Source organism: Ruegeria sp. C8, from assembly GCF_056537565.1.
The window spans coordinates 172,322-229,992 of record NZ_JBQFRV010000007.1 but is presented as its reverse complement, the minus strand read 5'-3'; the positions used below and the strand labels follow the sequence as shown (position 1 = coordinate 229,992).

The following is a 57,671-nucleotide window of genomic DNA, read 5'->3' as shown; positions in this document are numbered from 1 at the left end:
CGTGCCCGAAACCGGCCCGCTACCATCCAGAACGACGCCAAGATTTGCCAAAGAAACGCTCAGCTGCGTCAGCCCGGGATCCTGCTGTGAGGTTGCAAGCACCTGAAGCTCATCACCGATATGGGCGAGGTTTAGAGTCTGAACGTTCCCCAATCCGCTATCCAACGTGTCCGCAAAGCTGTCCAGATAGACCAGCTTTCCATTCGGGGTCAGCGTGAAAAGGCTGACCCCATCGTCGGACCCACCCGCAACGACGAACGCACGACCATTCACCTCGATCACCGACAGGTCCTGCACGGATTCAAACCGGGTATTCAACGTATCGAGAACGTGATCCTTGGGGATCAACCGACCATCGCTGCGCAAACCCATCACGCTGAGGGAATTGCTGCCCGACCCCGCCACGATGACCCAGGATTGCCCATAGGCCTCGACCACCTCAATCGCCGTGGGCGTAGAGATTCCCATCGTTGAAACAGCGGCACTGTTGTCCAGAGCGCTGAGGCTGCCATCGCTCGCGGAAACATCAAACACGGCGATTTCACTATTTGCAGCGTTCGCGGTGATCACGAATTGCTCAGACCCGACCGTCGCAGCATGCATCGAATCGGCTTGGCCTGAGACCAGCGAAACGACCGAAAGCGTGCCGTCTGGATTGACCGCGTAGCTGCCGATCTGATCGGTATCTTCATGCGCAAGTGTCAGATAGCTCTGCCCTCCGACGTCCAGTTGCGCCATCGCCGAGATGTCTCCGCCACCGACGAGCGTCCCGGTTTCCTGCAGGTCGCCAAAGGTACCATCCGCGTTGAGCGTGTACCCCACCAAACCCGTTGCATTGTTGATATCAAGGGCCAATTGATCCCCTGCGCCCAGCGTGATGGGCACACCCGTCCGCCCCACTTGATACAGGATCGGACCACTGTGATAGACGGTATCCACCAGCTGCGGCCCGGCCCCTTCGGTGAGGCGCCAAGCGGCAACACCACCGAACGGACCGGTGACGGAATAGAGATACTTATCCCCGTTAAACGTTTTTAAAGCCGTATCGCCGATACCTGAATCGAGCGCCGGGCTTCCCGTTGCAACCACAGTTTCGAATTGAAGCATCACCTTGATCACCCCCAATGCCACCCCTGGCAATGACCTGAGGATGATCTGATGCCCAGACCGAAACAAAAGCGGGAATGTGGTGAAAACGAGGAGTTCGGCTTCAGTTTAACTCAATTTTTCCAGGTTCGCCCGCGGTGTTAACCGGAAGGCAAGACAGATGAACAAAGCGTCATGTCGGGGATGGCCTTCCACGGATCGCGGACACCAAATCTGAGGGGCAAGACGATGAAGACACCTGAGCGCCATACTGATACGCCAGCCGATCTTTCAGGGGCAGATCGCGATCGCCACAAGCGCTCGTGGATCGAACGCAACCTGCGCAAACTGTCCGGGCGCGGCATTGCGGGCGGATTGGTGTCGACCTTGCTGGCCCTTCCGGCTTTTGCGCAGGCGACGGTTGAGGAACTCTATGCGTTCCAATTCGCGGATACGATCCCGGGTGTGAAATCAGCCAAGCTGATGGACAACGGGAATGTCCTTCTGAAAATGCTCGATGGGCGCACGATGGTTGTTGCGGCTGAACATGTTCAGGTCCTTGAAAGCGGCTCGATCATGATCGCCGAGGCGATGGTTTCGCAGATCGTCGAATTCAGCGCCGTCGCCGAGGCCGGAGCTGCTTCAGCGGCAGGCGGTCTGGGCGGCATGGGTGCTGCGGCGGCGGGTCTTGGTCTCGCCGGTGCTGCGGCGGCAGGTGGCGGCGGCGGAGGCGGCGGGGACGATCCAGCCCCTACGCCAAACTTCCCGACGCTGAATTTGGCAGAGTTGCAGGCCACCTCCCTCAACAACACTCTGACCAACGCAACTGCGCCGGACGATGCGACCTCGGTCGAGGTTACGATCGGCTCCGTGACCAAGACCGTGACACCGGATTCCGAAGGGAACTGGACCGTCACCCTCACAGCGCCCGAGGCGAGCGCCCTGGCCCAAGGCCAGTCCACAGTGACCGTTCGTATGCTTGATACCTTGGGGGACGAGATCTCCGTATCGACGGCAACCGTGGTCGTAGACACCATCCCACCAACACTCAGCATTGACAGTTTCTCGGATGGCGCCGTCATGAACGCCGCCGAGCAGGGAACAGATCTTGTCGTAGGTGGTGCGACAGACGCAGAAAACGGGCAGTCGGTGAGCGTCACTCTGAATGGTCAGACTTACACCGGTACGGTGTCCAACGGCCAATGGTCGGCAACCGTTCCAGCCGCCGATCTGGCAGCCTTGTCGGATGGGGCAACCATCAGCGTGACAGCGGACGTTTCGGATCGCGCTGGCAACACGGCCGTTCAAGCCAGCAACAGCTTCGATACGGACTTCACGGCTCCAACCCTCACGCTCGATCCGGTCGGCGGAGGGTCCATTGACCTTATTGATGTAACCGGCGATCTGACCGTGACCGGGGCGACCTCGGCTGAGGACAACCAAACTGTAACGCTTGTATTGGATGGGCAGTCCTTTACCGGCACGACACTGGGCGGCAGTTGGTCTGTCACTATTCCCAACGCGGATCTTGCCGGGTTGACGACGGGCACTCCGGCAGAAATCAGTGTTACGCTCGCGGATGCGGCTGGCAACCCGGCGACCACCGTGACGGCCACGGTGCCCGTCGACCTCTCAGGCCCATCCATTGCCATTTCGCCCTTGTCCGTAGGTGATATCCTGAACGCTGCCGAGGCCGGTTCAGACCTTGCCATTTCAGGCACAACCGGAAATGTTGGCGACAACCAGCAGGTTTCCGTCACGCTGAACGGCCAGACCTATACGGACCTCGTCTCGGGTGGCTCTTGGAGCGTTACCGTACCGACCGCCGATCTAGCATCTCTGTCCGATGGCGGCGATTTTACGATAACAGCCAATGTGTCTGACGCGGACGGGCTGGCTGCGCCTCAAGCAACGGCGCAATTGACCAAGGATGTCAGCGCTCCTACGGTGACCATCGACAGCTTCTCGGACGGTGCTGTCATGAATGCGGCGGAGCGCGGAACCGACCTGACCATTTCGGGTTCCACCTCAGCTGAAGACGATCAAACCGTAACCGTTGGGATGAATGGGCTCACCTACACCGCCGAGGCTTCGGGCGGGTCGTGGACTGTTACCGTACCAGCCGCTGATTTGGCACTCTTTGCGGACGGAGCAACAATTGCGGTAACAGCAGATGTCTCAGACATCGCCGAAAACCCGGCTGTTCAAGCGACAAGCAGCTTCGATACAGATTTCACTGATCCAACCATCGCGATCACGAGCGTTTCGGACGGCTCGATCATGAACGCCGCAGAGCGGGCAACGGACCTGACCATTTCAGGCACAAGCGATGCAGGCGTAGGGGCGGTTGTATCTATCACGATCGCACGCGCCGACGGCACGGTTGACGTCACCGACGCAACAACCGTCACCGGTGGCAATTGGACGTTGGTGACAAACGCGTCTGAGCTTTTGGGGCTTCAGGATCAGGAAAGCTATACCATCACCGCGACTGTGGCTGATGCAGTTGGAAACACGTCCCAAACCACAATGGGCTTCACAACTGATTTTGCGGCACCCAGCATTACCCTCGATCCACTGTCCATCGGATCAGTTCTGGATGTAGTGGAGCGTGGGCAGGACCTGACGGTTTCAGGCACAACAACGGCCGATAACGGAGACACTGTAACCATCACCTTGGACGGCGAGACCTATACGGCCACCGCACTGAACGGAAACTGGAATGCGGATATTCCAACCAGCGATCTCGCGGCCTTGGCAGACAGCGCAAGCTTTCAGGTCTCGGCATCGGTTGAAGACGCTGCTGGAAATACCTCCAACGCGGCAACAGGTTCCTTCTCAACCGATTTCCGGCCCACTTTGAGCCTTGATACAATTGGAACAAATGGGGCGATCTCTCTTGCCGATGCGCAAAGTTCCGGGATTACAGTCAGCGGCTCTTCGGTCGGTCTGGTTGCCGGTCACACAGTGGATATCCTGCTGGGCAGTACATCCGTTGGCACCGCAACCGTCGCCGCAAATGGAACATGGTCTGCACCTATCGCAGCCTCCGCTTTTGGCGCCACGACAGCCGGGACGGATCTGAACTTCTCGGCCGAAGCAACAGTATCAGGAGGGCCTGATCCCGTTCCGGTGAGCGCTGAAGCCACGGCTCATACCCCCATAGCCTATGTCATCTCGGAAGTCGGCCGAAGTGGCTCAACCGTCCAGTTCGCGGTCTATTCGGAAGCCGATCGGGATCTGTCGAGCGGGTTATTTGTAGACATGCGATTGGAATTCGACTCCGCTCAGGTCACCTTTGACAGCGGCTCCATCATATTCAACGGGCAATTGCCTCTTGCCGTGAACGCAGCCAACCCCAGTTTCGTCAATTTTGCCGGAGCAACGCTGAGTTTCTCCGACATTTCGTCGCCTCTGGTGCAGTTTTCTGTCGACATTCAGGACATCAATCAACCCTTTGAGCTGAAGATCGTCACGCCAAACGGAGGGGACTCTGTCTACCAATCAGGGACGACCACTGACGATGTTATAGATGCAAGCAATGTGGACACGATCATCAGGGGGGGTGATGGCGACGATACGATTGACCTGACAGAGGCAGGCCGAGACATCGTTGTGTTCGAAGCAGACCCTGCAATCAATGGCACAGATATCATCACGGGGTTCAGCACCGGAACTGCAACGGAAGTCGCAGATGCCCTGATGTTCAGGGGCCTCGACGTCGCCACGTTGCGAGGCACGGGAACGGACGTGGAATTCCTGAGCCAAGGCGGCAATCTGGGAATAGATACAGGCTTCATCGGCTTTACGACCATCCTCAGCGACCTCACGGCCAGCACCATTGAATTGGCATTGGAGAGCCTGGTCGGAGCGCAGGCCGGAGACGAGATATATGCCCTGACAACCGATGGAACCGACGCCAAGCTCGTCAAAGCCAGGTTCTCTGCATCAGACGACGTCACTGTTGATACGCTCGCCGTGTTCGATGGTCTGAATGATCTGAACAGCCTGAGTGCAGACAATATCCTGCATACCGATCCCACAGGTGCCACCGCCTAGTCCTTTTCTAGGATTGGCCGAGAGCTTGGAAGGCAGCCATGTCAAAAACCCACCTCAAACCCCTCTCATTCCAGAGGTATGGTCACAAGTTCTGGAAACGCTTCACCTCATTCGACCATACAAGGCACGTGACCGAATGTTCAGTTGTTGCGGCAGAAGTTTTCCCCGTAGCGGCTGCTTTCCCGCTTGTGTTCCGCAAAACGGAGAGCGGGGTAGAGCCGGTCGCAGTGTTTTCCCTGACAGAAGAGGCTGAAAACCCATTTGTGTCCGAAACAGGCATATGGTTGGCGCCCTACTTGCCCTCTGCGATGAGGTGCCCGCCTTTCGATGCCGAACCAATGCCAAGAGGTGGGCAGGTCAAGGACGCTCAATTCCAATTGCTCATCGACGAATCCCTTGGCTTGATCAGTGATGACCCCAGAGATGAGGCGTTCTACCGTGAAACAGGAGCGCTTTCTTCCAATCTTGAAGCCGTAAAGAGGTTCTTCCAAGGTCGAATGTCGTCCGCACAAACCACAAAGGCCATTTGTGATGTGCTTGCGGAAATGAACTTGTTGGACCCACTCACCCAATACGAGAGCTGCATTTTGCCAAGGAGCTGTTGGGGTATCTCGACCGATCGGTTGAACAGTTTGACAAACAAGCAGCTGGCCACACTGACGGCTTGTGGCGCTCTGCGGCTAGTCCACGCGCATCAAATCTCGCTGTCTCACATACCTTGGTTGACCCAAGCACAATCACGAATGACACATAATCCGGGTTCAAAGGATGCTGAGCGGAAGGCCAATGCCGAAGGCTTCTTATCTGCATTGGCCGATGCGCAAACGAGCGAAACCTCTTGGGGCCAGATTTCGGAGAGACACGCTTGTGCTCGATAACCCCTGGTCGCCATACGACGCAACAAAACCGAAAACAGATCCGATCAGCGGACGCATTCCAATTCTTCGCTGCCCTAACTTGCCGGAGAGGAACTGATTCATGACGCCGCACGAAACCCAACCGGACACATCACGTTTGACAGAACTCGAAACATGTATTCTGCATGTGGGTGAGACACTTGAACGCCCAATAACAAAAGCGTCTCTCTTTGCCGCGCAGTCAGAATTGGAAAATGGTCTCTCGATAAGTGATGCACTGGCGCTTGCACGCCAAAGCGGTCTTCAGGCAGGGTATGGCGCACGCTTACTGAGCAAATTGGATGACGATTTGTCACCAGCCATACTGTTGCTGGAGGGTGGACGATCCGTTGTCTATCATGGGCGCAGCGACGACGGCATGCTGTTGGTGTACGACCCTTGCATCGGGCCCGGAACCGGGACAATTCCGGAAACGCAGTTGGACAAAGCCTATACCGGCTATGCAATCCTATTTCGCCGAGATCATCAAGATATCTTGAAGAATAGCGAGGCCCAAAGGTCTGGACATTGGTTCTGGTCTGCTTTGGCGTCCAGTCGATGGTCCTATTGCCAAGTCATTCTCGCAGCGGCGCTCGCCAATCTTCTAGGGCTTTCAACGTCTATCTTCATCATGGTCGTCTATGACCGCGTTCTTCCCAACGAAGCAACGGAGTCTCTGATTGCACTGACCATAGGCGTAGGCCTCGCCCTTGGATTCGATTTCCTACTCAAGATTCTAAGAGCTGGATTCATTGATCAGGCCGGCCAAAAGGCTGATAGGCTGATGGGACGGCGCATTTTTGACAAGTTACTCGATATTCAAATGAAATCTCGCACCGGATCGACCGGCGCGACGGCAAATACAGTTCGCGAGTTCGAAACCCTGCGCGAGTTTTTCACGTCCGCAACATTGGTTGTGATCGTCGACCTACCCTTCATCGCTCTGTTTGTCTTCGTGATCTTCCTGGTGGGCGGCCCGCTGGCCATCGTTCCTGCGATGGCGGTACCCATCGTGCTGATTTCCGGATTGCTCGCCCAACCTATCCTATCGCGGTTGGCCGAACGCCAATTCAAGGATGGTCAATCCAAACAATCGGTTCTTGTTGAGACCGTCTCTGGCCTCGAAACCATAAAAACCACCTCTGCTGATCGTCAGATGCGTACCCGTTGGGAAAGCGCGATAGAACGACAATCGAACCACGGAGTTCGCAGTCGCGCGATTGCACAATTCGCCCTGAACCTGACCGGCCTCACGCAACAGGCGGCGCAAGTTCTGATCGTTTTCTATGGTGTGTTCCTGGTCATGGAAGGAAAAGCCAGCATGGGTGCCTTGATCGCCGCTGTCATGTTGACCGGCCGTGCCTTGGCCCCTCTGGGGCAATTGGCGCAAACTTTGACGCGGTACAATCAGGCGCGCAGCGCTTTTCGAAACCTCAACCAGATTATGCGAGCAGATAGCGAGAGACCAGAAGGCAGAACCTGGATCAGTCGTTCAAGCTTCAAAGGTGCAATCTCGTTTAGCAACGTTCATTTCACATACCCGGATCAATCCGAAGATACGTTGAAAGGTGTTTCCTTCACCATCAACCCCGGTGAGAAAGTCGCAATTCTTGGCCAAATTGGCTCGGGCAAAAGCACAATTGCGCGACTGTTGCTGGGCCTCTATGCGCCTCGGGTCGGGTCGGTCATGCTGGATGGGTTGGATATTCGGCAAATTGACCCAGGCGACCTAAGGCGCGGTGTCGGCTCTGTTCTACAGGATGTTTGGCTGTTTTCCGGCTCTATCCGCGAAAACATCGCCAGTGGCGCTATCAGACCAAACGACGAAGAAGTAGTTGAAGCCGGGTATATTGCCGGAGTTGAAGACTTCGTAGCTAGCCATCCAGCAGGCTATGATCAACAGCTTGCGGAACGGGGTGAAGGGCTTTCTGGTGGGCAAAGACAAGCGATTGCCTTGGCGCGAGCCATGATTGGCAAGCCATCGGTTTTACTGCTGGATGAGCCAACGAGCGCCATGGATGTTCAAACCGAAGCGCGCGTTCTGACCCGCCTCAAGCAGGCGACCCCGGACACGACAATGGTGATCGTCACGCACCGTCCTAGCCTCTTGGAATTGGTGGACCGCGTTATTGTCATTGCCGACGGTCAAATTGCGAAAGACGGGCCCAAAAGCCTTCTTTCACAACATGCAAGTCAAAACAGGAGGCACCTGAATGTCGCAGCATCATGATCTTGCCTCATTGGCACGCGCGACGCGCGGAACTTCACCTTTGCGAAACTCTCTTCTGCTTGTGGCAATTCTCGCATGCCTCCTCACGACCGGGCTTTGGGCGCATCTGACCGAGTTGGACGACGTAACCCGCGTGGATGGCCGGATCGTGCCATCTGGAGACATCCAGATCATCGAAGCAACAGAGCCAGGTGTTTTGAAGGCACTGCACGTGCGAGAAGGTCAAGTGGTTCAAGCCGGCACCTTGTTGATGGAATTCGACACGACCCAAATCGACAGTCAGTTGAATCAGGAACAACAACGTGCTTTTGGCCTGATGGCTCGGATCCAGCGGCTACAGTCCGAGATCGAGGGGCGGGACCTTCAGTTTGACGCTGCGCTCGTCACAGGCGCCCCGGATGTCGTTCAATCTGAAAGGGCTTTGTATCAGGGTCGGCAAGCCGAACTGCAGGCTGAAGTTGATATTTTGCTGCGACAGCAACAACAACGCGATAAGGAATACGAAGAAGGATTGGTGGATCAGGTCACCGCCGAAGAGACATTGAATGTTCTGGCTGAGGAAAGGGCAATGATGGCGCCTCTGGTCGCCAGCAAAATGGAGCCCGCGACCACGCTTTTAGCGCTTAGGCGCAGTGAGGCAGAATGGAAAGGTCGCCGGGTCAGAGCCGCAGCTGCGACCAGCCGACTAAAAACTGGTCTGGAAGAGATTGATGACCGAATCCGAGCGGCGCGCAGTAGATTTCGGAGCAATGCTCTGACCGACCTCGCCCTCGCGACAGCTGAACTTTCCGCTCTAGAACCAATGCTACCAGCTTTGCAGGATCGGGCGTCCCGCGCAAAGGTTCAATCTCCGGCGCGCGGCATCGTAAACCGCATCCACCGTACCACGATTGGTGGTCTTGCGCGCACCGGGGAGGAGTTGGTCGAGATCGTTCCACTGGATGACAGTTTACTGGTCGAAGCCTATATTCGCCCGCAAGATATCGCGTTTCTTCACGCTGGACAGCCCGTCAAAGTCAAAATCACCGCCTATGATTTCGCCCGCTACGGCGGGCTGGACGGGGAAATTGTTCGTATTGGTGCAGACACTATCACCCGGTCTGAACGCAATGATGAAGAGGTCTTTGTCATTGAGATCCGGACGAATGGTACGATGCTCGACGCCTCGGGGCTTGCTGTTGAAATCATTCCCGGCATGGTTGCCGAGGTCGATATTCTGGCTGGGCGTAAAACCGTTCTGGACTACTTGATCCAACCGGTCGTGAAGATTAAAGATCAAGCGCTGCGGGAATAGTGCAGGCTTGATCATTTCATCACTTTCAATACATTGAAGTCGCGGGAAGACGCAGACCGATTAGGAAGTAGGCTTTTTAAATTGCTGGTCAAACAGCCGTCGGAACGCACCGTTTTCTTCCAGCAACACATTCAAGGTCCCTTGCTCAACAATTTGACCATCCTGAACGACCATGATGTTGTCCGCTTCCAGAACCGTCGATAGCCGGTGGGCAATTACGATTGTCGTGACCCCTTCCGTCAGCTTTTCCAATGCCTTTTTGACCAGAGTTTCGGATTCTGCATCCAGCGCACTTGTGGCCTCATCCAGCAGAAGGATTTCCGCTTTGCGCAAAATTGCCCGAGCAATTGCGATCCGCTGTTTCTGACCTCCGGAAAGAAAAGCTCCGTTTTCCCCAACCTGAGTGTCATAGCCCTCTGACAACTGAGAGATGAAGTCATGGGCATGCGCTGCTCGCGCAGCTGCGACAATTTCTTCATCCGTCGCGTCGGGCGCTACATAGCGCAAATTGTCCATGACGGTGGTTGAGAACAGGAACGTGTCCTGCCCAACATAGGATATTTTTCGGCGAAGCGATGCAAAGCTGACCTCGGTCAAATCCTGGCCGTCAATCTCAACATAGCCCTGATTAGGATCATAAAATCGCATGATCAGGCCGAAAATCGTGGACTTTCCTCCGCCGGATTGGCCTACAAGGGCCGTGGTTTTTCCTGCTTCGAAAGTGACATCCATATCCTTGATAACGGGTATTGCCCCCTGATACCCGAAGGTCACATCACGCAAGCGAATTTCGCCCGGACCTTTAACCATCTCTTTAGGTTCTGAATGCTCCTGCATAGAATCCTGTTCATCCAGAAGCTCGAACATCAGACCAATCGGTACCATGCAGGTCTCGATCGAAACCCTCATTTTCGACAAGCGTTTGGCGGGTTCATAGGCCATCAGCAGGGCCGTGATAAACGACATCAGCTGACCCGCCGTCGGAGGCTCAGACCCTCCGATCCCCAAAGTACTGACAACCAGAATGCCGGCAACAGCAAGACCGGCCAGAAATTCCATCAGCGGGCTGGCGATGGCCTGCAAAGAGGCGATGTCGTTCGAACGCTTCTCGACGCGTTTGATCGCAGTGTTCATCCGATCGGTCATGCGGTTTTCAAGGCTGAAGACCTTGATAACTTTGATCCCGTTCGACGTTTCCTGAAGGACCTGGATGATCTCGGAAAGGTATTTCAACTCGGCCTGCATAATTCGCCGTACGTTCTTCAAAAGGTAGCGCACGCTGATCAAAGCAACCGGACCAACGACGAAAAACAGCACGGAAAGCAGCGGTTGCTGATAAATCATGACAATAACCAGACCAACAAGCGTCAGCGCGTCGCGTACGAAGCTGGTCACGATGATGTTTACCAGGTTCCGGGCGGCACCCGCCCCTGCGGTGACCCTCATCAACAGGTTCGAGGATTCAATCTCGGCAAAATACCCAATGCCGCGCTGTAGAAGCCGATTGTATAACCGCTCCTGCTGGACTGCGATAATTCGGTTCCCCGCGCGCGCCAAAAAAATCGACTGAATATAGGAAGCGAACGCCTTAGCGCCGAACAACCCGACAACAAGAAGCGCGATCCAATGTGCCTGAGACCTCATTTCCGGGGTGGTCATGGCATCAACGATGTTCTCCATCATCCAAGCCGTACCAGCGGTCGTGGCAGCAACGATTACCATCGCACCCATCGCGATGCCGTACATCCATCCTTGCTTGCGCAGACTTTCCACGACAAGCCGGCCTATATAGCCCGATCGCCATTTTGCCCAGGCCTTGCCGATCATTTCACACTCCAGATCGTCGGTGTCGCCGCCCTTATCGGGCAACCGCACGGTTAAACAGAGGTGCCTTGTACCTCTGCCCCTCGGTCGTCGAGGTCGCTTTAGTTAATCAGGACAAGCCCAAGATTCCAGCCCACCCGTGCAGATATACTTGAAGCAGGGTCAAATGCGCGCACCGGGACCTTCAGTGCCAGACCACATCGCCCAGGAAAATATAGCCCGCGCCATAGATCGTTTTGATCAATCTCGGGTTCTTGGGATCTTCGCCCAGCTTGGTTCTGAGGCGGGAAATACGCACATCCATTGCACGATCAAAGCTCTCACCTGCTGCGCCGCCCAGCGTTTCCTGCATCTGGGCACGGCTAATCAGACGTTTCGGACTTTCGAGAAACAGACGCAGCACTTCACCTTCTGCATGGCTGAAACCGGTTTCTGCGCCGTTTTGATCCTCAAGAACATAGCGGTCAAAATGCGCGACCCAACCGTTGAAACTGGCCGTCTCCGAATGCGCCACCTGCCCTTTTGGCGCCCGCAACCGCGCCCGCACGCGCGCCACGACCTCAGCAGGGTCGAACGGTTTGGTGATATAGTCGTCAGCCCCAAGCTCTAACCCGGTGACCCGATCCTGCACCTGCGCGCGTCCTGAAATGATGATGACTGCGGCGCCCTGCTCCAAGGCTAGACGATGCACCAGCGCAAGACCATCTGTATCTGGCAGAGACAGATCGACCAGGCAGACATCGGGCGTCACTCGGTTTAACGCAGCCTCGAATTCGCGGGCGCGTGAAAAGCTCTGGGTTCGAAAACCTGCGTCTCGCAGGGTCTCTGTCAGAATATGGCGGATCTCGGGCTCATCGTCGAGAATGGTCACCAACGGTTGGGTCATCACGCAGCCTCGGTTCGGATCAAAGCCGAAAGTTGTTTGGGAGTGAACGGTTTGTGCAAGACGGGCACCCGACCGATCGCGCGCTTCAACACAGGATCAGTCGATGGCAACGACGTCATCAAGATACATGGCAGCCGGGGTTTGAGACGCTCCATCAGGTCCAGCCCGGTTGCCTCCCCTTCCAACCGGATATCGGACAGGACCAGCACGATGTCGTCCAGTTCGCTCACCAGCGTCAATGCCTCGTCGACCGAGGTTGCCTCGATGACCGAAAACCCAAAGTCGATCAGCATGTCACGAAACTGGAGGCGCAAGTCCTGATTATCTTCGACCAGCAGAACCATTCCGCCGCGCATGGGGGGCGCAGGGCGGTACGGAAGCCGCAATACAACCGACGCGCCCGAGGGTGTGTTCTTCAGGCTCAGGTCCCCTCCGGCCAGTTTCACCGTGTCATAGACCATTGGCAAACCAAGGCCGGATCCGTCACTGCCCTTGGTGGTGAAAAACGGATTGAGGGCTTTGTCCAGCGCTTCGGGCGAGAACCCCGGCCCAGTATCAGAGACCGTAATTTCCACCCAAATCGCGCCAATCGCATGAGCGCTGATGGTGATCTGACCATTGTTGCCGCAAGCATCGCGCGCATTCAGCACCAAATTCAGCAAGGCATCCTGCACCATACCGGGATCCAGCATCAGGGCCTGATCCGGCAGAGTGTTGACCACCGACAGCCCCACCCCGCGCGGCAGGGAAGGCGAGGCGAGAATACGCAGGTCCTCAAGCAATTGCAGCATATCCGTCGCCTTGGGCTGCGGCGTCCGGTTCCCCGTCATATCCGCGATCCGGTTCAAAAGCTGCCCACCGCGCTGCGCAGTCTGACGGGTCGCCGCAATCAACTCATGCGCTTCATCGGGAAGGTTCATCTTATCCAGCCGCCCCTGCATCCCCAGAATGATGGTCAGCAAGTTGGAAAAATCATGTGCTAACCCGCTGGTCATCTGCGCGGCCATCTCGCGGCGGCGCGTTTGTTGCAGCGCGACGCGGGTTTGGGTTTCCTCGGTGATGTCTACGGACATAATATAAACGCCACCTTCTCCATCAGGGGTAAAGGACACGCGAATGCGGCGGGAATCCTGCTCTTCCGTGAACTCGAAAACGGACGTTTCGCCGCCATAGGCTTTTGACAGATGCGGCTCGACTCGTGAAAAGGCGTGTCGGCCAAGGGCGTCGGAGATATGCAGCCCTAGAATATCAGATGGGCGACCCGGCAGCACGGAGCTGAGCCGCCGGTTTGAGTAATCGTAGCGCCCCTCGACATCGAGATGCGCGATATGGGCGGGCATCATCTCGGTCGTCATGCGCGTGCGGGCTTCGATCTCGGTCAGTTCGCGCTTGGCCTCTTCCAACGCGGCGATGGTGGCGGCAAGCTTACGGTTGGTGGCCGAAAGTTCCTCGGTATGGCTGAGCAGTTGGTCGGAAAGCTCCTCGGATCGGGCGCGAAGCAAGTTTTCGGCGCGTTTGGTGCCTGTGATATCGGTGTACACAGCAACCCAACCACCCTGAGGCAGCGGCGAACCCTCAACAGCGACAACCTGCCCGTTTGGGCGGACACGCTCCATGTAATGCGGCTCAAACGCCATGGCTTGCTCGACGCGCTGCTGCACCATTTCGTCTACATCGCCCTCGGGCCCGTATTCTCCGCGGGTGACCAAATAATGGATCGTGTCCCGAAACAACGCGCCCGGTTGCACAAGGTCGTCGGGAAGGCCGAACATCTCTTGAAAGCGCCGATTGCTGAGAACAAGACGCAGTTTGTTATCGTAGATCGACAGTGCCTGACCGATTAAATTCAGCCCGGCGGTCGTCATCGCTTTGATGCGCTTTTCACTAACGGTCAAGATCGCCCTCCTTGCGACCTATCCGTAGCATCAGATTTAGACTTGGTGTAGAGGCGAACGCCCAGCCGGTTACTTTGTCCCACAATCGGCAAGCAGGTCCGCGCAGAACAACCGTGGCGTGCAAGCCGCAAGTGTCGCAGCCTCGCAATCCCAAATTTGTAAATCCGGCAACAAAGGCATACAACCATTGCAGATTCAGGCTTTTTTGCATCACATACAGATATGAGCAGCCCAACCATTTCTGCCGAACGCGAAAGCGATTGCACCCGGATCCGTATTGCAGGCGAAATGCTGACGCAATTGCTTGCTCCGGTTGAGGGGCCTTTTGCGGGCATTCAGCCAGAGGGCGGGCATGTGACACTGGACCTTTCGGGTGTCGAAGCATTGGATACAAGCGGCGCGTGGTTGGTTGCGGATCTTGCAAAGCGGTTCACGAAGGCTGGCGCTCAGCTGGAATTCCGGGGCGTTCAACCGGCCCATGCCGCGCTGATCGAGACCGTATCGAAGAACATCCCAGACCATCCCGGAAAACTGGCCCCGCCTCGCAATGCCGTGGATTGGGTCGCCAGCGTGGGTCAGAAAACAGTTGGCGCGTGGAAGGACACGCTCTCGATCCTTGGGTTCCTGGGTCTAACGCTGCATCGGCTTGGGCGCACACTGGTCATGCCCTGGCGTCTGCGCCGGGCCGCCCTGTTTACGCATATGGAGGAAACCGGGTTCAAGGCCCTGCCCATCGTGGCGTTGATGGGGTTTCTGATCGGCGTTGTTCTGGCCTTTCAGGGGGCCACGCAGCTGAAACAATTCGGGGCCGAGATTTTCGTGGTCGAGCTGATCTCGATCTCTGTACTTCGAGAGCTTGGGATCCTTCTGACCGCTATCATTGTTGCCGGTCGGTCGGGGTCGGCCTTTACCGCCTCAATCGGGTCGATGAAGGTGCAGGAGGAAATAGACGCCATGCGCACGCTGGGTCTGGACCCGATCGAGGTGCTGGTGGTGCCGCGTGTCCTGGCCCTTTTGATCATGCTCCCAATCCTGGGTTTTGTCGCCGATCTTGCGGGCCTTTTCGGCGGCGGATTGATGAGCTGGATCGACCTTGGCATCAGCCCCGGTATGTTCGTCACCCGTTTGAACGAAAGCACCGATGTTTGGCAATTGGCGGTTGGGTTGATCAAAGCGCCCTTCTTCGCGCTGGTCATCGGCGTGATCGCCTGCTGGCAGGCCATGCAGGTCAAAGGCTCGGCCCAGAGCGTGGGTCAGCGCACCACGGCCTCGGTCGTGCAGTCGATCTTCATGGTGATCGCCATCGACGCCCTGTTTTCGATCTTCTTCTCTGAGATTGGGATCTGACATGGACGGCACGGTGCAACATCAGACCACTCAGGCAGATGCGCAACGCGAGGCGGTGATCCGCGTGCGCGGGCTGCGCAATCAGTTCGGGCCGCAGGTTGTCCACGACAATCTGGATCTCGATGTCTGGCGGGGTGAGGTCTTGGGCATCGTGGGCGGCTCGGGCACCGGTAAATCGGTACTGCTGCGGACGATTGTGGGGTTGAACACGCCAGCGGCAGGCAGCATCGAGGTTCTGGGCGTGGATGTCCTGAATGGCCCCGAGGAAGACCGCCGCCGTATCGAACGCCACTGGGGCGTGGCGTTTCAGGATGGTGCGCTGTTTTCCTCGCTCACCGTTTTGCAGAACGTCATGGCCCCGCTGCGCGAACATACTGGCCTGAGTGAAAAACTGATGGAATCTCTGGGCGCATTGAAGATCAGCCTAGTGGGTCTGCCACAGCTGAGTTGCGGCAAGTTTCCATCCGAACTTTCGGGCGGGATGCGCAAACGGGCCGCGCTGGCTCGCGCCTTGGCCATGGACCCCGAGATCGTGTTTCTAGATGAGCCCACTGCTGGTTTGGACCCAATCGGTGCCGCCGCCTATGATGAGTTGATCCGAGAGTTGCAGCAGGCATTGGGCCTGACGGTTTTTATGGTCACCCATGATTTGGACAGTCTGTATGCGATTTGCGACCGCATCGCGGTACTTGCAGAAAAACGCGTACTGGTTGAAGGTCCGATAGAAGAGATGACCAAGGTCGACCATCCTTGGGTTCAGGAATACTTCACAGGCCCCCGCGCCCGCGCGGCACAGCAGAAGGGGTAAGGCAGGTAAGGCGATGGAAACCCGAGCGAACTATATTCTAATCGGCGCATTTACCCTTGCAGCACTATTGGGGGCTTTTGGCTTTTTCCTATGGCTCGCCAAGTTCGAGGTGACCCGCCAATACGCCTACTATGACGTGTTGTTCGACAACGTTTCTGGCCTGTCGGCCGCTGGCGGGGTCAGTTTCAACGGCCTTCCTGTGGGTCAGGTGATCTCTTTAAATCTGGATGATGACGACCCCTCGAAAGTGCGGGTGAGGATTGAGGTCGATGCAGATATCCCCGTCACAGAAGACACGATCGCCCAATTGCAGTCGCTTGGCGTTACCGGCGTTGGCTATGTCGAACTGACAGGAGGATCGACCACCGCCGCCCGTCTGCCGCAAAACAGCGTGATCAAAAGCAAACGCAGTACAATTCAATCTCTGTTCGAAGGCGCGCCGAAGGTGCTCGATGAAGCGATCACTTTGTTGCAGGAGCTGAACTCGGTCGTCGATGAAAAGAACCGCAAGGCCGTCTCGGATATTCTCGAAAACCTAGCCTCCGCCACCGGGCGTTTGGACAAGACCATGTCGGATTTTGAAACCGTTTCCGGCAATATCGGCGATGCGGCCAAGGATATCGGTGAGTTCACCAAACGTCTCGACCCGCTGATCGCTGCGGCTGAAACCACGCTTCAGACCGGAAACGAGACGCTGCAATCAGTCAAAACGGCGGCGGACTCGGCGACAGGCGCGTTGGATGAAGCCAAAACAACCCTGACAACGGCAAACAGCGTCATGGCCGAAGACATCAAGCCCTTTATTCAGCGCGGCTCGGAACTGGCCGAGAACCTGACGCGGCTGTCAAATGAGGCCAGTGTCTCGCTAGGTGTGATCACCGAAACTGTGGCGAATGCCAACACCACGCTGGCGTCAATCACCACCGCGTTGGACTCGACCAAAGGCGTATTGGCCTCGGCCGAGCGTGCCTTTGATACGGCCAACCGGGTGATAGACGAAGACGTGGCTCCTGTGGCTGAAGACATCCGCAAAGCGGCCAATCAGGTGACCGAGACCGTCTCAAACATCACCAATAAAATCGACGAGATCTCGGACGATGTCCTCAGCGCCTCGAACTCAGCGAAGGAGCTGCTGGGAACGGTCGACAAGATCGTACAAGACAACAGCCGGCAGGTGTCGAACTTCCTACGCGTTGGCCTGCCTCAATTCGTCCGTTTTGTCGAAGAGGCGCAGCGGCTGGTCATTTCCCTCGACCGCTTGGCTGACAGAATAGAACGCGACCCGGCACGGTTCCTGCTGGGCACCCAAGCATCGGAGTTCCGTCAATGATTAGGACCCTGTTTCTGACCCTGTCTTTGACGTTGCTGGGGGCCTGCGCCGGTCTTGGTACGCTGCGACAGGCCTCAAAACCCAACAACCTGTATCTGCTGACACCAAAAAGTACGTTTTCTTCTTCGCTGCCCCGGGTCCAAAAGCAGATCGTTGTGCAAGAGCCGACGGCGACGGCCGCCGTCAACACCGACCAGATCGCCATTCAGCCCACTGCGCTTCAGGTGCAATACCTGCCGCAAGCGCGCTGGGTCGATCGCGCGCCGCTGATCGTGCAGGCGCTGATGGTCGAGAGCTTTGAGAACTCAGGCAAGGTTGCTGCGGTGGGTCGATCCACGGTCGGACTGCGCGCGGACTATGTCATTCAACCGGACCTGCGCGAATTTCAGGGTCTTGTCGTATCGGAAACTGAGGATTCCACGTCGGTAAGGGTCGAGGTGCGGATGAACATCAAGATCATCGACGAGTTCGAAGACAAAATCATCGCCTCAAGCTCATTCCGCGAATATGTCGTCTCGGCCAGCGATCAAACCCCTGATCTGGTAGAGGCTTTCGACATCGCGCTCGGCAAAACCATGCGCGATGCCGTTGAGTGGAGCGTGCGCAAAATCCACTCGCACGCCGCCAACAACCCCCGACCGTCGTTGCAATAGACCCTAGAAATGCTGGGCTGACGCGCGGTTCCAATCATCGGCAAATTCAACGGGTATAGCATCTGACAGCAGTGCGCCCTCGTCCAGGATCGTGTGCATTTGCGCGTAGGAATGCTCCCGCTCGTCGGCGGTCCGGCGCAAGATGTCACGGGGGTGAAGCTCGGCCACTGTTGATTTACCCATTGCACCCAGCAGCTCGCGAAAGCTCTCCAACGTGGCATCGTGGTAGCGATGAACACGCTTGCGCTTTTGTGGCACGTTTACGGCCCGCCCTCGGATCGGGTCCTGGGTCGCCACACCGGATGGGCAGCGGTTGGTGTTGCAATGCAGCGCCTGAATGCAGCCGACCGCAAACATCATGGCACGCGCGGCGTTGCACATGTCGGCCCCCAGAGCGAATTTTTCGACCAGGTCGTAGCCAGTGGCCACTTTGCCCGAACAGATGATGCGGATTTTGTCGCGCAGGCCCACGCCCTTCAGGCAGTTATTCACGAAGATCAACGCCTCATTCAACGGCATGCCAAGGCGGTTCGTGAACTCAACCGGAGCAGCCCCGGTGCCCCCTTCGGATCCGTCAATGGTGATGAAATCGGGCAGGATCCCAGTCTCCAACATCGCTTTGCAGATTGCCATGAATTCGGATGGGTTGCCGATGCAAAGCTTGAAGCCGACCGGTTTTCCGCCTGCCATCTCACGCAGATGTTGGACGAATTCGAGCAGCTCGGTCGGGCCGTCAAAGGCCGAATGAACCGGCGGGGAAATGACGTCCTGATGCTCTGGCACGCCCCGAATCTCAGCAATTTCTTTGTCGACCTTGGCCGCGGGCAGTACCCCACCATGCGAGGGTTTAGCCCCCTGAGACAGCTTGATCTCGATCGCTTTGACCACGTCCTTAGTGGCCTTTTCTGCGAACTTGTCTTTGTCAAACCCTCCGTCGGGCGTCCGACAACCGAAATAGCCGGTGCCAATCTGCCAGAAAATGTCGCCGCCTTCGGCCAAATGATGTGGAGACAACCCGCCCTCACCGGTGTTATGGGCGAAACCGCCATCTTTTGCCCCACCATTCAAAGCCCGAATGGCGTTGGCACTAAGCGCCCCGAAACTCATAGCCGAAACGTTCAGGCGCGACGCGCTGTACGGTTTTTCACATTGCGGCCCGCCCAACATTATACGTTCTTCGCTTTCATCCACGTGTTTAGGGGCCAGCGAATGATTGGCGCGGTGATAGCCTACGGTCGTGATATCGTATTGTGTACCAAAGGCCTGAGTATCGACCTGACCTTTGGCGCGGGAGTAAATCAGGCTGCGTACGATCCGGTTGTAGGGACGACCGCTTTCGTTGGTTTCCACGAAATACTGACGGATCTCGGGACTGACGAACTCCAACATGTACCGGAAATGGCCCAGCACAGGATAGTTGTTTAGCACGTTATGCTTGGTAGTCAGAATATCGTACATTCCGATAACCGCATAGGGGATCAGAATGATCAGGAGCCAATGCACTGGGTGCCAGACAAAGCCCAAAAGCAGAACCAGAGGCAAACAGACGAAGCTGAGAAAGTAATAAAGCCTGCGTACAACCATTCCTGATCTCCTTGGGTGGGTCGTTTTGGAGTGCGGCGTAAAATCCATTCAGATCAAAACCGAAAATGATAAATCAAAGTGAAACAGCTTGGCTTTTGATTGCAAGCCCTCAGACAGTTTGCAATCAAAGGAGACGCGTTTGTGAAATCGCGTTACGAGTTTGATCGATCTAATGTTTTAAGGCGCGACGCCTGACAGGCTGGCATTAAGGGCAGGCAGAGTGAACACGCAGAACTCTCAATCAGGTACACAAGGCCGCGTCTTGATGTTTCTTGCCGTTTTTGTCGGCGGCGCACTGGGGTCTCTAGTGCGGGAGTTTTTTTCAGTAGAAATCCCGGGCGCTTCGGTCCTGACTGCAACGTTCGGGATCAACGTTTTCGCCTGTTTCGTCCTTGGCTGGCTGTATTCCATTCGCCATCGGGTCCACGCGCATGTTTTACACCTCGGAGCTGTCGGGTTTTGTGGTGGCCTCTCTACGTTCTCTTCATTCGTGGCCGAGCTTGAACGGTTGGCTGCAAACACGCTTGGGGCGGCAGTGGCGGCGGCCGGGTTGGAGATTGCAGTTGGCCTGGGTGCCGCAATCGCCGGTGAGGCCCTTGGGCGGCGTTTTCATGCAGGTCGGGGGTCCGTATGACGGATCTGTACCTGCATGCTCTGTTTGGCCTAGGCGGTGGTTTGGGTGCTGTTCTTCGTCATTGGGTGGCGTTGCGGATCACGCATGACCTCCCTCTCTCAACCTTGATAGTGAACGTGCTTGGCAGCCTGTTGCTTGGGCTGTGGCTGGGCTATCTGGGAGGCCCCGTCGACATGGGCGAGGAGGAAAAGCGATTGGTATTCGGCTTTTGCGGCGGGTTTACCACTTTTTCCAGCTTCGCCTATCAATCGCTAGAGCTGCGACGCAAGCAAACTCTGGTTCTGGCCGCAGGCAATATCGTCGTCAGCCTTGTGATGTGTTGGGGCGCGTTGTGGTTGGGTCTCGTCATAACACGCTGACGTACCGGCTACATTGCGTGCATATGCATTCGGACCGCAAGGTTGCCCAAGATCCAGACCGTTCCGAGAATGATAATCAACAGAACAAGGGTCGAGAATAGGATCAGATCCAGATCCTCGCGGCTGCTGCGACGACGATCTATGTGCAGGAAATAGACCAGTTGAAAGATCAACTGCGCCAGACCCAACAGACCGATAGTCAGATACACTCCGGTCGTTTCAATGCCGAACACCTGTGCAACGCCAAACATCGCAAGCGTCAAAAGCAGCGAGCCTCCGTAGCCAATGACATAGCGCCGCCGCTCGCGCCGGTGCATCTCGGAGCGTTTATCCATAGGTCAGACCTCCGAAATAGACGATTGTGATGATGCCGATCCAGATCAGGTCGAGAAAGTGCCAGAACAATGCAAGCCGCACGACGCGTGAGATGACTAGATCGGTCATGCCCATGACCCGCAGTTGAATACCTAAAACAATCAACCAAACACAGCCTGCCGCCACGTGCAGGCCATGCAACGGCACTAGCCCGTAGAAGGCAGAAAGGAAGCCACTGCGTTGCGGAATACCGCCCTTCTCGACCATTGCCATAAAGTCTCGGATCTCAAGAACAAGGAAGCTGATGCCCAAGAACAGCGTTACTCCGAACCACAGAATGATCTTTGACCTTGGCAGGTTGTATTTCAGAGCCAGCATGGCCAACCCGACTGTCAAGCTGCTGGTCAACAGGATCATGGTTTGCGCGAAGATACTTTTGAGGTCGAACAGCTCGTGCGGGCCGGGACCACCCGCCTGCGCGTCGATCATCGTGATGTAGATCGCGAACATCAGGCCGAAATAGACCAGATCGCTCATCAGGAAGACCCAGAAACCGAAGGTGACGACTTCGGACGCTTTGTGGGCACTGGCGTGGCGTTCACCGAGGTTGATGCCGGGATAGCTATGAGTTGGGGCGCGTTTCATGTCACCACCTCCATGTCGGGTCGGGCAAGACCTCGGTTTTCCGTCGCCGTCTCGTGGTCCCGATCCACGGCGGTTTCGCTGTGAACCAGTGCGAGCCAGGCTTCGTGCTCCTTACGGACCTCCTCGGCGGGGATGGTGATTTCGGTGCTGGTGTCGAAGGTCCAGATGATAAAGGCAAGGATCATCGCACCCGTCATCAGCGCTGCCAGCCACCAGATCCACCAGACCAGCGCAAACATCCAGATACCGCTGGTCACGCAAAGGATGAATCCGATCCCGGTATTGCGCGGCATATCGATATCTTCATAGGCGTCAGGGGTGGGATAGGCCGCGCCCCGCTCTTTAGCGGTGGCGAAGTCATCCCGCGCGGTCACCTGTGGGATGATGAAAAAGTTATAGGGCGGTGGCGGTGCTGGGATCGACCATTCCAACGAGCGGCCATCCCAAGGGTCGCCCACAGGAACGCGGGTTTTGTCGCGGTCGCGGATGCTGACCCAGAGCTGGACCAGAACCGATAGCAACGCGGCTGTGATGACCAATGCTCCGACCACCGCGACGATCATATAGGGGTGAAAGCTCGGATCCTCCCAACTGAACGATCGGCGTGGCATGCCCATCAGGCCGACAAAGTAAAGCGGTAGGAAGGTCAGCATGAATCCAACGGTCCAGAGCGCAACCGTCACCCTGCCCCACCCTTCATTTAGGCGAAACCCAAACGCCTTGGGGAACCAGTAGTTATAGGCCGCGAGCAAGCCAAACAGCACGCCGGGCAGCAGAACATTGTGGAAATGCGCCACGAGAAACAGGGTGTTGTGGACCTGATAGTCAACGGTTGGGTTGGCCAAGATCACTCCGCTAAGGCCGCCAATGACAAACAGCATCAGGAATGCCAGTCCATAGAGCATCGGCACCGAGAACCGGATACGCCCCCGCCAGAGGGTGGCCATCCAGTCATAGACCTTCACGCCGGTAGGGATGGCAATCAACATGGTCGCAATGCCGAACACGGCATTGATCAGCGCGCTTTGGCCCATGGTGAAGAAGTGATGCAGCCAGACTGTGAAGGACAGGACCGCAATCGACATGGTGGCAATCACCAGCGAGGTATAGCCATAGATGCGCTTGGCCGAGAAGGTCGCAAAGACCTCGGAATAGATGCCATATGCTGGCAGGACGAGCAGGTAGACCTCGGGGTGGCCGAACAGCCAGAACAGGTTGGCATAGTTCATCATATTGCCGCCGAGGTCGTTAGTGAAGAAATGAAAATCCAAATACCGATCAGCGGCCAGCAACAAGGCCGCGACCCCGAGCGGCGGCATCGCAAAGACGATGAGAATCGAGCTACAGATGATCGTCCAACAATACATCGGCAGCCGCATGAACGTCATACCCGGCGCGCGCAGCTTGTAGATCGTGACGGCAAAATTGATCCCGGTCAGAGTCGTTCCGATCCCCGACACGACTATGGCCCAGATCCAGTAGTCCGGCCCCACGCCCGGATTGAACGCAGCCCCGGTATAGGGCGGATAGGCGGTCCACCCCCCGGTCGAGAACTCTCCGACCACGAGAGAAACCATCAGCATCATGCCCGCCGAGACCGTCAGCCCCAGGCTGATCTGGTTCATCACTGGAAAGGCTACGTCCCGCGCGCCGATCATCAGCGGGATGACGTAGTTCGCGATGCCGAAGACAAAGGGCACAGCGACAAAGAAAATCATGATCGTGCCGTGCGTGCTGAAGAGTTCGGCGAAATGCTCGGCCTCAAGGAAACCGTCGCCCGGCCCGGCCGCCTGTTGGGCACGCATGACAACGCCTTCCAGCACCCCTCGGGCCAGCATCACGATGGCAAAGACGATATACATGATGCCGATTTTCTTGTGGTCGGCGCTGGTCAGCCAGTCGCGCCACAGCGGCCCCCACAGCCGAAACCAGGACAGCAGAAAGACAACGGCAGCCGCTCCGACTATGACCACGGCAGCGGCGGCATTGGCGACGATCTCATTTGCGTTGGGGTTCTGGATCAGCCCCGCGATTGGAAACGCGTCCCAACTGAGGCGGCCGAAGAAACCGGTCTCTGAAGTCATTGGCCGACCCCCTGCCCGTATGAGGCTGTTCCCGGCTGCTGATCGCGCGGCAAGGCTTGGCCAGAGTGATAGCGGTGCAGAATCGACTGAAACAAATCGCCGTCATCCAAGCGGAAATACAAGGCGTTTTCAGGCATATCTGAGGTTCCGAGAGCCTGTTGCACCTCATCCCGGTCCGAGCGCATGGCGACGGTCCTATACGTCGCCGCATCCAACACGATGCCGTTCTGGCGCACGCCTTCGACCCAAGCGTCAAAATTCTCCGCCGATAAGGCAAGCGTTTCGAACTTCTGTTTCGCGAAACCGCGCCCGTTATATTGCGTATTCTCGCCCTGCATCTGTTCGGGTTGATCTGCGACTAAATGCAGCTGAGTGGTCATGCCCGGCATCGCGTAAATCTGCCCGGCCAAGGCAGGGATCATAAAAGACTGCATTACCGTGTCCGTCGTCAGAGTCAGAGCGATTTGCTGTTTGACGGGAATTCCCATCTCACCCACGGTCGCGATCCCCAGATCGGGATAGATAAACAACCACTTCCAATCGAGGCCCACGACCTGAACCTGAACGGCAGGTTCATCCCCAAAGGGAGCCGCATAAGGGTCCAGACGATGGGTCGCTTTCCACAGATAAACCGACAATATCGTGACGATCACCACCGGAACGCCCCACATCACCATCTCGAGCCGGGGCGAGAAGTCCCAATCTGGCCTATAAGCAGCTGTACCGCCCTTCCGACGGCGATAACGCAGCGCAATAAGCGGGACCAGAACAAGAACAGGCACAACAGCGATCAAAATCAACCACGTTGCCCGCAAAAGATGTGCCTTCTGCACCGCCGCGATTGGTCCCTGAGGATCCATGAAGCTGTCACTGGCGCCTGCGGTCCGGGCCGATGACACCACCACCACTAGGGCCATCAGCACCGCCGCCGATATGAGGGCCGTTCTGACCTTGGTCATAGGCGACTGTCCTCTTTCGCATCCCGTTTCAGTGCAACTATCGACAAAGGCAAGAGATTTCTCAAGGCTTTTGATCGCAGCCTTCAAACTGGCACCAATGGTGCTCTGGTTTCGGTTGACTTGCAGGCATCCTCGGGACACAGCTTGGCTACGATGCGTATTCTCATTTTGATTTTTTGCCTTGCCATCCAGCCCCTGGCGGTCAACGCGCAAGATCGCGCCAAGGTTGAGCGTCAGTTTCAAAACTGGTTGCAGGAAACGGTGTGGCCGCAAGCCCGTGCCAAAGGCGTTTCGCGCCAGACCATGACACGAGCGCTGTCCGGCGTGACATTGAAATGGGATCTTCCCGATCTGGTGCCGCCGGGCAGCCCTCCGCAGTCATCAAAGCCACAATCCCAGGCCGAATTCGGAGCACCGGCGCGCTATTTCAAAGCAGGCTCTTTGCAGGGCGCGACTGCTCAGGGGCGCAAAATGGCCAAACGGCACGCCGCGGTGCTTGCCCGTGTCGAGGCAGAAACCGGCGTTCCAGCCCGTATCATCCTGGCCATCTGGGGTCGTGAAAGTGGCTATGGCCAAGTGGCGATCCCGCACAACGCGTTTCAGGTCCTAGCGACAAAGGGGTTCATGAGCACCCGCTCGCAATATTTCACAGCCGAGTTGCTGGCCGCTTTGCAAATCGCGGAAGCAGGGCATTTGAACGGTCGTGAGATGAAAAGCAGCTGGGCCGGAGCGCTGGGGCAGCCGCAATTCATGCCCTCGAGTTTTCTGACTTACGCCGTGGACGGAGACGGCGATGCCAACGCAGATATCTGGCAATCCGAAGAGGACACGATCGCCTCGATCGCCAACTACCTGTCGAAGCATGGCTGGATTTCGGGCCGTGATTGGGGGTTTGAGGTTTTTGTGCCTGATACACTCAGCTGCGCTCTGGAGGGTCCTGATCAGGGTCGCAAGATCGAGGAATGGGCCTTGATGGGGATCACGCGAACATCGGGCCGTCCGTTTCCAGCGCATGAACTGCCCGCCCAAGGGTTCCTAATGATGCCCGCAGGTCGAACCGGGCCTGCGTTTTTGGTGACCCAGAATTTCTACGTCCTGAAAGAATACAACAAGAGCGATCTATACGCCCTGTTCGTGGGTCATGTCGGGGATCGGATTGCATTCGGCGTCGGAGACTTCACAGCGCGCTGGGGTCGCGTTGACCCGCTATACCGATCAGAAATTGCAGCGATGCAAAGAGGGTTGGAACGCCTTGGCCATGATGTCGGCGGTGCAGATGGGCTGCCAGGTTTCAAAACACGACGCTCAATCGGGCGCTGGCAGAAAACGCAAGGTCGGGCCGAGACGTGTTTCCCTGACCGTGCACTTGTCTCTGAACTTGGTCAGTAGCCAGCCCCAGTCAAAATCAACAATGCTCTTCTTATTTGGCTATCGTTGCCAATTGCCGTTCAATTGATGGACTCGCCTAAATTGGCTTGATGCACGGCCTTTCTATTGACCGGAGATGTCGCACAGGCTTGGCGCGGCTGTTTAGAATCAACCCGTTATGGATACATCGCCCAGAACGCGATACTGGAGTGCTTCAACTAAGCGGCCTCCAGGCTTGAGATAACAGCCCCAGAAACCAGAAACTGGCGACATAACTGTCTTTTGACTTGCTGTTCCCTCCATGGCACGATCTGACCGATTTAAGCTCAGGCCCTTCGGGTAATATTGAATGATCCGGCCCCAAAGCCTAAGAGGAATAACCCGACCGGTTTCGACCATAAGGGGCAACTAGATTGAGAGGCACTATGACACGCAAGGTCACCAAGGCGATTTTCCCCGTAGCAGGACTTGGAACACGCTTTTTGCCCGCGACGAAATCCGTCCCGAAAGAGATCATGACGCTGGTTGACCGCCCTCTGGTCCAATACGCCATCGACGAAGCCCGCGCAGCCGGGATCACCGAGTTCATATTTGTCACGTCCCGCGGGAAATCCGCGCTTGAGGATTATTTCGACCATAACCTCGTTCTGGAACAAGAGCTGAAAGCCAAAGGCAAGGACAAGCTGCTGGATACGCTCAATGCGACAAACATGGAAAGCGGCGCCATCGCCTATATCCGCCAGCACAAGGCGCTTGGGCTTGGCCACGCGGTCTGGTGCGCGCGCCGTCTGATCGGGGACGAGCCTTTCGCCGTCATGCTGCCCGATGACGTCATCGCCGCCGACAAGCCCTGTTTGCAGCAGATGATCGAAGCGTATGAGGAAACCGGCGGCAATATGGTTGCCGCGATGGAGGTTCCGCCAGAAAAAACCAGCTCTTACGGGGTGTTGGATGTGGGCGACAATGTGGGCACGGTCGTGCGCACACGCGGCATGGTCGAAAAGCCCAAGCCTGAGGATGCGCCCTCAAACCTCGCCGTAATCGGACGCTACGTGCTTGGGCCGTCAGTTCTGTACAATCTGAACCAAAAAAAGAAGGGCAGCGGCGGAGAAATCCAGCTGACCGACGCCATTGCCGAAGATATCCGCAACGGTGTTCCTGTCTTTGGCTACAAATTTGACGGTCAACGCTTCGACTGCGGATCGAAAGCTGGATTCTTGCAGGCGACGGTTGCATTTGCCTTGGCCCGTGATGATCTGCGCGATGACCTGAGCGCGTATCTGCACGACCTTGTCTCGGCAGAGAAAGCGGCCCAGTAAACGGGCGATAAGACACACAAATGAAAGACGCTGCGCGATCATGACAACCGTATACCCAGTAATTCTGTGCGGGGGTTCTGGAACCCGTTTGTGGCCGCTCTCGCGTAAAAGCTATCCCAAGCAGTTCGTGCCCTTGCTCGGCGAAAACAGCCTGCTGCAGGATTGCGCCCTCAGAATGCGTGGGCCTGAAGCTGCGCCTTACGCCAAACCTGTGGTCCTCACGAACGAGGCGTTTCGCTTCGTTGTGCCGGAGCAATTGACCGAGATCGGTATAGACCCCGGCCCGGTTCTGATCGAACCCGAAGGACGCAACACCGCGCCCGCCGTTCTGGCCGCAGCCTTGTTCCTGAATGAAATCGACCAGGATTCGGTGATGCTGGTGGCTCCATCTGACCACGTCGTCCCCGATTCCAGCGCCTTTCACGACGCGGTGTCTGAGGGTTTGCGCGCGATTGCCGAGCGTGGTGATCTGCTGACCTTCGGCATCACTCCAGATCGGCCGGAAACCGGCTATGGCTACCTGAAACTGAGCCAAACGCCCGAAACCCGCGCGGTCCCTCTGGATCGGTTCGTTGAAAAGCCCGATCTTGAAACAGCCGAATCCATGCTGGCCGATGGCAGCTATCTGTGGAACTCGGGCATCTTTCTGTTTGCCGTTCGCGACATCATCGCCGCATTCGAACAACACGCCCCTGCCCTGATGAGCCCTGTTAAAAACGCTGTCGAAAACGCCAAGAGTGATCTTGGTTTCCTCAGACTGGATGCCGAGGCGTGGTCTGAGGTCGAAGATATCTCGATCGACTATGCCGTGATGGAGAAAGCGGACAACCTGAGCGTTGTGCCCTATGCAGCCGGGTGGTCGGATGTAGGCAGTTGGTCCGCGGTGCAAGAGTTGACCCATCCCGACACAGATGGCGTCGCGACCTCTGGTGAAGTCACGGCGATTGACTGTCAAAACGTGCTGGTCCGCTCGGAATCTCCGGCGCAGGAGGTTGTAGCGCTGGGTTTGCAGGACGTGATCGCCGTTGCCATGCCCGACGCGGTTCTGGTCGCCAGCATGGACAAGGCGCAGGACGTCAAAAAGGCCGTGACCGCGCTGAAGGCCAAAGGTGCGAAACAGGCCGAATCCCTGCCAGTAGACCACCGCCCTTGGGGTTGGTTCGAAAGCCTGGTGATCGGCGACCGGTTTCAGGTCAAGCGCATCCATGTCCATCCCGGCGCGGCGCTCAGTCTACAGTCTCATCACCATCGGTCGGAGCACTGGATCGTGGTGGAAGGCACCGCCAAGGTCACAATCGACGAGGAAGACCGTCTGGTTTCCGAAAACCAGTCTGTCTACATTCCTTTGGGTGCGGTCCATCGGATGGAAAACCCCGGCAAGGTGCCCATGGTGCTGATCGAGGTCCAGACTGGCACGTATCTGGGTGAGGATGACATCATCCGCTATGAGGACATCTACTCACGCAGTTAAACTGTTTGAATTCAGTTTTTTGCACGAGATTCAGGTGAAAAGGTAAACAGAAACACCTCCGGGCGTTCGCTGCGGTCAGACAGAATTCATGCGTCATACGGCAGGGTGGCGCGCAACGAAATGTCGGACTGACAGCCAAGGAGGACGCCCGTGTCTCAGACCTCACCCAGATTGAACCTGCCGTTTTTGCAGCCGTCTCAGGCGCAGAAACATGTCACCCACAACGAAGCCCTGCGCCAGTTGGACCTCGTGGTGCAGCTGAGCGTTGTGTCGACCAGCAGCACAAATCCACCCGCCGCCCCAGAACAGGGTGAGATTCATGGGTTGGGATCGAACCCAACCGGAGATTGGGACGGCCATTCAGGTGAATTGGCCGCCTGGATAGATACTGCTTGGCATTTCCTGACCCCGCAGACAGGCTGGCGCGCCTGGGATCAAGCCGACGGACATATGAAACTGTGGGACGGTAGCGCGTGGGTTAACCCTCCGGTCGAGACGTCTAACTTGCCCGGTGTGGGTGTGGCGACAGGCTATGACAGCACCAACCGCCTATCCGTTCGCGGCCCCGCAACGCTGCTGAGCCATGAGGGCGGAGGCCACCAGCTGAAGATCAACAAGTCCGGCTCTGGCGAAACCGCGTCGCTACTGTTTCAGTCCAACTGGACGGGTCACGCCGAGATGGGCCTTTCCGGCAGTACCGGGTTCTCGATCAAGGTGTCACCGGACGGTGGCAGATGGACAGATGCGCTGCGCCTTGATCCCGCCACGGGTATCGCCAGCGGCGCCGCCGTTCAAAACAGCCCGACGGATACCACGGCTGGGCGCTTGATGCGGACCGACTATGGGTACGGGCCTGGCAATCTGCTGGGGTCGGTGTCGGAAAACGCAGGTGCGCCGACGGGTGCAGTGATCGAACGCGGCAGCACTGAAACGGGCGACTATGTCCGTTTCGCTGATGGCACTCAGATTTGTACCGCAACCCTGACCGCGACAGGTTGTACCATTGCTGAAGGCGCGCTTTTCGCTAGCAACACGGAGACGTGGACCTTCCCGGTCGTTTTCGCGGCGACCCCGTCTGTCAGCGGCAGCGGTGGCAGCGCGGGGCGGTTCATCGGGGCCGACGAACCCTCGACCAGCCAGGCCGTTTTCAAGGTGCTTTCCACCACATCAGATGCAACAATCCTAGCGCCGTCTCTTGCCGCGATTGGACGTTGGTTCTGAGGTAAAATGGGGCCCGGGCCTTGGAGTTCGGGCTTCTATTTCGCGCGAAGATCGCCCTGAGACTGTTCAAGAAACCAAGCGTAAGTTTCGCGAATACCGTCCTCAAGCCCGATCGAGGCCGTCCATCCCATATCCGCCAGACGTGACACATCCATCAACTTGCGCAGGGTCCCATCGGGTTTTGAGGTATCCTGCGTGATCCGCCCTTTGTAGCCCGTGACCTGCGCCACCAGCGCCGCAAGCTCGGCAATCGAGATGTCAGACCCGCACCCGACGTTGATATGGCTGAGCATCGGCTGCGTGTTCGCTTCATAAACGTCTCGCGGCAGGTCCAGCACGAACAGGGACGCCTCGGCCATGTCATCCACATGGAGGAATTCACGACGGGGTTTGCCGGTGCCCCAGATCATCACCTCGTCCAAACCGTCCCGCTGCGCTTCGTGGAAACGGCGGATCAGGGCGGGCAGCACATGGCTGTTTTCAGGATGGAAATTGTCGCCCGGACCATAGAGGTTGGTCGGCATGACCGAGCGATAGTCAACACCGTGCTGCCGGTTATAACTTTCGCACAGCTTGATCCCGGCGATCTTAGCCACCGCGTAAGGTTCGTTGGTGGGTTCCAGAATACCCGTCAGCAGAGCGTCTTCGCGCATCGGTTGTACAGCCGCGCGCGGATAGATGCACGAGCTTCCAAGTTGTAGTAGGTGTTTGACTCCGGCCTCAAATGCCTGGTTGATCACGTTGCATTCGATCATCAGGTTTTTGTAAATGAAATCGGCCGGGAAGGTATTGTTGGCATGAATGCCACCGACCTTGGCCGCAGCCAGCACAACCACATCGGGCTTCTCAGCCCGCATGAAAGCGCGCACCGCGGCTTGATCGGTCAAATCCAGTTCGGAATGCGTGCGGGTGATGAGGCTCAGGGCCTTGCCTGCGGCCTGCCGGTCCTGCAATTTGCGCAGGATGGCACCACCAACCATGCCGCGGTGCCCTGCTACGTAAATTTTCCGCATGGTCGGTTCCTCAGCCGTTTTCCAAGCTCACGGGCATCTCGTAGCCGTGTTGCTTCAGCAGTGCGTGGCGCTGCGCTGTTTTGAGGTCTTCGCGCACCATCTCTTCGCACATGTCCTGTACCGTCAACTCCGGCACCCAGCCCAGTTTCTGTTTGGCTTTGGACGGATCACCCAACAGGGTGTCCACCTCAGCCGGGCGGAAATAGCGGGGGTTGATCCGCATCACGACGTCCCCGGGTTTCAGTGCCGGAGCGTTGTCGCCCTCTACCGCTTTGACGGTTGCAATTTCATCAACACCTTCACCAGTGAATTCAAGCGTCACACCCAGCTCGGCGGCGGACCATTCGATGAACTGACGCACGGAATATTGCACCCCAGTCGCGATCACGAAATCCTCGGGCGCGTCCTGCTGCAGCATCAGCCACTGCATGCGGACATAATCCTTGGCATGGCCCCAGTCCCGTAGGCTGTCTATATTGCCCATATGCAGGCAATCTTCGAGGCCCTGCGCAATATTCGCCAGGCCGCGCGTGATTTTACGGGTCACGAAGGTCTCACCCCGGCGCGGGCTTTCGTGGTTGAACAGGATGCCGTTGCAAGCATACATCCCGTAGGCCTCACGATAGTTGACCGTGATCCAATAGGAATAGAGCTTGGCGACCGCATAGGGCGAGCGCGGGTGGAACGGCGTGGTCTCGCGTTGAGGCGTTTCCTGCACCAGCCCATAAAGCTCGGACGTGGAGGCCTGGTAAAAGCGGCACTTCTCCTCCAGTCCCAGAAACCGGATCGCCTCGAGCAGGCGCAGCGTCCCAATCGCATCCACATCAGCCGTGTATTCTGGGGATTCGAAGCTGACTGCCACATGCGATTGGGCCCCGAGGTTGTAGACCTCATCAGGCTGCACCTGCTGGATAATCCGCGTCAAGTTGGACGTGTCGCTCAGATCGCCATAGTGCAGATGCAGCTTGGGGTTCGGCTCGTGCGGGTCCTGATAGATATGGTCGATCCGCTGCGTGTTGAACGACGAGGCCCGCCGCTTGATCCCATGCACCTCATAGCCTTTTTCCAGAAGGAACTCGGCCAGATACGATCCGTCCTGACCGGTAATGCCGGTGATCAATGCCGTTTTGGTCATAACTGTGCCTCGTTTCCACAAATGCGTCTGTTTGACGTCTCAAAAACAGCAAGACCGTATGGAATGCAACCCAAGGCAACAATCTGGCATTGCACCTGACCACGATTTCTTTGATTGTGCAGGCGCATTTCGGCCAAGACAAAAAAGGAATTCGAGCTTGCGTATTGCGATGATAGGCACCGGCTATGTGGGTTTGGTGTCAGGAGTGTGTTTTTCGGATTTCGGCCATGATGTGATCTGCGTCGACAAGTCCGAGCATAAAATCCAGTTGCTGCAAGCCGGTGAGGTTCCGATTTATGAGCCGGGGCTGGACACCCTCATGGCCAAGAATGTGGCCGCCGGGCGACTTAGTTTTACGACCAACCTGCAAGACGCGGTGGACGGAGCGGATGCGGTATTCATCGCCGTCGGCACACCGACGCGACGCGGGGACGGGCACGCGGATCTGACCTACGTCATGGCTGCAGCCGAAGAAATCGCCAATGCGCTGACCGACTATGCGGTGATCGTGACAAAATCTACCGTGCCCGTCGGCACCAACCGCAAGGTGCAGCAGGTCGTCACTGCCGCAAATCCGAATGCGCAGTTCGATGTGGCCTCGAACCCGGAATTTCTGCGTGAAGGGGCTGCGATCGACGATTTCATGCGTCCTGACCGGGTTGTGGTCGGCATAGAAAACGACCGCGCTGCCGAGGTGATGGCCGAGATCTATCGCCCGCTTTATCTGCGAGACTTCCCGATCTTGACCACCGATCTGGAAAGCGCCGAGATGATCAAATACGCCGCCAACGCCTTCCTCGCGACTAAGATCACCTTCATCAACGAGATTGCCGGCCTCTGTGAGAAAGTGGGCGCCGACGTTAAGGAGGTGTCGCGCGGGATCGGGCTGGATGGTCGGATCGGCAATAAATTCCTGCATGCCGGCCCTGGCTATGGCGGTTCGTGCTTTCCCAAGGATACTGCCGCTCTGGCCCGGATCGGTCAGGAACACGCGTATCCGATGCAGATCACCGAGACCGTGATCCGCGTCAATGACGGTGTGAAAAAGCGAATGATTGAAAAGATCCGCGACGCTTGCGACGACAATTTCAACCGCAAGACCGTGACCGTGCTGGGGGTGACATTCAAACCCAACACCGACGATATGCGCGATGCCCCGTCCCTGACTATCATTCCGGCCTTGATCGGCGGAGGGGCCAAAGTGCGCGTGGTCGACCCGCAAGGCCGTGCTGAGGGCGAGGCGCTGCTGCCCGGCGTGGATTGGTGCGACGACCCATACGTGGCGGCCAAGGATGCGGACGTCGTTGTTCTTCTGACCGAATGGAACGAGTTCCGTGCCTTGAACCTAAGCGAACTTGGTGGAGCGATGAAGACGCCGCGCATGGTGGATCTGCGCAACGTCTACTCTCAGGACAGTGTCGAAAAAGCAGGTTTTGAAACCTATGTGGGGGTCGGGCGGTAACCGCCCACCTCAACCTGCATAGAGCGGAACAGACGCGTCTGCCCCTTCGGCCAGTGCTTTGCTCTGATCCCGCCGGACTTGCTCATACGTTGCTAATGCATCGGATGAGAACAATTCTGTAGGTGCTTGAACCGGCACGAAATTGCTGTGTTTGTCCGAGCCCCTTGCCAGCAGCGCATAATCCCGATCCGCCACCAATTGTTGCGCTCCGGGACTGAGATAGCGGATAGCCAACCCGATCCGCCGGTCTTCGGACTGGTTCGGCCCTGAACCGTGGATCGTCAGCCCGTGATGCAGCGACATCTGACCGGGCGCGAGCTCGATATGGGTCTTGTCAGTCTCGGCAACTTCGACGGCCACCTCTTGCCCGCGGGACAACAGGTTCGTTTCCGAATATGTATCGGTATGCGGCAAGATCGGGTTCTTGTGGCTGGCGCGCACGAAATCCATACACCCGCTGCGCTCTGTCGCGGGGGAGAGAGCGATCCAGGCCGTGACCTGATCCGGCGTTTCCCCCATGCCCCAATAGGTGAGGTCCTGATGCATACCAACCGTTTGCACGGTGTTGGCCTCCTTGATGAAAAACTCAGCCGACCAGATCATGATATCAGAGCCCAGAACGCCCTCGACCACATCGAGAACGCGGGGATCCTGAGCGATGCGCGCCGCAAGTGGCATGACCAGATGCGCATTGACCCGCTTGTAGGTGTTCAAAGGCAAGGGCAGATCCGCATCCAGCCAGTCACTCTCAATCTGTTCCAGCTCCGCCCGGAAACCGGCGGTCTCGGCTTCGGAAAAGACGGAGAGGGGAAAGAGGTAGCCATCCTCCCAATACCGGTCGGATTGTTGTTGCGTTAACGTCGTCGCCATGGGGTCACCTACTCGCTGTATGCGCAAAGGGTATCCGCGAGTGAGAACACGTCAAAACCAAACCTCTTGCCCGTCAGGATAAGTTTAGCTTAGCCTGCTCCACATGTTGCCCCGCATCCCATCCCTCAACTGGCTACGCGTGTTCGAAGCAGCCGCCCGCACGGAGAGCTTTTCCCGCGCCGCATCGCAGCTGAACATGTCGCCAGCCGCCGTCAGCCAACAGGTCAAGGCGCTTGAGACCCGGCTGGGCACGCCGCTGTTTCATCGCCATGCCCATGCTGTAACGTTGACGGAAGCGGGGCGAGCCTATCTGCCCTCAGTTCAGCAATCCCTGCTGATGCTGGAAACGGCCACTACCGGGTTGTTCGGTGAGACGCGGGAACAGAGGCTATACGTTCAGTCGGTTTTGTTGTTTGCCCATGGTATCTTGGCCAAAGGCCTGCCCACGTTTCAGACCGCGCAACCTCAGATCAATCTTTCGCTGACCACCGGCAATGCGAATTCGGATTTCACCAATCAGTTCACAGATCTACAGATCGTGTTTGGCAATCCCGCGCTGTTTGGCACTGAAGGAGATGAACTGCTGCACGAGGTTCTGTTTCCCGTCGCCCCGCCTGAGATTGCTGCACAGATCCGTACCCCGCAGGACCTACAGCAATTCACCCTGATCGAAGTATCGACCCATCGTGCCAGCTGGCTCTATTGGTTCGAAGCGCTGCGTTTGCCGACTGGACAGACCCGGTTCTTCTTTGCTGACAACTCGATCATGGCGGCCGAGCTGTCCGCCTGCGGGCTTGGGATCGCACTGGCCCGCGCGCCCGCATCCGACCGTATCATGGAGGGCTCAGGACTCGTGTCCTGCCTGCCCGACCTACAGGTCAGCGGGCAAGAGGCCTATCACCTGATCTATCCCTCTCGTACAGACTTGCGCCGGCCGGCCCGCCTGTTTCGCGACTGGCTGCTGGACTACAGCGCTGCCGTCCAAACGCGGTAGCGTCCCTGCCCCGTGACTTCGCGGACCAAACCACGGCGGGTGAAACGGTCAATGTTGCGTTGTACTGCAGCGCGCGAGGCCTGGGTCAGTTCTTCGGCAAGAGGGGCAGATACCATGGGCCAAGCCCGCAGCGCGTCAATCAGCAATGGCGGCGTGCGACCGCTGAGGTCCGCTGTTGCCTCCTTCGCCCGTGCCTCCCACGCGTTGATACGGTCCAGATGCAATAAGGCTGCGAGGGCCGCCTGACCGGCTCCGGCAATCCAGGCGGCCAGTTTTTCCTCGGGCGACCCAACACCACGCAGCGCGCCCGGACCGGAGAGGGCCAGCGGCATGAATAGCGCTCCGCCCCGCCCCATCGAGGCCGCATGACGCGCTGCTATGACAGCTGCTTCCGTATCCTGACCGGGTCCTTGGGACACGGCCCGCCATGCATGAAAGGCGATTGCGGCCTGCGTGACGGGGTGCAGCGCCTCGACGCTGCGCATCACGTCCGACAGGTCTGCAATGGCCTCCGGCACCTCTTCGATCCCTTGCGCCATCCGGTCCAGAAAGGCGGTCAGCCCGGCCTCCCAGCCATCATGGGAAGGGGCCGCACCTGATGACAGGCGGCGCACCGCCCAACCTGCCCGATACAGGGACTGCACATCATCACCGGTCGCGCCGATCCGCAGACTCGTCCAAAGCGCTAAACGTTCGACACTGATCCGGTCACCGGTCCACCAGCCCAGATCGGATACATCCATCAAGGCCAGACGATGGGTCCACCCTTCCGGCCCCGCCCGCAGTCGCTCATCCAGCGCGCCAAAGGTCACCGCCAAATCCGCAAGCTCATACGACAACCCGGATTGCGCGGCCTGCCACTCTCTGGGATCGAACAATTGCCGCTGATCTGCCCGAGGGCCAGGGGTCAGGAAATCATCCTGTGGCGAGTCATCCTCGGGGGGGAGAAACCACAGATCATCCTCATCCTCGGGGTCACCATCATAGATGCTGCGCGGCCCGAGGTCTTCGGCCTCATCATCAGGTTCGGATGTGACAGGTTTAGGCTTCATTCCCGTATTGTTCGGCTATTTCCGACCACTCACAAGGGGTTTTCCATTTGGATGACCAGCTTTCCCGACATCTATTGGAAAGTCCGCCCAAAAGGCCGCGCTACCACGCCCGATCGCTGATCTAGACTTTAGGGTAGACTTATCCCTGACAACCGCCCATCGCCCACCGGCGCAGGTTGACCTTCAAACCACCGCCAAACGGATGCTGCTTGGCCACGTTGCCTGCCGCTGGGCGTTTGACATAGGTCTGAGCCTGATCGCACAGGGCCTCATGCGTCCACTGGTGGCAACTCGAACAGTTCTGGTCTTTCCACAACTCATCCGGCAGCCCATCAATCGGCGGGAACTGAGGTGAACCCGCTACCAGTTCCTCGATCGATTTGCCCCGGACATGGGTATTGCCGAACGTCAGGATAGATTTCATGGTGACCGCTGCTCCGGCGTCGATGCTGCCCGAATTCTGCGCCTCGGGCGCCTCGACATTGGGTTCTGCTTTGCGAGTCACGGTCTCGCTTTCCAACTGCAGGGCCGCCAGACGTTCGACCGCCTGGTCGGCAAATGCGCCGCTGGGAAAGCTGTGCAGATAGACTTCGTAGGAATGGATCGAATCGTCCACCTGCGCCAGTTCATACATCAGACGGTCCGTCTCGGTCGCTTCCGGGGCCTCTTGCGATGGCGTGGGCGCGGGCAGAGTGCCGAAAGACTCGGCCAAAATCGTCTGCAGCAGATCATTGGCCTGCGATGCATGAGTACTGTCTGGATAGGCCCGCTGAAACAGCATGATCTTCACCGGGTCACGGCTGTTCACGGCTTCCTGCCACTGTTCTTCTTCGGTTTGCTCAGGTTTCGCGATCAGGGTTTCATTCGCGCGTGCAAAGGCGAAATCCTGCGTCAAGGACGAGGTATCCCAAGGCGTTTGCAGCCCCCGCGTTTCGCTGAGAACATCAACGCGCACCTTCTTGAACAATTGCTCAATCGCCATGCCAGGCGTGTCGATATGCTGCGCAAGGCTCAGCGTGAACGGGCTGTTGCCGGTTTCGCCATCCAGCGCAACACCGCCGGGGTCGGTGGCATAGGCGAGAAAAGTACCAGTCGGGGCTTTCATCTCAGCCAGACCGTTGTCATCCATATCTGCCAGATCCTCGAACGGGTTGTTCCGGCAGGCGTCCAGAATGACGATATTCGTTTTGTTGTTGGCCGAGGCCATCTGATGCAGGACCGAACGCGCCTCAACCGCCATCAGATCCAGATCGGCCGGATCGGACAGCGAAACATCTACAGGCAACAAGTAGTTTGAACCGAAAGACTGCACCCCGTGACCCGCATAGTAAAACAGGCCAACGGCGGTTTCGCCGCCCTTGCGCAGGTCACGCCCGAACTGGGCAATGGCGCGCTTCATTTCGATCTGAGTGCTGTCGGACAGATGCCGCACCTCGAACCCGAGCGCGGCCAGCTTCTCCGCCATCAGCCGCGCATCATTGATCGGATTGTCCAGGGCCGAGACCGAACCATAGTCGGAATTTCCAACCACCAGCGCGATTCGCGGCTCGGCCCAAGCCGAACCGGTCCAGAGTATTGCGATCATCGCAAAAAGGGTTCTAAGTACGCGTTGCACCTTTGGTTCTTTGCCTTTTTCTGGTCTCATGGTCCGTGACCCCTTGGGCACCACTCAGCCCGGAAGTACTCTGATATTGTTTTTTGGCTTTCTTATGGCCGTGGCCTGAAATATCCCAATTATAGTATCAAGACTAGGAAGAGGTTCACACATGCCGCGTTTAAACTTGGTGCGAAATACTTTTGCGATGACAGCACTGGTATGTGCAAACACGGCGTGGGGTCAAAGCGCCGATCCCTTCGAACATGGCTGGAAACTGGACGCAGAATCCTCGGAACTGCAGTTTCTTTCGGTCAAAAAGAACGCGATTGCCGAAAATAGCGGCTTTGCAACCCTGACGGGCGTGATCAGCCCCGAGGGTGGCGCCGATATCCGGGTTCAGATGGACAGTGTTGATACCAAGATTGACCTGCGCAACGTTCGCATGCGGTTTCTGTTTTTTGAAACCTTCAACTTTCCCGAAGCGGTGATCACCGCCCAATTGCCGCCCGAGCAGCTGGTCGATCTTCACCAGACCCGGCACAAGATCATCGACCTACCCTATAGCTTGTCCCTGCATGGGGTGAAAAAAGACAGCGTGGCGCAGGTGGCCATCACTTTGGTCGACAATGACCGCGTAGCTGTGGCCAACACGACACCGATTGCGATTGCCCTGCCCGACTTCAACCTTGAGGAAGGGCGCGGCAAGCTCGAAGAGGCCGCCGGTGTTGATATTCTGCCCTTCGGCTTTGTCAGCTTCGGGTTCGTATTCGACCGTGCCCAACCCGGCACACCGCCTCAGCTTGAGGTCGCCTCGGCTACACCAGGGGCTGCTGCGCTGGAAACCAAGGGTGATCTGGATCGTGAGGCCTGCGAAGGTCGGATGGAGATCCTGTCGCGCACAGGCAATATCTACTTCAACTCGGGCAGTGCGCGGCTGACCAATGACTCGATTCCGCTGCTGAGCAATCTGCATGACATTGTCGACCGTTGCCCGGACCTCAAGATCGAGATCGGCGGACACACGGACAGCGATGGCTCGGATGAGGCTAACCGCGTTCTCAGCGAACGGCGTGCGCAGGCGGTCAACACCTATCTGGTCGATCAGGGGATCGCGCCGGAACGTCTGCTGACGGTTGGTTATGGCGAAAGCCGCCCGGTTGTGTCGAATGACACCGCAGACGGCAAGCGTCGCAATCGGCGGATTGAGTTTGTGCCGGTAAACTAGACTCAGTTCTCGGCCAGAATGATCGGGTCGAACCCACCGCTGCGCCATTGCCGCAAGGCCGAAATGAAATTCGGCCCCGGCACGCCGTCGATCGTACTGTTGTAATAGCCCGCCTTTTGCAGCAGCCGTTGAACCTCCATCAGGGTATCGCGCGACCATTGGTCTGAGGCGAGGGACAGCTGATCAAGGATCGCTCCGTTATCCTCAGCAGCTCCGCGCAGAAGCATCCGCGCCGCTTCCAACGGATCACGAGGCACGCCGCGCCCTTCGTCCAGAAGGATCGCTGCCGCCAGATAGCCCTGATATTCGCCATCACGCGCAGCTTTCTGGAAGTAGCCCAATGCTTGCTCGGGCTCGCCAGCGGCACCATCTTGCGCCAGCACGCCAAGATTGAAGGTCGCCTTGGCCGACCCACCTTCAGCGGCTTGCTGCAAGAGCGCGACGGCGCGCGCATCGTCTTTGGGAACGATCTGGCCTTCAAACAGGGTAACGGCGAGGTTGATCATGGCATCCGCGCTGCCCCCTGCCGCCGCGCGCTCGTACAGATCCAGCGCTGTGCCCATGTCCTGAGGGACGCCGGTGCCGCTTTCGTGCAGTTGCGCCAAGGACACCATCGCCCGCAAATCCCCTTCGGCAGCAGCCTGTTTGTAGAGGGTCACGGCACGCTCCACATCCCCCGCAGCGATCGTCGCCCGCGCAAGAAGCGCCACGTAGTGCGACAACTCCGGTGACTGGGCTGCCGCCGCGCTGCACGCCTGGATTGCCGTCAGCGCGTTTTCCTGCAACCGGCTGAACGGAACGCCCGTGATGCTGGCCGTCCGGTCACGGGGATGGGTCGCAAGCCGCTCACAAATGCCGCCCGGCGTGCTGTCCTCGGGCCTTGGGATTGATGCGATCAGCCGCTGCGCCTGCGCGGCGTGGCTGCCGTCGGGGTATTGCTCTAGGTAGAACTCCAGCAGAGGCCGCATCCGGCTGCGTTGAGCCAGTTTCCAAAGACGCTCGGCCTGTTCGTCCTGGTCTTCGACGCTCAGCGCACGGGTCTGGGTGCCGCCCTGCCCGGCCTCATCCAGAAACGCAAAAACCTCAGTGGCATGCGCGCCCTGTGGGTAGCGGTCAATATAGAGCTGCATCAGAGAGGCATCCTGCGCATTGGCCGCCACCTGCCACAGCAAGGTCTCTTCTGATGCTGTCACTGGGCTGTTGTCGAACCGGAATTGCCGCGTCAACGAGGAGTTATCCCACGGGATCTGCCGCCCACCAGTCGCAGCCAGAACATCCTTGCGGACCGAGATCAGCAGGTCCGAGATATCCTGTCCCGGCGTGTAAATATGGCTCAGGAGTGCTTCAGTGAAAAAGCTGTTCCGCCCGGTGCCATCGAAGGCCACGTTGTCGGGCTGCGTGGCGTAGGCGAACAGAAAATCCGCTGCGCTGCCGACACGGGCCAGCCCTTCGTCAACGCTCAACACACCATCTTCGAACGGGTTGTCACGGCAGGCGTCCAGAAACACCAGCCGGATGCCGTCGGACCGTTCCATCCGTGAGACGAACTCCTCCATTGCAACTGTCTGCTCCGGAATATCCGCAGCACTGGTCAGGTTGGCATCGACCGGAACCAGATAATTGCGCCCATCCACCTGAAAGCCGTGGCCTGCATAAAACAGCAGCGAGACATCAGAATCCGCAGCCGTCGCGCCATAGGATTCAGCCAGAGACAGCATCTCATCCCGAGTCAGATCGGTGCCGAGAAACACGTCGAACCCCAGCCCCTCAAGCGCGATGGCCAGATCCGAGGCATCGTTGATCGGATTGTCGAGCGCCCCGACGGTCTGATAATCCGAGTTCCCGATGATCAGCGCCACACGTTTGTCTGCCAGCGCCGCGAGGGCGCTGAACAGGGTCAATAGCATGGCCGCGCAAAGACGGATCAGGAACATGGGCGCAGAGCCTCCGTTGGGTTACAGACCGATGGCGCGCGACAGGCCGATTTCGGCCTGACCAACAGCAGCCACGATTGTATCTACCTGCTGGTTCTGGATGCTGACAAGCTCAGGGTCGGTTGCTCGTATCAATGTGATCGCCTTGCGGATTTCGCGCTGTGCCTGACGGATCTGACGGCGCGCTTCCTGCACGGCCTCGCGGCGGATCGTCTCCCGCTCCTCAGCGGTGGTGGCAAGTGCCAGACGACGGTTCGCATCCTCGCCCGCCGCGCGAATACCCGCGCTTGCGCCACGGATGATATCGCCAACTGATTCCAGACCCGGCGGCAAACCCTGTACGATCGAATCGAGGTCCGAGGCGTATTCGTCCATCGCGTCGGCGATACAGGCCAGATAGGCGCTAACATTGTTGCCCTGTTCCGCACAGGAAGAGATCACCTCGTCAAAGTCCTGCGACGCATTCTCGACCGTACCAAGCGCCGCTTCTGCTTCGGTTGTCGTTGTGGTCGTAGTACCACCGCCGCCACCTCCGCCGCCGGTGATGGTCGTATCCACGGTCGGGGTAATCTCAATAGTTGGGGTCGGCGGGGTCGGAATGACCGTGTTCCCGATGATTGCCGTGCCAGGCAGCGCGGAAACGGTATAGAACACCTCTGAGATACTCAGGAGTGAGCTTGTATCCACGGTATAAGTCGTGGTTCCGTTTTCGGTGCTGGCAAACGTCAAAGTCTCAAAGATCGGGGACGTGTCCAGCGAGTCACCCGACGGCCCGAACCTAAAGACAGAGGGGCCACCAGAAATTGTACCCGTGCCTGTCGTCGTTTCAGCCTCACCTTCGGGGATGAGAAGCGTGTCAGGTACAACGAACAGGACCGGAGAGGTCGTGTAGTGCAGTGGGTTTGTCCCGCCTTCTGACCCGCTCGCTCCAGGCGCCCACGTATTGGTAAAGTCCCAACCTTGAGCCGACGCAAGGTTAAAGAACCCAACCGTATCCTGAAGTTGTGCGGTGGTGAGTGCTGTGCCCCCGGCGCTGGTGGCCAGACCGGAGGAATCGGTGTTCCAGAAGGAACCTGAAACAGATCCAGAGTTTGAACCGACTAACCCACCAAGTGTGGGTGTATTAGGGCCTGAAAAACTCGCACCGCCCGTCGAATAGCTTCGGGCAACTGTGCCGCCATTGTTGAAGCCTACGAGGCCTCCGAGCGTCGCCGAGTCTCCGGGCGCTGAACTCTGGTTGGTGCCCGAGACACTTCCGGTTGCATAGGAATCCTGAACAAGGCCGTTGTTGTCACCCACCAGACCACCAACGGAAAAATCACCAGCCGTAGAACCACTGACGGTTCCTGTAGCGTGAGACCGAGTTATTGTTCCGTTGTTTTCGCCGACCAAACCGCCCGCGACAACCAAGTTGGCCTCGGTCGTGGCCACGGTCACACTGGCTGTCGAGAAACTGTCTATGATTGTGCCATCGTTGAAACCAACAAGACCACCGGCCTGTTCGTCACTACTGCTAAAGCTACCGGATACCGAAACGCCGGAAATCGTGCCGCCATTTGTTCCCGCCAAGATACCACCGCCCCCAGAGGAAACGCTGGCCCCGTTGATGCGCAGGTTTTGAACATTGCCATCAAGATTGTTGAACAGGCCACCGAACGAACTGGTCGAAATGGTGAGGCCGTTTATCGAAAAGCCGTTGCCTTCAAGTGTACCACCCGCATAGTCGATTGGATCGAAAGAACTGAGTGGCGCGGCACTGATAGAATTGGCCAGGGCGTAGTTGTTGCCGTCCGAAATACCTTGAAGGCCAAAAACATCCGTCAGGAGGTATGGAGACCCGGCGGCGCCAGTGCCACCGAGCGCACGGGTGAATGTTGCGCCGGACGCAATATCAAGCGTTCCCGTCGAGAAACTCGGGAGCGTGGAACTTACCTGTGACCAGGCGCCATTCGTAAGCGTAAAGGTATCGACGTCGATTGTACCACCTGCGCCGGTACCAATCGTTGTGGCGGCGTTCAGTTCCAACTCGCCGCTTGTCGCGGTGATCGCAGCGTTGATTGTGATCGAATCATTGGCAAGCAGCGTTAGCCTAGAGCCGTTGCCCCACGTGATCGGATCGTCGACGGTGATCGTGCCGACCTGTGAGTCATCGCCACCAAGGTCGATAGGGTCTCCATCCGGTTGCAGAGTGCCACTTCCGGCGGTCGTCAGAGTGACGTTGCCGAAGCCAAGGTTCGTTTCAATTGTACCCGGCGTGACCGAACCCGGACCGGTTGCCGTGTCAGACACCGTGATATTCGTGGGGTCCAGCAGCAGCGTGCCATATGCACCAAACGGTGCCCGCGTATCAGTCAGGCCATCGTAATTCAGGGCCAGCTTGCCGGACACTTCGACAAAACCACCATCCCCGGCCAAATCGCCGCCGCGGGCCGAGTTGAAGCCCGAGAACGATGTGTAGTCATCCGACCAGATGATGATCAGACCACCATCGCCCTGATCTCCGCCATCGGCGCTGATTACCGTTGCGCTGTCGACCAGCGTAGTGCTGGCCCGCTGCAGATCGCCGCCGCCTTGCAGGTCACCGCCGACGCGGATCTCTCCGCCATTTCCAGCGCCTGCACCGTCTGCGCTCAGGGCCGCACCGGCCAGTTCGATGGCTTCACCGATAATCGTGATCGACCCACCGTTCTGATCGCGGGCCACCGGGCGCGGAGAGGCCTCGACCAGAGTTACTCGCGCCGAGGTATCAATGCGGCCCGACACCTGTACGGCGCCGCCGCTGCCGCCCAGAACAACGGCTCCGGACACGCCACCGACCGAGCGTGCCTCGATCACGCCGGACATATTCACAACTCGGCGCGCTGCATCACGGGCGCTCGCGGCCTTGAGGTGAACGACACCGCCATCCGCCTCGATCCGGCCCGAATTGGTGACCAGAGCCTCCATCGCGGCGTCATCGCTGTTCGAAGGAACCGCAACCTGCAGAAAACCGTCTCCGGATACGTCCAGCGTCACTTGCTCACCCGCGCCCAATCCCACCTTGCCCATCGGGACCCGGATCACACCCGAGTTCGACACTTTGCCGCCGATCAAAGCCGCATAACCGCCGGGAACAACCTGAATCGTGCCTCCATTCTCGACCCCGGCTGAGGCTCCGTTGCCGTTATAGTGATAACGACCGTTCAGAAAGTCATCGTCCGAGATGTTCAGGGTCGAGGCCACAAACCCGCCGGTATTCACATGGCCATTCGGACCGATGAAAATGCCGTTCGGGTTGACCAGATGTACCTGCCCGTTGGCGTTCAGCTGACCGTGGATCTGACTGGTCGTATTCCCGGTGACCCTGTTCAGGATCACGCTTTGCGCCCCCGGCTGATTGATATTCACGGTCGATCCGGAGCCAATCGAAAACCCGTTCCAATTCACGATGGCCGCATTCGACCCCTGCGTGATGTTCAACTGAGTACCGCTGGGTTGGCTGATCGCAACATCACCCGCAGCCACCACCCCTCCGGTCGGGAGGGATTGCGCCAGCGCGGTCGTGCCCCATAGCACGGCCGAGGCCGACAGAAGAAGGCGGCGTGAGACTGTCATAGCTGCGCTACCATCAGAAGCGGCGGCTGGCAGTGATGCTGAACCGGTTTCCATCTTCCCCGAGGTCATCACGTTCCCCCCTCCCATATTCCACTCGTACTGACCCGGACCGATAGGTCGAGTCCTCAATCGTAAACACATCAAAGCCCAGACCGTAGGCATATGCCCGGGTTGTGCTTTGTTCCAGAACAGTGGGTTGTTCTAAACCTAACACGCCGTAAGCCCCAAAAACATAGGGCTTGAAAAGGATCGGAAAGCCGGCAATCTGCGTCTGCTGCGACCGGCCAAGCTCGGCCCGTGCGACCCAGCCGTTGTCCCCGCGCAGGTCGCCCGCGTCAAAGGCCGACAGCTCGCTGGAGCTGGCAACACTGAACTGTTCCGACGTGACCAGCGGATCGCCAAAGCTGGATTGAATCCGGCCATTCACGTTCACGGACCAATTGGCATTCAACGGGCGCTGGTACTGCGCCGACAGCACTAACTTGCTGAATTGCGCGCTGGCACCCTGCCGAGACAAGGGCGTATCCCCCGCCCCGACCGAGGCACTGGCGCCGAACGCATCCAACCCGCGCGACAGAACAGCCCCGGCAGACAGAAACGAGCCGTTGTCATAGGTCCAGCTTGCATCCAGCGTGGCGCGCAAAACGCTGAGGTCATCGTCATAGATCGGCAGCGACCCTGAGGTGGCAATCAGATCCTGCGAGTCGCTGATCCGGTCCAGGATCAGCTGCGACGACAGATTGTGACGCCGCGAGCGCACCCAAGGATAGTAAAGCCGCAGAGAAAAGCGTTCGAATTTACTGGTATTTGGCACCAGTTCCGCATCCGGCTGCGCCTCGCTGAGCGTGTATTCGGCGTTGAACGTCATCCCGTCGTATCCGATCGGAAAGACCGCCCCCGCCGCTGCAATCCGGTACTGCGCATCGCTTGAGAAGAACCGTTTGGGCGAACCGCCGACGCGGAAATAGAAGGTCTCTCCCATCTCCAGCGCGCCGTTGACCTCAAGCCCGAGGTTCAGGTTCCCCGGCCCCAACTCATCCGACAGCGTATTGTCAAAGCCGTAAGAGCCGGTGATCTCTTTGAACTCACCATCCAGCGTCAAAACGGTACCGCCCCGCGCATCGCCCGCCGACAGGGTCGAGGCCAATCGCACGCCAAACGTATCCCCGGCCAGCAATAGCGCACGTTCGATCTGTTGCAGTTTGATGCCCCGTTTGCCGATCAGAGGTTTGGTTATCATCACCACCCGCTCACGCGCCTGCTGCGGCACTTTCTCGGCATCAATGCGTTCGATGAACCCGTCGATCACGACGATGCGCAGCGTGCCCCCATCTCGCAGGGTCTGCTGCGGCAGGACCACCCGGCTGAGGACAAAACCCGCGTTGGTATAGGCGCTTTCCAATCGGTTGGTGGCGGCAAAAATCTCGGACACGGCCACGCGTTTGCCGGTCAGGCGCTCAATGAAGGCCGCATTTGCCGCCTCCATCTGGGGCAGACCATCTTCGATCCGCACCTGACCAACAGTCACAAACAGCCTGTCTGCGCCTTCGGGCACCGGCGCGCCCGGATCGCGCGCTACGGTCACAGGTCCGGTGCTGCGTTGGTTCTGAGGCTGAAAGGTGGACGGGGCAAGGTTCGACGCGCTTTGCGCCTGCGCCACCGTAGAAAACACAGTCGTCGCGATCACGACGCAGGAAGCCAAAACCAGAAAACGACAAATCCGCGTCATGTCAGAAAAACACCCTTCACCCGTACCGGCCCAAACCAATGAGCCAGAAACGTATCGAGGAAATCCCATCGAAGGGACCATGGCAAGGTCGTTCTCAACATTCCGCAGCCCCCTTTGGAATAGATAACGCTTTATTTACTTTGCACCCTATTGCGTCTGTGACGGACTTCACAAAGCGCAAGAAAGGCGCGGTCAGAGCATCCCGGCCTCGAGCCACTCTTCGATCTTATTGCGGCTGACCTCGAAATGCATGGAGTCCTCACGGCCCCAGGCGGCACCCCAGACCCAGCCTTCCTCGCGGAAGAAATCGGCCAGAATAGTCAGACCCAACTGTGTTTTTCCGTCGCCCAGCGTATCCAGAACACCATCGATATTCAGGTCGACCGCAAGACCGTAAGCATGGGCCGAAGCCGAAGACGTCGCCCCGCGAATACGGCGCACACACAACGACCCAGCCGTATTGATACGCGCATAAAGGTCGGGGTCGGTGCGTTGAATGTTCTCGAATACAGCCCGCAGTGAATCAACCGCAGGTTTCAACATCCGCACCCGAACCGGCCCGACCTCTTCCAGCACCAATAGTTCCTCAAGCCGTGGATTGGTCATCGACTGACATTCATCTGTCAGATCCTCGCGCGGCAGGCCGAATGTTTCGCGCAAGAAGGACGATCCGGCCAAGTCCAACTCCCGGTTCACCTTGTTGCGGTTGGCGATCAGGACGACCTGCGCATAAGCGTCAATGATCTCATTAGGCGACGAGCGGTCAAACCCATAGTCATCCGCCGCCGAATTGTCTTGCGGCACGATCCCGGCACCATTTTGGGTGCGCGACACCTCAAGCGAAAGTCGTTCAACCTGTTCGCGCATATCATCCAGCTGTTGGCTGAGCATCTCGATCTCGATCCGGGCGCCTGAATCGATGGCGGGACCTTCGAAATTCTCGTCAAGTGGAACGACCAAAGGAAAGACGTACCAGATGATCGGAGCCAGTATGATGGCCACTCCCAGAATGATCGCCGGAACGATGCGCATTTGCCTGATGTTTCCTGTATTCTGCCACCTTATGAGATGAACTTAAAAGGCTGGGCGCATGATGTCACGCTATTGACCTAAAAATGTCCAGCGCTTGTGTGACATTCTTCATTGTCGGTCGTCGGGTGGGGGGCTAGTCTTCCCCTCAAACACGGAAAGGTTAGGGTTATGTCCGCATTTGCATCATGGAAGTTCATCGGGGCCTCGGCATTTGCCGTCCTGTGTACCGCTCAGTTCGCTTTGGCGCAGTCAGGCGAGTTGACGGCAGACGAAATCACCGACGCGTTCAACAAGCAAAAGACGCGCGGCCTTGTCATCGTGCCGTCGAATTCCGGCGAAACGGCTGAGGCCGAAGCTGAAACCACCGTCGCCGCTGCACCGACGGAATACCAGCCGGTCGCAAGCGAGGATCAGGTCAATATCCAGATCCGTTTCGATTTCGCCTCTGCCGCGCTGCGTGAGGATGAAAAGCCCAAGCTTTCGTCGCTTTGTCAGGCGATGAAGAACGTGGATGTGAACGTTTTCCAGATCATCGGCCATACCGACAGTGCAGGCTCGGCTGAATACAACCAGAACCTGTCGCTGCTGCGCGCCAAAGAGGTCAAGCGCTTCCTCGTCGGCGATTGCGGCATCTCGGAACAGCGGCTTGAGGTACTGGGCGTGGGCGAAGCCGAACCTCTGAACAAGGACAATCCGCGCGCCGACGAAAACCGTCGCGTTGAATTCCAGGCCCTCGGCTGATTACACCACCACTCTAACTAAACCGAGGACAGCATGACGGACTCCCGCGCAGGCGACCTGTTTCAGCCGGGCGATCTGGTGAACAATACCTATCGGATCGAAGCGATACTTGGGCGGGGCGGTACTTCTGACGTCTATCGAGCCCGCTCCGAGATTTCGGGGCGGCTTGCCGCTTTGAAGGTTCTGAAGGCCGAGTTTTCCAGCAATGATGACTATCTGGTCCTGCTGACCCGCGAGGAAGAAATCCGCGACATCCGCCACGACGCGGTTGTCCGCTATTCTGAAAACAACCGAACCGCCGACGGGCATGTCTATCTGGTGATGGACTATGTCGACGGGCCGGGTCTGGACCAGAAACTCAAGGCTGGCCCCATGTCGGCAAGCGATGTGCTGACTGTGTGTAAACGGGTCTGCGAGGGGCTTGAAGCCGCCCATGCCCGCAACATCGTTCACCGCGATCTGAGCCCCGACAATATCATCCTGCGCGATGGCGATCCGGCGCAGGCCGTGATTATTGATTTCGGCATCGCCAAGGATACAAACCCGGGTGCCGAAACCATTGTGGGCGGTGAGTTTGCCGGGAAATACGCCTATGCCGCGCCCGAGCAGCTTTCCGGCAAAACCGACCAGCGTACCGATATCTATTCTCTGGGCGCCTTGCTGCTGGCCAATTTCCGGGGCCAGAAGGCCGATGCCGGGCGCAACCTGCTGGAAGTGGTCGAAAACAAGAAAGAGCCGCTGAATACTCAGGACGTACCGGAACCGCTTAAGTCGATCCTCGACAAGATGACGGCTCCGAACCCGGATGATCGGTACCAGAGCGCCGGAGACGTCCTGCGCGCACTTGCGGCGGCCCGGAACGGATCGACCGCGCCTCAAGATGATCTGGACGACGCGACCGTGATCGCCCCGCGCGCGGCCACTACTGCTGCGCCATCCGTCGCCCCGGTTACGCAGCCGGACCCGAAACCCAAAGCGACTCCTGCCAAGGCTGAGCCTGCCAAGTCCTCGCGCGGAGGCGTGGTGGCTGCAGTCGGAGCGCTTGCGGTCGTTGGCATTGGTGCCGGTGGCTATTTCGGCGGCCTGTTCGACAGCTTCCTTGCACCGCAATATCCGACCGTATCGCCCTATACTCTGGTGGCTGACAAACGCCCCGGTCAGGCTCCGCGTGCCGTAGGCTTTGTTCCGTCCGAGACTGTGCGGGACGCCATGACCGGCGAGATCACATCCGAAGGGGGCGATGTTGATCTCACATTGGCCTCGGGCGACATTTCCGACACCTGGGGAACAGCGGTGACTGGCGTCATCGACGCCGCCATGGATCTGGACGAGTGGCGTTTCGTGGTCGAAGGCAACGAGGCCCGACTGACCGGACAAACCACCGATCAGGCCCTGCATGCCGAGCTAGAGCAGCTCTACTCCGCCGGTCTGCCCGCTGGGCTACAAGGGACCGCAGATATCGAGTTGGAATCGCTGTTCCTGTCTGCAGATGAGGTCCGACCCATCCTGTCCGGCCTGGCCGATTGCGGCGCGTTGAAACTGATCGACGCACCCAGCACGGGCTACGGCCCCGAAACGCCGATCAAAGTCAGCGGAACGCTGGCCTCAAGAGACAGTTTGGTCGGGCTGGACACCGCGCTGACGGCCCTCGCTGGTTCACGCCCTATCGATCTTGAGCAGGTCACGCTGCTGAACCCGACCCTGTGTCTGATCGAGAATTTCCTGCCCTCGGCACCTACCAGCGATATCTCCATCGCGTTCTTCAACGGAGAGCAAGGCAACGCCCCCAATCCGACCGGCGACTTCATTGTCGGGCAAAACCCGGTCATTGATGTCGACCTGCCCGATGATGTTCGGGATGGGTACCTGTCCGTTTCGGTCTTGGATGTGTCAGGCAATGTGTTCCACCTGCTGCCCAACGTCACCCGCCAAGACAACGATATCGCCTCTCTGCGCGACGGAGAATCCGGGCCGATTTCTGTCCGCGTGGCCTATTCGATTGATGAAAGCCAAGACAATGGCGGCATCGCCTTTCAGGTTGATGACACTGCGCTGGGGAAAAGCAAGGTGATCGTTCTGCATACCGACAACCAGCTCTTCAGCACCATACGCCCAACGGCGGAATCTGCGGCAGGTTATGCCGAGGCCCTGCGCGAGCAGGACCGCAATGTTGAAACGCAAATTCTGTCTCTGGACAGCCGCATTCTGACAACGCTGGAGCAATAGGCTCGGGCGGCGTTCCTGCGTCCAAATGTGAAATTAAAGGATGTCGACGACAATCACGGTAATGTTGTCGGCCCCGCCGCCATCCAGCGCGACCTGTATCAACTGATCCGAGACGGTCTCGATCGGCATATCCGACAGCGCTTTTTCCAGCATCGGGAAGGTCGCGTATTTACTAAGGCCGTCTGAGCAGATCAGGAAACGGTCGCCGGGCTGAACCTCGCCACGGACCTTGTCCAGTTCAAGAACATCCCCAACGCCCACGGCCCGTGTGATCGCATTGGATTGAGGGTGCTGCTCTGCCTCGTCCCAGCTCATCTGACCAGCCAGAACCAGATCCGCAACAACCGAGTGATCGGTGCTGAGCATCTGGATCTTGCCCTCACGCAACAGATAAATACGGCTGTCCCCAGCCCAAAGCCCCACGAAATGCCCATTGGCGAGCATCATGCACGCGACCGTCGTACCAATCGTGCCGCCACCTCGGGCATCTGCCTCTTGTCGGATCACGGCATGGGCGCGCTGGATTGCGTCCCGCAATGCGGTCAACCTATCTGCTGGGGCCAAACCGGGCGGGATTGCGGCAACCATATCCGCGACCAATCGGCTGGCATAGTCTCCCGCATCATGCCCGCCCATCCCATCAGCCACCAGCCAGAGGCTTTCCTCAGGCAGCGCCAGCACCGCGTCTTCGTTGACCTTACGCCTGAGGCCCACATGGCTGCGTGCGCTGTACCGAACGCGGTGACTTGAATTCATATTGGTCGTGCCTCGGTCCACAATGCGGCGTGTAGGTTGAACAAGCCTTGCATGTTTGCCCCATCCGGTAAACCTTCGCAGATCATCATTCGGGGGACACCGCCGATTTCGGTGCTCCAAACGCTTGGGGTGCGATATCTTTGCGACATCAACCCCGCCGCCAGATCAGGCAACAAGCTGTCGGAGACTTCCCCGCGGGTCAGAACCATCGTGTTCCCATGCGCGCGCACAGGAGCCGTCGGTTGCTGCGTTGGGGCTGGCAAAGCGGCCAGACCTTCGGCCAGCTTGTCGCGGGTCATGTCATCTTCGAGCGCGGCAAGCGCCAGATCTTCAAGCTGTCGGTAAACCTCAGCCGCCCGGAAATGCGCCAGCGCGGCAGACCCTTCGTTCGACACGCCAGCGACCAAGGTCAAAGGAAACCGACGTCCGACCCGATCCACCGAAGGCATCAAAACCCCCAGCATCTTTTGCGGCCCGGCCAGCCCGGGAGACAGGCAAAACCGCCAAATCGGAGCGGACATGTAATGGGAATCCCATGCCTTAGCCAAGGTTTCTGACGCAGCCAACATGCTGCGCTGTATCCACTCATCCCACGGCTGCACAAACGCCTGAGACACCCCGAGGCGGAAGAAATCTCCGACCGAGGGCATCTTGCCGAATGCACCAAACCCGCCTGTTTGCATCAGAACGACTTGGGGCAGCTGAATTTCTGCAGCGCTGGCAGGGCGAAGGGGTTGATGACCGACCCTGACTGCAATTGGAAGATTGCGATGCGACCACCGACATTGAAGATCACCTTCTTGCGGTCAGACACATTGGTGCGTCGAACCTCGGCCGCGTCCAGCAAACGGAACCAGGCCCAGGGGCCGTCCTTGGACAGAACGCTTTCGATATTGCGTTTTTCCGGCTCAAAACTGACGCGCGCCAGCCCAACCGAGCCCGGCCATGTCACCGCAAGGGGTGAGGGCAAACCGCCGCGATGTTTGAACTCCAGCACTTGGCCATCAATCTCAAGTTTGACGCCTTTGGCCTTTGGGTCCAGCGCCTCGGGCATGATCTGGAACTGGATTTGGGGCTGCGGCCCCGCGGCAAAGAACGCCTCCTTGATCTCGGCGGCGTTCTGGAACTGTGTAAGAACCGCCTGACTGATGCCCAGATCGGTCGCATTCACCCCGGACTTCCACGACCATGGCCGCGTGCGCATATCCACATGTTTGGCGAGATTTTCATTGAAGAACGAGTCGATCAGACCTTGCGGACCGAACAACTTGCCAAAGTCACCCATCGCAACATCCGCACCCGAGCGGCGGTTGAACGGATAGCGATCCCCGACGACCTGCTCGCAGAACGGCAGAACCGTCGATTGCCACCGCGCGTTGATGGACGAGCGGGTGCTATCCGAGGTGATCCCGGACGAGCCGTCGATGATCTGCAGGGCCCAGCGTTCCATCGGGCCGGGAATACGGGCGGCCTCTTGCTGGAACTGCTGCAGAGCCTGCCCGGTTTCACCACCAGAGACACCGCTGAACGACATTTTGTTCAGCTCCTGATACACGCTCGTAAGCGACCCCATCAGCATGTCCAGCTGCGAAGGCTGCCCCTCTTGCCGTTCAACCAGCTGATGCAACCAATCGAAGCGATCCTCGACATACTGCCCTGGCGCTTGCACGGGTTCGCCTGCATTGACACCACTGGTTTTGGCCAAGGCTTCCAACAGGATCTGCGTTTGGGCTGAGGTAGCCGACTGCAACTCAATCGCGGCGGCCCCGGAAACACCTTCGCTGATCGCATCATTGCCCGAGAGAATTGACCGGTTTTCGGTCAGTTTCGTCTCATCCGAGATCGAATTCAGGACATTCACGATAGGCGAGGTCGGGCCTGACAGCACATTAGTGACCTCAACTGCGTGGCTGAGGCTTTCCATCGGTACGATGTCGATATCGCCCAGCATGGCGTCATAGCGCGCGATGTAGTCGTTGTAATACAAGTCCAGAACATCGCGGCTGAGGGCGGCAAGAGCCTGCTCCGTCTGTTCAGCCTCACCTCGTGGGCCCAGAACCCAGCTTTCCTTTTGAACGCGTTTGGCGACACCGATCGCCTCTCCAAGGAAAACGTTATTGAAGCCATTGTAGGTAAAAATGCCCTCGATCCCGTCGTTCAAAGGTTTCCCGGAAGACCGCACTAGAACGCGCCCGACAGCGGGGCCACCTACTTCGGTGATCCGCCACTCCGGCAGCGCTGTGGCCGCGGGGCTGGAGACGATACCGTTATAGACACGCTGCGCCAGCGGGAGTTCCGACAGAATACCCTGAATCTGATCCACCATCGGCCCATTCAGCGCGATCTCTTGCATCGGTTGGCTCAGCATGGCGTCCAGGTGATCGTTCAGATCCGCGCGGAATTCCTCACGCGATGGACCGGGGAAGGACACGCTCCAATCAATGTTCATCCATTCCTTGACCAAATCCTGGTTCATCGGCCCTTGCAGACCCAGCATCAGATAAACCTTCAGCGCTTCATAGAGCACATCGGGGTTGTTGATGTTGGCGCTCATCTGCTCTTCCAGACGCAGAAGAAGACGCGGCAACAGACGTTGGTTCAACGCGGCGCGGTAGGTTTGTGCCGCCTGTGTGCCGATCACGTCGCCCTGATAGAGACCGTAAGTCAGACGTGTTTCAGGCTCAGGATCCGATAGCGTCGGATTGGCCGGCAGGTCGCGCAACGTGTTCAACGCTTGCACGACCGGAACCAGATCGGTGTCTCCCACGGGGCTGGGCGGCAAAGTCGCGGCGGCGGCCTGATAGGCGGATACACCCTCCTGCGCCTCGGCGATCAGATCAGTGTTGCCCATGTAGCTGCGCACCAGCAAGGCTCCGACTGTGACGGCTGCAATGACAGTCGCCGCAATCGAGGCCCATTTGGTGATCTTGTAGCGCTTTTCCACCTTGTCATCCGCGCTAACCAGACCAGCCTCGCGGAAGATCACCTGATCGAACAGGCGCGTCAGGAAATAGGAGCGACCCGACCCCTGCCCTGAGCCAATGGCCTGACGGCCAATCCCAAAGGTCCGCGCCATGCCCAGCATAAGGCGGTCAATTGGTGTGCCTTCTTGCGTACCCGACGTAAAATAAACCCCGCGCAGCATGTGGCGGTGCTGATAGCGGCTGTCCTGAAACACCTCGGTCAGGAACTCATGCGCCACCTTGCGCACCGAGGCGACCTGCATCGGGAACCCGGCAATCAGAGCCCGGCGCTGCGGGTCCGTCTCGGTCTGCATACGCTCCAAGGACTGAGAGTTCAGGCGACCCAGAAGCAGGGCGAATTCCTCATCAAAAGCCGCGACCGGAGATTGCTCGCTGCGCGACTTGTCTAATGGTAGAGTAAAGCCCCAAACCTGTTCGCGTTCTTCTTTGCCCAGATTGTCGTGGAATTCGGCAAAACCTGCGATCAGGTCGGCTTTGGTGAACAGGATATAAACTGGGAACCGCACGCCCAATTTTTCACGCAGCTCTTCCAGCCTGCGGCGGACGGCCTTTGCGTGTTCCTTCTGCGTGACCTCGTCCTGCAGAGACAGGTCAGACAGCGATATCGCAATCATCGCGCCATTGATCGGCTGCCTTTTGCGGTATTTCTTGAGCAGGTTTAGGAACCCGATCCAAGCCGCATTGTCGACCTCGGCATCGCTTTCCTGCGTCGTGTAACGCCCGGCCGTATCGATCAGAACGGCATTCTCGGTGAACCACCAGTCACAGTTCCGCGTACCGCCGACACCGCCAATCGCGGTCTTGCCCAGCTCATCGGCCAAGGGGAAGTTCAGGCCCGAGTTCACAATCGCCGTCGTTTTGCCAGCCCCCGGAGGGCCGATCATGACGTACCAGGGCAGCTCATTCAGATGGCGCCGCCCGTTCTTTGACTTGCGCAAAGCCGCCATCGCGGTTTTCAGTTTGCCGCGAAGCTCGGAAATCTCGCTATCGATCATGTCGCCGCCATCGGCGACGGATTCAGTGATCTCCTCCGTCAGCTTCTTTTCGCGACGTCGGCGCAACAGAAAAATGGTCAGGCCGATCAGGAAGAAGACCAGATAGATCACCCCGCACCAGATCAGGCGCGTCCCGACCCCGTCCAGCGGACGCCACTCATCCGAGCCGATCCACGGGCCGAAATAGTACAGACACCCAGCCAGTACCGTCGCCGTGAAGAACAGCACGGTGTAGATCGACATGAAAACATATCTTAAAACGCGGCGGATCATCAGTTCTCCTCCTGAACCAGCAGGACTTCGATCCGGCGGTTCGTGGCCCGGCCTTCGCGGGTCGAGTTGTCGGCAATCGGTTCGCTATCGGCGCGGCCTTCGGCACTTAGGCGGTCGGGATCGGAAATCTCACCCGCCATCTGGTTCATCACCGATTTGGCCCGTGCCAGAGACAGAGCGAGGTTGGACGGAAAGCGCGATGAGCGGATCGGCACATTGTCTGAGTGCCCGGTCACGATGACCCCTCCGGGTTCGCCGTCCAACGCAACAGCCACACGGCGCACCGGCTCCTTGAATTTGTCCTGCAGATGATCCGAACCCGACCCGAACATGCCCGATCCCTTGATCCGGATAATCAGCGTGTTGCCCTTCTCAAAGACCTCAACCAACCCTTCGTCGATCTCGGGCTGCAGGAAAGCCACGACCTTTTCGACCTGCGGCTGGGCTTGCGGCGGTGGCGGAGGAGGCGGTGGCGCGCGGCGCTGCAACTCCGTCACACGGCCAGCATCAATCACCGACATCTGCCCCACAAGGTTTTCTGTCTTGTTGGACAGCAGGTAAGACAATCCGCCAAACTCGATCAGCAAAAGCAACGCGGTCACGCCAACAGCGATCCAGACTGGCTTCCAAAGGCTGAGGGCGCGGTAGGGTTTGTCGACCCCTTCCCAATGCGGGGCGAGGTCCCGTTCCACGTCACCACGCTGTGCGCGAATGATCCGCGCCAGACCCTGACGGATCTGCATATGCTTGTCCGCGCCGCCCTGTTCGACGCGCAAACGCCCCTCGAACCCAAGCGAAAGGCACATGTAGACGAATTCAAGCAGCTCAATATTGTTGGCCGGGTCCTGTTCAAGACGCGCCAGCAGGTCATAGAAGCGATCACCACCGACGGTCTCTCGGTGGAAGGTGCCCACCAGCGACTGGGTCGCCCAACTGGATTGGCCACCCCACGGTGTATTCAAAACAACGTCGTCCAAAGTCGCGCACAAAGCATAGCGTGCGATCTTGACGGTCTGCGCCGCAATGCCTGCTTGCAAAGCGGCATTTTCAAACGCGCGCACCTCGGCCACAACGCTTTGGCGCAGCTTGTCCGGATCCATATGCTGCGCGCGATTGCGAATGCGGCTGATCAACGAAAACAGCGATGCAGCGCAGGCGTTCAGCCGGTTCATACCGGTAGTCGCGACCTCTTCCCCACCGGACGCAGGCCGGGATTGGGGCGTCTGGGGTTGAGGCACCCCGTATCCTGCACCGCCCGGCGCCGGTTGTGCCATGGGCTCGGGCTGTGGCACCTGCATCGGATCGGGATATCCGGCCGGTTGCTGCGGAGCCGGCTGTTGCGGCATTCCACCCGCCTGTCGTCGCCCACCGGGATTGGGGCGAATGACCGTCTTATCGGTGTCGTCCGGTTCGGCAAATGGATCTTTGTCGGACATTCTTTGACCTGTTCCCCTAAGGCTTCCGCGTCACGAGTGTGACCCACATATCAAGCCCTATCAAATTGTTTTGGCGCCGCCAGTGATCACGTTCACTCTTATTGGTTGCGGATCGCCCACAGCTCCATCTCAAGTCCCGGATATTGCCCTGACACGTGAACCGCGATCCCACCCGAGGTGGTCATCTTGCCCCAGTATGGGCTGGCGGCATCCAGTTCGAAATAGACGACACCGGAGTGATATGGAATCTGCCGCGGGGCAACCGGCAACGGGCGCAAAGTGATACCGGGAAGCGCCGAGTTCACTAACTGACGGATTTCCTCAACCGGTCCGGTTTTGGCTTGCCCGGCAAAATG

42 protein-coding genes (2 of these 42 running past the window's edge) are annotated in these 57,671 nt (G+C 58.1%); 19 read left to right on the top strand and 23 right to left on the bottom strand.

The window, feature by feature from the left end; all coding sequences use genetic code 11:
- On the bottom strand, positions 1 to 1,107 hold the 5' portion of the coding sequence (locus tag ACR0KL_RS11740; RefSeq protein WP_480554967.1) for a dockerin type I domain-containing protein. 942 nt of this gene lie to the left of the window's left edge; the window shows 1,107 of its 2,049 coding nt (coding positions 1-1,107); it begins with the start codon at positions 1,105 to 1,107; its stop codon lies beyond the left edge, outside the window.
- A gap of 228 nt (positions 1,108 to 1,335) precedes the next feature.
- Between ACR0KL_RS11740 and ACR0KL_RS11735 the strand changes: the two genes are divergently transcribed.
- From ACR0KL_RS11735 to ACR0KL_RS11720, 4 genes are all read left to right on the top strand, one after another.
- The gene (locus tag ACR0KL_RS11735; protein WP_170675814.1) at positions 1,336 to 5,145 is read left to right on the top strand and encodes an Ig-like domain-containing protein; all 3,810 of its coding nucleotides are present in this window, start codon (positions 1,336 to 1,338) and stop codon (positions 5,143 to 5,145) included.
- Between the two features lie 38 nt (positions 5,146 to 5,183).
- Positions 5,184 to 6,023 carry a SapC family protein gene (locus ACR0KL_RS11730; RefSeq protein ID WP_170675815.1) on the top strand — a complete coding sequence of 280 codons (840 nt, stop codon included), beginning with the start codon at positions 5,184 to 5,186 and terminating at the stop codon, positions 6,021 to 6,023.
- A gap of 100 nt (positions 6,024 to 6,123) precedes the next feature.
- Complete coding sequence (locus ACR0KL_RS11725; protein WP_480777058.1) at positions 6,124 to 8,271, top strand: type I secretion system permease/ATPase; 2,148 nt, start codon at positions 6,124 to 6,126, stop codon at positions 8,269 to 8,271.
- Positions 8,255 to 9,565, top strand: coding sequence for an HlyD family type I secretion periplasmic adaptor subunit (locus ACR0KL_RS11720; protein WP_170675817.1), 1,311 nt, complete (start codon positions 8,255 to 8,257; stop codon positions 9,563 to 9,565). The genes ACR0KL_RS11725 and ACR0KL_RS11720 overlap by 17 nt, the downstream gene beginning before the upstream one ends.
- A 60-nt stretch (positions 9,566 to 9,625) precedes the next feature.
- On the opposite strand, the gene ACR0KL_RS11715 is transcribed toward ACR0KL_RS11720, so the two are convergent.
- From ACR0KL_RS11715 to ACR0KL_RS11705, 3 genes are all read right to left on the bottom strand, one after another.
- Entirely contained in the window at positions 9,626 to 11,392 is a 1,767-nt protein-coding gene (locus ACR0KL_RS11715; RefSeq protein ID WP_480777057.1) for an ABC transporter ATP-binding protein, read from the bottom strand.
- Positions 11,393 to 11,573: 181 nt separating this feature from the next.
- Entirely contained in the window at positions 11,574 to 12,275 is a 702-nt protein-coding gene (locus tag ACR0KL_RS11710) for a response regulator transcription factor (RefSeq protein ID WP_480777056.1), read from the bottom strand.
- Positions 12,275 to 14,140 carry a PAS-domain containing protein gene (locus ACR0KL_RS11705; protein ID WP_170676136.1) on the bottom strand — a complete coding sequence of 622 codons (1,866 nt, stop codon included), beginning with the start codon at positions 14,138 to 14,140 and terminating at the stop codon, positions 12,275 to 12,277. Before ACR0KL_RS11705 ends, ACR0KL_RS11710 begins: the two co-directional genes overlap by 1 nt.
- A 252-nt stretch (positions 14,141 to 14,392) precedes the next feature.
- On the opposite strand from ACR0KL_RS11705, the gene ACR0KL_RS11700 reads away from it, so the two are divergent.
- Genes ACR0KL_RS11700 through ACR0KL_RS11685 form a run of 4 tightly spaced genes read left to right on the top strand, consistent with a single transcriptional unit; the run spans position 14,393 to position 18,308 of the window.
- Positions 14,393 to 15,517, top strand: a complete 1,125-nt coding sequence (locus tag ACR0KL_RS11700; protein ID WP_170675820.1) for an ABC transporter permease — start codon at positions 14,393 to 14,395, stop codon at positions 15,515 to 15,517.
- A gap of 1 nt (position 15,518) precedes the next feature.
- On the top strand, positions 15,519 to 16,325 hold the full coding sequence (locus ACR0KL_RS11695; protein ID WP_170639677.1) for an ABC transporter ATP-binding protein: 807 nt from the start codon (positions 15,519 to 15,521) through the stop codon (positions 16,323 to 16,325).
- 13 nt (positions 16,326 to 16,338) lie between these two features.
- Complete coding sequence (locus ACR0KL_RS11690) at positions 16,339 to 17,655, top strand: MlaD family protein (protein ID WP_480777055.1); 1,317 nt, start codon at positions 16,339 to 16,341, stop codon at positions 17,653 to 17,655.
- Positions 17,652 to 18,308 carry an ABC-type transport auxiliary lipoprotein family protein gene (locus tag ACR0KL_RS11685; RefSeq protein WP_170378328.1) on the top strand — a complete coding sequence of 219 codons (657 nt, stop codon included), beginning with the start codon at positions 17,652 to 17,654 and terminating at the stop codon, positions 18,306 to 18,308. Before ACR0KL_RS11690 ends, ACR0KL_RS11685 begins: the two co-directional genes overlap by 4 nt.
- Positions 18,309 to 18,311: 3 nt before the next feature.
- Here the strand turns inward: ACR0KL_RS11685 and ACR0KL_RS11680 are convergent, their stop codons facing one another.
- The gene (locus ACR0KL_RS11680) at positions 18,312 to 19,892 is read right to left on the bottom strand and encodes an FMN-binding glutamate synthase family protein (protein WP_170675821.1); all 1,581 of its coding nucleotides are present in this window, start codon (positions 19,890 to 19,892) and stop codon (positions 18,312 to 18,314) included.
- 265 nt (positions 19,893 to 20,157) lie between these two features.
- Here ACR0KL_RS11680 and ACR0KL_RS11675 point away from each other — a divergent pair, with 265 nt between their 5' ends.
- Positions 20,158 to 20,526, top strand: a complete 369-nt coding sequence (locus tag ACR0KL_RS11675) for a FluC/FEX family fluoride channel (protein ID WP_170659091.1) — start codon at positions 20,158 to 20,160, stop codon at positions 20,524 to 20,526.
- Complete coding sequence (gene crcB, locus ACR0KL_RS11670) at positions 20,523 to 20,885, top strand: fluoride efflux transporter CrcB (protein WP_170659090.1); 363 nt, start codon at positions 20,523 to 20,525, stop codon at positions 20,883 to 20,885. The genes ACR0KL_RS11675 and crcB overlap by 4 nt, the downstream gene beginning before the upstream one ends.
- A gap of 8 nt (positions 20,886 to 20,893) precedes the next feature.
- Here the strand turns inward: crcB and ACR0KL_RS11665 are convergent, their stop codons facing one another.
- From ACR0KL_RS11665 to ACR0KL_RS11650, 4 genes are read right to left on the bottom strand one after another with little or no spacing between them, the layout of a single operon-like run.
- The gene (locus ACR0KL_RS11665; RefSeq protein ID WP_419741360.1) at positions 20,894 to 21,220 is read right to left on the bottom strand and encodes a cytochrome o ubiquinol oxidase subunit IV; all 327 of its coding nucleotides are present in this window, start codon (positions 21,218 to 21,220) and stop codon (positions 20,894 to 20,896) included.
- Entirely contained in the window at positions 21,213 to 21,845 is a 633-nt protein-coding gene (locus ACR0KL_RS11660; protein ID WP_170675822.1) for a cytochrome c oxidase subunit 3, read from the bottom strand. Before ACR0KL_RS11660 ends, ACR0KL_RS11665 begins: the two co-directional genes overlap by 8 nt.
- On the bottom strand, positions 21,842 to 23,929 hold the full coding sequence (locus ACR0KL_RS11655; RefSeq protein WP_480777054.1) for a cbb3-type cytochrome c oxidase subunit I: 2,088 nt from the start codon (positions 23,927 to 23,929) through the stop codon (positions 21,842 to 21,844). The genes ACR0KL_RS11660 and ACR0KL_RS11655 overlap by 4 nt, the downstream gene beginning before the upstream one ends.
- Positions 23,926 to 24,888 carry a cytochrome ubiquinol oxidase subunit II family protein gene (locus ACR0KL_RS11650; protein WP_480777053.1) on the bottom strand — a complete coding sequence of 321 codons (963 nt, stop codon included), beginning with the start codon at positions 24,886 to 24,888 and terminating at the stop codon, positions 23,926 to 23,928. The genes ACR0KL_RS11655 and ACR0KL_RS11650 overlap by 4 nt, the downstream gene beginning before the upstream one ends.
- A 153-nt stretch (positions 24,889 to 25,041) precedes the next feature.
- Here ACR0KL_RS11650 and ACR0KL_RS11645 point away from each other — a divergent pair, with 153 nt between their 5' ends.
- From ACR0KL_RS11645 to ACR0KL_RS11630, 4 genes are all read left to right on the top strand, one after another.
- Positions 25,042 to 26,277, top strand: a complete 1,236-nt coding sequence (locus ACR0KL_RS11645; RefSeq protein ID WP_480777052.1) for a lytic murein transglycosylase — start codon at positions 25,042 to 25,044, stop codon at positions 26,275 to 26,277.
- Between the two features lie 404 nt (positions 26,278 to 26,681).
- Positions 26,682 to 27,575, top strand: coding sequence for a UTP--glucose-1-phosphate uridylyltransferase GalU (gene galU / locus ACR0KL_RS11640; protein ID WP_170639686.1), 894 nt, complete (start codon positions 26,682 to 26,684; stop codon positions 27,573 to 27,575).
- Between the two features lie 40 nt (positions 27,576 to 27,615).
- Positions 27,616 to 29,046, top strand: a complete 1,431-nt coding sequence (locus ACR0KL_RS11635; protein ID WP_170675826.1) for a mannose-1-phosphate guanylyltransferase/mannose-6-phosphate isomerase — start codon at positions 27,616 to 27,618, stop codon at positions 29,044 to 29,046.
- Between the two features lie 150 nt (positions 29,047 to 29,196).
- Positions 29,197 to 30,267 (top strand): DUF2793 domain-containing protein, encoded by a 1,071-nt coding sequence (locus ACR0KL_RS11630; RefSeq protein WP_480777051.1) that lies wholly within the window; start codon positions 29,197 to 29,199, stop codon positions 30,265 to 30,267.
- A 35-nt stretch (positions 30,268 to 30,302) separates the two neighbouring features.
- Here the strand turns inward: ACR0KL_RS11630 and fcl are convergent, their stop codons facing one another.
- Entirely contained in the window at positions 30,303 to 31,280 is a 978-nt protein-coding gene (gene fcl / locus ACR0KL_RS11625) for a GDP-L-fucose synthase (protein ID WP_170675828.1), read from the bottom strand.
- Between the two features lie 10 nt (positions 31,281 to 31,290).
- Positions 31,291 to 32,415, bottom strand: a complete 1,125-nt coding sequence (gene gmd / locus ACR0KL_RS11620; protein WP_170675829.1) for a GDP-mannose 4,6-dehydratase — start codon at positions 32,413 to 32,415, stop codon at positions 31,291 to 31,293.
- A gap of 157 nt (positions 32,416 to 32,572) precedes the next feature.
- Between gmd and ACR0KL_RS11615 the strand changes: the two genes are divergently transcribed.
- Positions 32,573 to 33,877, top strand: coding sequence for a UDP-glucose dehydrogenase family protein (locus ACR0KL_RS11615; protein WP_170675830.1), 1,305 nt, complete (start codon positions 32,573 to 32,575; stop codon positions 33,875 to 33,877).
- Positions 33,878 to 33,886: 9 nt separating this feature from the next.
- On the opposite strand, the gene ACR0KL_RS11610 is transcribed toward ACR0KL_RS11615, so the two are convergent.
- Positions 33,887 to 34,747, bottom strand: a complete 861-nt coding sequence (locus ACR0KL_RS11610; RefSeq protein ID WP_170675831.1) for a phytanoyl-CoA dioxygenase family protein — start codon at positions 34,745 to 34,747, stop codon at positions 33,887 to 33,889.
- Between the two features lie 103 nt (positions 34,748 to 34,850).
- Between ACR0KL_RS11610 and ACR0KL_RS11605 the strand changes: the two genes are divergently transcribed.
- Positions 34,851 to 35,741: a LysR family transcriptional regulator gene (locus tag ACR0KL_RS11605; protein ID WP_170675832.1), complete on the top strand. Its 891-nt coding sequence runs from the start codon at positions 34,851 to 34,853 to the stop codon at positions 35,739 to 35,741.
- Here the strand turns inward: ACR0KL_RS11605 and ACR0KL_RS11600 are convergent.
- Both ACR0KL_RS11600 and ACR0KL_RS11595 read right to left on the bottom strand, forming a co-directional pair.
- Positions 35,714 to 36,793 (bottom strand): helix-turn-helix domain-containing protein, encoded by a 1,080-nt coding sequence (locus tag ACR0KL_RS11600; protein WP_170549495.1) that lies wholly within the window; start codon positions 36,791 to 36,793, stop codon positions 35,714 to 35,716. The genes ACR0KL_RS11605 and ACR0KL_RS11600 overlap by 28 nt on opposite strands.
- A 139-nt stretch (positions 36,794 to 36,932) precedes the next feature.
- Positions 36,933 to 38,438: a caspase family protein gene (locus ACR0KL_RS11595; RefSeq protein ID WP_170675833.1), complete on the bottom strand. Its 1,506-nt coding sequence runs from the start codon at positions 38,436 to 38,438 to the stop codon at positions 36,933 to 36,935.
- Positions 38,439 to 38,559: 121 nt separating this feature from the next.
- Here ACR0KL_RS11595 and ACR0KL_RS11590 point away from each other — a divergent pair, with 121 nt between their 5' ends.
- Positions 38,560 to 39,615 (top strand): OmpA family protein, encoded by a 1,056-nt coding sequence (locus ACR0KL_RS11590; RefSeq protein ID WP_170675834.1) that lies wholly within the window; start codon positions 38,560 to 38,562, stop codon positions 39,613 to 39,615.
- Positions 39,616 to 39,617: 2 nt separating this feature from the next.
- Here ACR0KL_RS11590 and ACR0KL_RS11585 read toward each other — a convergent pair whose 3' ends face one another.
- The 4 genes from ACR0KL_RS11585 to ACR0KL_RS11570 form a co-directional block, all read right to left on the bottom strand.
- The gene (locus ACR0KL_RS11585) at positions 39,618 to 41,549 is read right to left on the bottom strand and encodes a caspase family protein (RefSeq protein ID WP_170639697.1); all 1,932 of its coding nucleotides are present in this window, start codon (positions 41,547 to 41,549) and stop codon (positions 39,618 to 39,620) included.
- Between the two features lie 21 nt (positions 41,550 to 41,570).
- Complete coding sequence (locus ACR0KL_RS11580) at positions 41,571 to 45,212, bottom strand: two-partner secretion domain-containing protein (protein WP_480777050.1); 3,642 nt, start codon at positions 45,210 to 45,212, stop codon at positions 41,571 to 41,573.
- A complete protein-coding gene (locus ACR0KL_RS11575) occupies positions 45,157 to 46,872 on the bottom strand; it encodes a ShlB/FhaC/HecB family hemolysin secretion/activation protein (protein WP_480777049.1) in 1,716 nt (571 codons plus the stop codon). Before ACR0KL_RS11575 ends, ACR0KL_RS11580 begins: the two co-directional genes overlap by 56 nt.
- A gap of 192 nt (positions 46,873 to 47,064) precedes the next feature.
- Positions 47,065 to 47,904 (bottom strand): M15 family metallopeptidase, encoded by an 840-nt coding sequence (locus tag ACR0KL_RS11570; RefSeq protein WP_170675837.1) that lies wholly within the window; start codon positions 47,902 to 47,904, stop codon positions 47,065 to 47,067.
- A gap of 168 nt (positions 47,905 to 48,072) precedes the next feature.
- On the opposite strand from ACR0KL_RS11570, the gene ACR0KL_RS11565 reads away from it, so the two are divergent.
- Positions 48,073 to 48,645: an OmpA family protein gene (locus tag ACR0KL_RS11565; protein WP_170549474.1), complete on the top strand. Its 573-nt coding sequence runs from the start codon at positions 48,073 to 48,075 to the stop codon at positions 48,643 to 48,645.
- Between the two features lie 33 nt (positions 48,646 to 48,678).
- Positions 48,679 to 50,871 (top strand): serine/threonine protein kinase, encoded by a 2,193-nt coding sequence (locus ACR0KL_RS11560; RefSeq protein ID WP_480777048.1) that lies wholly within the window; start codon positions 48,679 to 48,681, stop codon positions 50,869 to 50,871.
- A gap of 33 nt (positions 50,872 to 50,904) precedes the next feature.
- On the opposite strand, the gene ACR0KL_RS11555 is transcribed toward ACR0KL_RS11560, so the two are convergent.
- From ACR0KL_RS11555 to tssK, 5 genes are all read right to left on the bottom strand, one after another.
- A complete protein-coding gene (locus ACR0KL_RS11555; RefSeq protein ID WP_170659069.1) occupies positions 50,905 to 51,627 on the bottom strand; it encodes a protein phosphatase 2C domain-containing protein in 723 nt (240 codons plus the stop codon).
- Entirely contained in the window at positions 51,624 to 52,310 is a 687-nt protein-coding gene (gene tagF / locus ACR0KL_RS11550) for a type VI secretion system-associated protein TagF (protein ID WP_480566637.1), read from the bottom strand. Before tagF ends, ACR0KL_RS11555 begins: the two co-directional genes overlap by 4 nt.
- The gene (tssM, locus tag ACR0KL_RS11545; protein WP_170675840.1) at positions 52,310 to 55,879 is read right to left on the bottom strand and encodes a type VI secretion system membrane subunit TssM; all 3,570 of its coding nucleotides are present in this window, start codon (positions 55,877 to 55,879) and stop codon (positions 52,310 to 52,312) included. The genes tagF and tssM overlap by 1 nt, the downstream gene beginning before the upstream one ends.
- A complete protein-coding gene (gene icmH / locus ACR0KL_RS11540; protein WP_170378388.1) occupies positions 55,879 to 57,315 on the bottom strand; it encodes a type IVB secretion system protein IcmH/DotU in 1,437 nt (478 codons plus the stop codon). Before icmH ends, tssM begins: the two co-directional genes overlap by 1 nt.
- Positions 57,316 to 57,413: 98 nt before the next feature.
- Positions 57,414 to 57,671: the final stretch of a type VI secretion system baseplate subunit TssK gene (gene tssK / locus ACR0KL_RS11535; protein WP_170378397.1), read on the bottom strand. Its footprint extends 1,083 nt past the window's final position; the window shows 258 of its 1,341 coding nt (coding positions 1,084-1,341); its start codon lies off the right edge, out of view; it ends in the stop codon at positions 57,414 to 57,416.

What these genes read in the sequence shown, in the direction of transcription:
- fcl (WP_170675828.1), bottom strand. Translation starts at nt 31,280, where the DNA reads ATGCGGAAAATTTACGTAGCAGGGCACCGCGGCATGGTTGGTGGTGCC.
- galU (WP_170639686.1), top strand. Translation starts at nt 26,682, where the DNA reads ATGACACGCAAGGTCACCAAGGCGATTTTCCCCGTAGCAGGACTTGGA.
- ACR0KL_RS11735 (WP_170675814.1), top strand. Translation starts at nt 1,336, where the DNA reads ATGAAGACACCTGAGCGCCATACTGATACGCCAGCCGATCTTTCAGGG.
- ACR0KL_RS11665 (WP_419741360.1), bottom strand. Translation starts at nt 21,220, where the DNA reads ATGGATAAACGCTCCGAGATGCACCGGCGCGAGCGGCGGCGCTATGTC.
- gmd (WP_170675829.1), bottom strand. Translation starts at nt 32,415, where the DNA reads ATGACCAAAACGGCATTGATCACCGGCATTACCGGTCAGGACGGATCG.
- ACR0KL_RS11650 (WP_480777053.1), bottom strand. Translation starts at nt 24,888, where the DNA reads ATGACCAAGGTCAGAACGGCCCTCATATCGGCGGCGGTGCTGATGGCC.
- ACR0KL_RS11675 (WP_170659091.1), top strand. Translation starts at nt 20,158, where the DNA reads ATGTTTCTTGCCGTTTTTGTCGGCGGCGCACTGGGGTCTCTAGTGCGG.
- ACR0KL_RS11600 (WP_170549495.1), bottom strand. Translation starts at nt 36,793, where the DNA reads ATGAAGCCTAAACCTGTCACATCCGAACCTGATGATGAGGCCGAAGAC.
- ACR0KL_RS11720 (WP_170675817.1), top strand. Translation starts at nt 8,255, where the DNA reads ATGTCGCAGCATCATGATCTTGCCTCATTGGCACGCGCGACGCGCGGA.
- ACR0KL_RS11560 (WP_480777048.1), top strand. Translation starts at nt 48,679, where the DNA reads ATGACGGACTCCCGCGCAGGCGACCTGTTTCAGCCGGGCGATCTGGTG.
- tagF (WP_480566637.1), bottom strand. Translation starts at nt 52,310, where the DNA reads ATGCAAACAGGCGGGTTTGGTGCATTCGGCAAGATGCCCTCGGTCGGA.
- ACR0KL_RS11655 (WP_480777054.1), bottom strand. Translation starts at nt 23,929, where the DNA reads ATGACTTCAGAGACCGGTTTCTTCGGCCGCCTCAGTTGGGACGCGTTT.
- ACR0KL_RS11715 (WP_480777057.1), bottom strand. Translation starts at nt 11,392, where the DNA reads ATGATCGGCAAGGCCTGGGCAAAATGGCGATCGGGCTATATAGGCCGG.
- ACR0KL_RS11690 (WP_480777055.1), top strand. Translation starts at nt 16,339, where the DNA reads ATGGAAACCCGAGCGAACTATATTCTAATCGGCGCATTTACCCTTGCA.
- ACR0KL_RS11590 (WP_170675834.1), top strand. Translation starts at nt 38,560, where the DNA reads ATGCCGCGTTTAAACTTGGTGCGAAATACTTTTGCGATGACAGCACTG.
- ACR0KL_RS11610 (WP_170675831.1), bottom strand. Translation starts at nt 34,747, where the DNA reads ATGGCGACGACGTTAACGCAACAACAATCCGACCGGTATTGGGAGGAT.
- ACR0KL_RS11705 (WP_170676136.1), bottom strand. Translation starts at nt 14,140, where the DNA reads ATGACGACCGCCGGGCTGAATTTAATCGGTCAGGCACTGTCGATCTAC.
- ACR0KL_RS11555 (WP_170659069.1), bottom strand. Translation starts at nt 51,627, where the DNA reads ATGAATTCAAGTCACCGCGTTCGGTACAGCGCACGCAGCCATGTGGGC.
- ACR0KL_RS11585 (WP_170639697.1), bottom strand. Translation starts at nt 41,549, where the DNA reads ATGTTCCTGATCCGTCTTTGCGCGGCCATGCTATTGACCCTGTTCAGC.
- ACR0KL_RS11700 (WP_170675820.1), top strand. Translation starts at nt 14,393, where the DNA reads ATGAGCAGCCCAACCATTTCTGCCGAACGCGAAAGCGATTGCACCCGG.
- ACR0KL_RS11710 (WP_480777056.1), bottom strand. Translation starts at nt 12,275, where the DNA reads ATGACCCAACCGTTGGTGACCATTCTCGACGATGAGCCCGAGATCCGC.
- ACR0KL_RS11635 (WP_170675826.1), top strand. Translation starts at nt 27,616, where the DNA reads ATGACAACCGTATACCCAGTAATTCTGTGCGGGGGTTCTGGAACCCGT.
- ACR0KL_RS11660 (WP_170675822.1), bottom strand. Translation starts at nt 21,845, where the DNA reads ATGAAACGCGCCCCAACTCATAGCTATCCCGGCATCAACCTCGGTGAA.
- ACR0KL_RS11570 (WP_170675837.1), bottom strand. Translation starts at nt 47,904, where the DNA reads ATGCGCATCGTTCCGGCGATCATTCTGGGAGTGGCCATCATACTGGCT.
- ACR0KL_RS11565 (WP_170549474.1), top strand. Translation starts at nt 48,073, where the DNA reads ATGTCCGCATTTGCATCATGGAAGTTCATCGGGGCCTCGGCATTTGCC.
- ACR0KL_RS11605 (WP_170675832.1), top strand. Translation starts at nt 34,851, where the DNA reads ATGTTGCCCCGCATCCCATCCCTCAACTGGCTACGCGTGTTCGAAGCA.
- ACR0KL_RS11580 (WP_480777050.1), bottom strand. Translation starts at nt 45,212, where the DNA reads ATGACCTCGGGGAAGATGGAAACCGGTTCAGCATCACTGCCAGCCGCC.
- ACR0KL_RS11575 (WP_480777049.1), bottom strand. Translation starts at nt 46,872, where the DNA reads ATGACGCGGATTTGTCGTTTTCTGGTTTTGGCTTCCTGCGTCGTGATC.
- crcB (WP_170659090.1), top strand. Translation starts at nt 20,523, where the DNA reads ATGACGGATCTGTACCTGCATGCTCTGTTTGGCCTAGGCGGTGGTTTG.
- icmH (WP_170378388.1), bottom strand. Translation starts at nt 57,315, where the DNA reads ATGTCCGACAAAGATCCATTTGCCGAACCGGACGACACCGATAAGACG.
- ACR0KL_RS11595 (WP_170675833.1), bottom strand. Translation starts at nt 38,438, where the DNA reads ATGAGACCAGAAAAAGGCAAAGAACCAAAGGTGCAACGCGTACTTAGA.
- ACR0KL_RS11695 (WP_170639677.1), top strand. Translation starts at nt 15,519, where the DNA reads ATGGACGGCACGGTGCAACATCAGACCACTCAGGCAGATGCGCAACGC.
- tssM (WP_170675840.1), bottom strand. Translation starts at nt 55,879, where the DNA reads ATGATCCGCCGCGTTTTAAGATATGTTTTCATGTCGATCTACACCGTG.
- ACR0KL_RS11725 (WP_480777058.1), top strand. Translation starts at nt 6,124, where the DNA reads ATGACGCCGCACGAAACCCAACCGGACACATCACGTTTGACAGAACTC.
- ACR0KL_RS11645 (WP_480777052.1), top strand. Translation starts at nt 25,042, where the DNA reads ATGCGTATTCTCATTTTGATTTTTTGCCTTGCCATCCAGCCCCTGGCG.
- ACR0KL_RS11685 (WP_170378328.1), top strand. Translation starts at nt 17,652, where the DNA reads ATGATTAGGACCCTGTTTCTGACCCTGTCTTTGACGTTGCTGGGGGCC.
- ACR0KL_RS11730 (WP_170675815.1), top strand. Translation starts at nt 5,184, where the DNA reads ATGTCAAAAACCCACCTCAAACCCCTCTCATTCCAGAGGTATGGTCAC.
- ACR0KL_RS11680 (WP_170675821.1), bottom strand. Translation starts at nt 19,892, where the DNA reads ATGGTTGTACGCAGGCTTTATTACTTTCTCAGCTTCGTCTGTTTGCCT.